The 57,671-nt window shown below is 55.2% G+C and carries 48 protein-coding genes (2 of these 48 only partly in view); 23 read left to right on the top strand and 25 right to left on the bottom strand.

Translation table 11 applies throughout. From position 1 onward, the window contains the following. The 8 genes from gyrB to PUV47_RS06685 all read right to left on the bottom strand — a co-directional run. Window positions 1–800: the 5' end (the start) of a DNA topoisomerase (ATP-hydrolyzing) subunit B gene (gyrB, locus tag PUV47_RS06720; RefSeq protein ID WP_274217742.1), read on the bottom strand. 1,654 nt of this gene lie to the left of the window's left edge; 800 of the gene's 2,454 nt are visible here — the first part of the coding sequence; the start codon lies at window positions 798–800; the stop codon falls past the left edge of the window. 142 nt (window positions 801–942) lie between these two features. Continuing rightward, the gene (locus PUV47_RS06715) at window positions 943–1,563 is read right to left on the bottom strand and encodes a LysE family translocator (protein ID WP_274217741.1); all 621 of its coding nucleotides are present in this window, start codon (window positions 1,561–1,563) and stop codon (window positions 943–945) included. 88 nt (window positions 1,564–1,651) lie between these two features. Then, a complete protein-coding gene (gene recF, locus PUV47_RS06710) occupies window positions 1,652–2,782 on the bottom strand; it encodes a DNA replication/repair protein RecF (protein WP_274217740.1) in 1,131 nt (376 codons plus the stop codon). 72 nt (window positions 2,783–2,854) lie between these two features. Then, a complete protein-coding gene (gene dnaN / locus PUV47_RS06705) occupies window positions 2,855–3,973 on the bottom strand; it encodes a DNA polymerase III subunit beta (RefSeq protein ID WP_274217739.1) in 1,119 nt (372 codons plus the stop codon). 189 nt (window positions 3,974–4,162) lie between these two features. After that, window positions 4,163–5,638 (bottom strand): chromosomal replication initiator protein DnaA, encoded by a 1,476-nt coding sequence (dnaA, locus tag PUV47_RS06700; protein WP_274217738.1) that lies wholly within the window; start codon window positions 5,636–5,638, stop codon window positions 4,163–4,165. A 153-nt stretch (window positions 5,639–5,791) separates the two neighbouring features. Next, window positions 5,792–6,229 (bottom strand): rhodanese-like domain-containing protein, encoded by a 438-nt coding sequence (locus tag PUV47_RS06695; protein ID WP_274217737.1) that lies wholly within the window; start codon window positions 6,227–6,229, stop codon window positions 5,792–5,794. A 644-nt stretch (window positions 6,230–6,873) separates the two neighbouring features. Further along, complete coding sequence (gene rpsT, locus PUV47_RS06690; RefSeq protein WP_274217736.1) at window positions 6,874–7,140, bottom strand: 30S ribosomal protein S20; 267 nt, start codon at window positions 7,138–7,140, stop codon at window positions 6,874–6,876. 181 nt (window positions 7,141–7,321) lie between these two features. Beyond that, entirely contained in the window at window positions 7,322–8,095 is a 774-nt protein-coding gene (locus PUV47_RS06685) for an enoyl-CoA hydratase (RefSeq protein ID WP_274217735.1), read from the bottom strand. Window positions 8,096–8,341: 246 nt separating this feature from the next. On the opposite strand from PUV47_RS06685, the gene PUV47_RS06680 reads away from it, so the two are divergent. Continuing rightward, window positions 8,342–9,193, top strand: a complete 852-nt coding sequence (locus PUV47_RS06680; RefSeq protein ID WP_274217734.1) for a GNAT family N-acetyltransferase — start codon at window positions 8,342–8,344, stop codon at window positions 9,191–9,193. 1 nt (window position 9,194) lies between these two features. Here PUV47_RS06680 and PUV47_RS06675 read toward each other — a convergent pair whose 3' ends face one another. After that, a complete protein-coding gene (locus PUV47_RS06675; RefSeq protein ID WP_274217733.1) occupies window positions 9,195–10,115 on the bottom strand; it encodes a LysR substrate-binding domain-containing protein in 921 nt (306 codons plus the stop codon). A 272-nt stretch (window positions 10,116–10,387) separates the two neighbouring features. Here PUV47_RS06675 and PUV47_RS06670 point away from each other — a divergent pair, with 272 nt between their 5' ends. The 3 genes from PUV47_RS06670 to PUV47_RS06660 all read left to right on the top strand — a co-directional run bounded on the left by PUV47_RS06670 (window position 10,388) and on the right by PUV47_RS06660 (window position 14,418). Next, window positions 10,388–11,926, top strand: a complete 1,539-nt coding sequence (locus tag PUV47_RS06670; RefSeq protein WP_274217732.1) for an L-piperidine-6-carboxylate dehydrogenase — start codon at window positions 10,388–10,390, stop codon at window positions 11,924–11,926. Between the two features lie 12 nt (window positions 11,927–11,938). Further along, window positions 11,939–13,138 (top strand): acyl-CoA dehydrogenase, encoded by a 1,200-nt coding sequence (locus tag PUV47_RS06665; protein WP_274217731.1) that lies wholly within the window; start codon window positions 11,939–11,941, stop codon window positions 13,136–13,138. 104 nt (window positions 13,139–13,242) lie between these two features. Then, window positions 13,243–14,418: an NAD(P)/FAD-dependent oxidoreductase gene (locus PUV47_RS06660; RefSeq protein WP_274217730.1), complete on the top strand. Its 1,176-nt coding sequence runs from the start codon at window positions 13,243–13,245 to the stop codon at window positions 14,416–14,418. Between the two features lie 2 nt (window positions 14,419–14,420). Here the strand turns inward: PUV47_RS06660 and pap are convergent, their stop codons facing one another. Then, a complete protein-coding gene (pap, locus tag PUV47_RS06655; RefSeq protein ID WP_274217729.1) occupies window positions 14,421–15,899 on the bottom strand; it encodes a polyphosphate:AMP phosphotransferase in 1,479 nt (492 codons plus the stop codon). Between the two features lie 297 nt (window positions 15,900–16,196). On the opposite strand from pap, the gene PUV47_RS06650 reads away from it, so the two are divergent. Continuing rightward, window positions 16,197–18,206: a bifunctional DedA family/phosphatase PAP2 family protein gene (locus PUV47_RS06650; RefSeq protein WP_274217728.1), complete on the top strand. Its 2,010-nt coding sequence runs from the start codon at window positions 16,197–16,199 to the stop codon at window positions 18,204–18,206. On the opposite strand, the gene PUV47_RS06645 is transcribed toward PUV47_RS06650, so the two are convergent. Continuing rightward, complete coding sequence (locus PUV47_RS06645) at window positions 18,203–18,553, bottom strand: ArsR/SmtB family transcription factor (RefSeq protein WP_274217727.1); 351 nt, start codon at window positions 18,551–18,553, stop codon at window positions 18,203–18,205. The two genes, PUV47_RS06650 and PUV47_RS06645, sit on opposite strands and share 4 nt — an antisense overlap. Window positions 18,554–18,821: 268 nt before the next feature. On the opposite strand from PUV47_RS06645, the gene PUV47_RS06640 reads away from it, so the two are divergent. From PUV47_RS06640 to PUV47_RS06620, 5 genes are all read left to right on the top strand, one after another. Then, complete coding sequence (locus tag PUV47_RS06640; RefSeq protein ID WP_274217726.1) at window positions 18,822–20,378, top strand: DEAD/DEAH box helicase; 1,557 nt, start codon at window positions 18,822–18,824, stop codon at window positions 20,376–20,378. 52 nt (window positions 20,379–20,430) lie between these two features. After that, the gene (locus tag PUV47_RS06635) at window positions 20,431–21,483 is read left to right on the top strand and encodes a hypothetical protein (protein WP_274217725.1); all 1,053 of its coding nucleotides are present in this window, start codon (window positions 20,431–20,433) and stop codon (window positions 21,481–21,483) included. Between the two features lie 66 nt (window positions 21,484–21,549). Further along, window positions 21,550–22,275 carry a glutathione S-transferase family protein gene (locus tag PUV47_RS06630; protein WP_274217724.1) on the top strand — a complete coding sequence of 242 codons (726 nt, stop codon included), beginning with the start codon at window positions 21,550–21,552 and terminating at the stop codon, window positions 22,273–22,275. A 5-nt stretch (window positions 22,276–22,280) separates the two neighbouring features. Continuing rightward, window positions 22,281–22,772 (top strand): MmcB family DNA repair protein, encoded by a 492-nt coding sequence (locus tag PUV47_RS06625; RefSeq protein WP_274217723.1) that lies wholly within the window; start codon window positions 22,281–22,283, stop codon window positions 22,770–22,772. A 140-nt stretch (window positions 22,773–22,912) separates the two neighbouring features. Continuing rightward, complete coding sequence (locus PUV47_RS06620; protein WP_274217722.1) at window positions 22,913–24,565, top strand: GMC family oxidoreductase; 1,653 nt, start codon at window positions 22,913–22,915, stop codon at window positions 24,563–24,565. Window positions 24,566–24,575: 10 nt separating this feature from the next. Here the strand turns inward: PUV47_RS06620 and coaBC are convergent, their stop codons facing one another. Next, entirely contained in the window at window positions 24,576–25,784 is a 1,209-nt protein-coding gene (coaBC, locus tag PUV47_RS06615) for a bifunctional phosphopantothenoylcysteine decarboxylase/phosphopantothenate--cysteine ligase CoaBC (RefSeq protein ID WP_274217721.1), read from the bottom strand. Between the two features lie 146 nt (window positions 25,785–25,930). Continuing rightward, on the bottom strand, window positions 25,931–27,160 hold the full coding sequence (locus PUV47_RS06610) for a penicillin-binding protein activator (protein ID WP_274217720.1): 1,230 nt from the start codon (window positions 27,158–27,160) through the stop codon (window positions 25,931–25,933). A gap of 237 nt (window positions 27,161–27,397) precedes the next feature. Here PUV47_RS06610 and rsmI point away from each other — a divergent pair, with 237 nt between their 5' ends. From rsmI to gshB, 3 genes are all read left to right on the top strand, one after another. Further along, window positions 27,398–28,324 (top strand): 16S rRNA (cytidine(1402)-2'-O)-methyltransferase, encoded by a 927-nt coding sequence (rsmI, locus tag PUV47_RS06605; RefSeq protein WP_274217719.1) that lies wholly within the window; start codon window positions 27,398–27,400, stop codon window positions 28,322–28,324. Beyond that, window positions 28,287–28,691: a YraN family protein gene (locus PUV47_RS06600; protein ID WP_274217718.1), complete on the top strand. Its 405-nt coding sequence runs from the start codon at window positions 28,287–28,289 to the stop codon at window positions 28,689–28,691. The genes rsmI and PUV47_RS06600 overlap by 38 nt, the downstream gene beginning before the upstream one ends. Before the next feature lie 127 nt (window positions 28,692–28,818). Next, window positions 28,819–29,763 (top strand): glutathione synthase, encoded by a 945-nt coding sequence (gene gshB / locus PUV47_RS06595; protein WP_274217717.1) that lies wholly within the window; start codon window positions 28,819–28,821, stop codon window positions 29,761–29,763. An 83-nt stretch (window positions 29,764–29,846) separates the two neighbouring features. Here the strand turns inward: gshB and PUV47_RS06590 are convergent, their stop codons facing one another. After that, on the bottom strand, window positions 29,847–31,016 hold the full coding sequence (locus tag PUV47_RS06590; protein WP_274217716.1) for an aminotransferase class I/II-fold pyridoxal phosphate-dependent enzyme: 1,170 nt from the start codon (window positions 31,014–31,016) through the stop codon (window positions 29,847–29,849). 9 nt (window positions 31,017–31,025) lie between these two features. Then, on the bottom strand, window positions 31,026–31,661 hold the full coding sequence (locus tag PUV47_RS06585) for a helix-turn-helix transcriptional regulator (protein ID WP_274217715.1): 636 nt from the start codon (window positions 31,659–31,661) through the stop codon (window positions 31,026–31,028). Between the two features lie 187 nt (window positions 31,662–31,848). Between PUV47_RS06585 and PUV47_RS06580 the strand changes: the two genes are divergently transcribed. From PUV47_RS06580 to PUV47_RS06565, 4 genes are all read left to right on the top strand, one after another. Continuing rightward, complete coding sequence (locus PUV47_RS06580) at window positions 31,849–33,375, top strand: YifB family Mg chelatase-like AAA ATPase (protein ID WP_274217714.1); 1,527 nt, start codon at window positions 31,849–31,851, stop codon at window positions 33,373–33,375. 74 nt (window positions 33,376–33,449) lie between these two features. Beyond that, window positions 33,450–35,732 carry a response regulator gene (locus PUV47_RS06575; RefSeq protein WP_274217713.1) on the top strand — a complete coding sequence of 761 codons (2,283 nt, stop codon included), beginning with the start codon at window positions 33,450–33,452 and terminating at the stop codon, window positions 35,730–35,732. Between the two features lie 390 nt (window positions 35,733–36,122). Then, window positions 36,123–36,956: a GNAT family N-acetyltransferase gene (locus tag PUV47_RS06570; protein WP_274218298.1), complete on the top strand. Its 834-nt coding sequence runs from the start codon at window positions 36,123–36,125 to the stop codon at window positions 36,954–36,956. Between the two features lie 143 nt (window positions 36,957–37,099). Beyond that, on the top strand, window positions 37,100–39,388 hold the full coding sequence (locus PUV47_RS06565) for a transglycosylase domain-containing protein (RefSeq protein WP_274217712.1): 2,289 nt from the start codon (window positions 37,100–37,102) through the stop codon (window positions 39,386–39,388). Window positions 39,389–39,390: 2 nt separating this feature from the next. On the opposite strand, the gene PUV47_RS06560 is transcribed toward PUV47_RS06565, so the two are convergent. The 6 genes from PUV47_RS06560 to rph all read right to left on the bottom strand — a co-directional run bounded on the left by PUV47_RS06560 (window position 39,391) and on the right by rph (window position 45,261). Beyond that, window positions 39,391–40,152 (bottom strand): M48 family metallopeptidase, encoded by a 762-nt coding sequence (locus PUV47_RS06560; RefSeq protein WP_274217711.1) that lies wholly within the window; start codon window positions 40,150–40,152, stop codon window positions 39,391–39,393. A gap of 145 nt (window positions 40,153–40,297) precedes the next feature. After that, window positions 40,298–40,711 carry a DUF2852 domain-containing protein gene (locus tag PUV47_RS06555; protein WP_274217710.1) on the bottom strand — a complete coding sequence of 138 codons (414 nt, stop codon included), beginning with the start codon at window positions 40,709–40,711 and terminating at the stop codon, window positions 40,298–40,300. 149 nt (window positions 40,712–40,860) lie between these two features. Further along, window positions 40,861–42,426, bottom strand: coding sequence for a polyhydroxyalkanoate depolymerase (gene phaZ / locus PUV47_RS06550; protein WP_274217709.1), 1,566 nt, complete (start codon window positions 42,424–42,426; stop codon window positions 40,861–40,863). A gap of 306 nt (window positions 42,427–42,732) precedes the next feature. Continuing rightward, complete coding sequence (gene hemW / locus PUV47_RS06545) at window positions 42,733–43,893, bottom strand: radical SAM family heme chaperone HemW (protein ID WP_274217708.1); 1,161 nt, start codon at window positions 43,891–43,893, stop codon at window positions 42,733–42,735. Window positions 43,894–43,914: 21 nt separating this feature from the next. Further along, entirely contained in the window at window positions 43,915–44,535 is a 621-nt protein-coding gene (rdgB, locus tag PUV47_RS06540; RefSeq protein ID WP_274217707.1) for an RdgB/HAM1 family non-canonical purine NTP pyrophosphatase, read from the bottom strand. Window positions 44,536–44,547: 12 nt separating this feature from the next. After that, window positions 44,548–45,261: a ribonuclease PH gene (rph, locus tag PUV47_RS06535; protein WP_274218297.1), complete on the bottom strand. Its 714-nt coding sequence runs from the start codon at window positions 45,259–45,261 to the stop codon at window positions 44,548–44,550. Window positions 45,262–45,483: 222 nt separating this feature from the next. On the opposite strand from rph, the gene hrcA reads away from it, so the two are divergent. Continuing rightward, window positions 45,484–46,551, top strand: coding sequence for a heat-inducible transcriptional repressor HrcA (hrcA, locus tag PUV47_RS06530; RefSeq protein ID WP_274217706.1), 1,068 nt, complete (start codon window positions 45,484–45,486; stop codon window positions 46,549–46,551). Window positions 46,552–46,577: 26 nt separating this feature from the next. Continuing rightward, complete coding sequence (locus PUV47_RS06525; protein WP_274217704.1) at window positions 46,578–47,384, top strand: molybdopterin-synthase adenylyltransferase MoeB; 807 nt, start codon at window positions 46,578–46,580, stop codon at window positions 47,382–47,384. A 49-nt stretch (window positions 47,385–47,433) separates the two neighbouring features. Here PUV47_RS06525 and PUV47_RS06520 read toward each other — a convergent pair whose 3' ends face one another. From PUV47_RS06520 to PUV47_RS06505, 4 genes are all read right to left on the bottom strand, one after another. Beyond that, the gene (locus tag PUV47_RS06520; RefSeq protein WP_274217703.1) at window positions 47,434–49,488 is read right to left on the bottom strand and encodes a TonB-dependent receptor domain-containing protein; all 2,055 of its coding nucleotides are present in this window, start codon (window positions 49,486–49,488) and stop codon (window positions 47,434–47,436) included. 568 nt (window positions 49,489–50,056) lie between these two features. Beyond that, window positions 50,057–53,011 carry a DNA polymerase I gene (gene polA / locus PUV47_RS06515; RefSeq protein WP_274217702.1) on the bottom strand — a complete coding sequence of 985 codons (2,955 nt, stop codon included), beginning with the start codon at window positions 53,009–53,011 and terminating at the stop codon, window positions 50,057–50,059. A 96-nt stretch (window positions 53,012–53,107) separates the two neighbouring features. After that, window positions 53,108–53,869 (bottom strand): DUF2092 domain-containing protein, encoded by a 762-nt coding sequence (locus tag PUV47_RS06510; RefSeq protein ID WP_274217701.1) that lies wholly within the window; start codon window positions 53,867–53,869, stop codon window positions 53,108–53,110. Window positions 53,870–54,050: 181 nt separating this feature from the next. After that, window positions 54,051–54,584: an FxsA family protein gene (locus tag PUV47_RS06505; protein ID WP_274217700.1), complete on the bottom strand. Its 534-nt coding sequence runs from the start codon at window positions 54,582–54,584 to the stop codon at window positions 54,051–54,053. A gap of 288 nt (window positions 54,585–54,872) precedes the next feature. Between PUV47_RS06505 and PUV47_RS06500 the strand changes: the two genes are divergently transcribed. The 4 genes from PUV47_RS06500 to PUV47_RS06485 all read left to right on the top strand — a co-directional run. Continuing rightward, on the top strand, window positions 54,873–55,610 hold the full coding sequence (locus PUV47_RS06500; RefSeq protein WP_274217698.1) for a Tim44/TimA family putative adaptor protein: 738 nt from the start codon (window positions 54,873–54,875) through the stop codon (window positions 55,608–55,610). A 110-nt stretch (window positions 55,611–55,720) separates the two neighbouring features. Further along, window positions 55,721–56,713 (top strand): murein transglycosylase A, encoded by a 993-nt coding sequence (gene mltA, locus PUV47_RS06495; protein WP_274217697.1) that lies wholly within the window; start codon window positions 55,721–55,723, stop codon window positions 56,711–56,713. After that, the gene (locus PUV47_RS06490; RefSeq protein ID WP_274217696.1) at window positions 56,710–57,336 is read left to right on the top strand and encodes a Smr/MutS family protein; all 627 of its coding nucleotides are present in this window, start codon (window positions 56,710–56,712) and stop codon (window positions 57,334–57,336) included. The genes mltA and PUV47_RS06490 overlap by 4 nt, the downstream gene beginning before the upstream one ends. Further along, window positions 57,333–57,671, top strand: partial view of a helix-turn-helix domain-containing protein gene (locus PUV47_RS06485; protein WP_274217695.1) — the 5' portion only. Its footprint extends 33 nt past the window's final position; the window shows 339 of its 372 coding nt (coding positions 1–339); the start codon lies at window positions 57,333–57,335; its stop codon lies beyond the right edge, outside the window. Before PUV47_RS06490 ends, PUV47_RS06485 begins: the two co-directional genes overlap by 4 nt.

The following is a 57,671-nucleotide window of genomic DNA, read 5'->3' as shown; positions in this document are numbered from 1 at the left end:
CCGTCACGCTCTGCCGTCATGGTCAGCGGCGTTTCGATGATTGGCTGCTTGGCGCGATCAAGGTAGCGCACGAATTCTTCCAGACCACCTTCGTAGAACAGCTCCTCACGTATCGGCTCCACGCCCCGGTTGTCCGTAAGGATGATGCGGGCACCGGAGTTCAAGAACGCGAGCTCTCGCAGGCGGTGCTCAAGCGTTTCATAGTCGAAGTCAATCTTTGTGAACGTCTCAGGAGAGGGCGTAAAGGTCACTTCTGTGCCGGAGCGGCCTACAGCATCACCAATGACCTCCAGCGGCGCTTCGGCATCGCCATTGCGGAAACGGACAAAGTGCTCCTTGTCATTGCGGAAGATGCGCAGCTCGAGTGTGGTCGACAGTGCATTCACCACAGATACACCCACGCCGTGGAGACCGCCAGACACCTTGTAGGAGTTGCTGTCGAACTTACCACCCGCATGAAGCTGAGTCATAATTACTTCAGCAGCTGAGATGCCTTCTTCCGGATGGATATCTACCGGAATACCACGACCATTGTCGGTGACGGTTACCGAGCCATCTGGATTGAGCGTAACCGTAACATGGTCAGCGTGACCGGCCAGCGCTTCGTCGATGGAGTTGTCAACCACCTCATAGACCATGTGGTGCAGGCCAGAACCGTCATCCGTGTCCCCGATATACATGCCTGGGCGCTTGCGAACAGCATCCAAGCCCTTCAGGACTTTGATCGAGCCAGCGCCATATTCTGCGCTTGCCTCAGGAGTCTCAGGTCCGTCGTTTTCAGGGGTCGATGTATCGCTCATTCGAATCAATTCACTCTACGGTTTTTGGGCATTTAAACCCTTATAAATCCTTGAGCGCGCCGTTCAACCAATCAGAGGATTTGCCCCCTGCTAAACTTAGGTAAACTCGGGAAAATTCCCGTATTTCAGAGGGCGTGGAACTCTAGCGTGTGGCAATGGCGACCGCTGCACCTACCATTACGGCACTTGCGCTTTTGGTAAGCCGGTTAACAGCACGCTGTGAAGTCATCATCTTGCGCGCGCGGCTGGCCAAAAGCACGTATCCACCCAGCACCACGGTAAGTGTAACCTGCAGCACCAGCACCAACTCGCCATAAAACAACAACGTCATCTGATCCAGCGGAATGAGGTTCGGCATCAAGGCCATGTAAAACAACACGACCTTCGGATTGCCAAGCGTGAGAGTGAAACCCGCCAAATAGGCCGAGAGCCGCGTCCCCTTCAGTTCGGCGACACTCACTTCATCGGCCTGCTTGAAGGCCCCCGCACGCCACATTTTTACAGCTAAGTACAGCAAGTAAGCGGCGCCCAAATACTTCAAGATGACAAAGGCCCAAGCAAACGTGCTGGCGATTGCTGCCATGCCGAGCGCCGCCAAGGTGAACCAGACCAGATCTCCGCTGAGCATACCCATGCAAAAGGCTGGAGCCCCACGCGTCCCACTGCCAAGCACCCGTGCAACAAGAGCGGCGATACCCGGGCCAGGAGTTATTGCAGCGACAAAAAGCGTGCCAGCAAACAAAATGAGTGATGCATAATCCATGAGGTGACACCCGAAATTATACCCAGCGATCCTATTACGTTGCCTCGCACTCTACTGCAAAGTCCTCGCCGAAACCCTTTAGGATTTCTCAAAGCGGCGTGATGTTCGCTTCGTCCACTGCGAAACGTTGGGATCCAGCTGGCAAATCCTGAAACAAACTGACGTCCGTTCCCGTCATGAAAACCTGGCCCCCAATTGCCTCAAGTCTTGCAAACAATGCCGCGCGGCGGCCAGGATCCAGATGGGCAGCGACCTCGTCAAGCAGGAGCAGCGGCGCCATTCCTGCAACAGCCGTCGTCAAGCTGGCGTGGGCGAGGACCAGACCAATTAGCAGAGCCTTTTGTTCGCCAGTGGAGGCAAGAGCGGCGGGAAGATTTTTATCGGCATGATGAACCACGAGATCAGATCGGTGAGGACCGTCCAGTGTCCTGCCAGCGGCACGATCTCGGTAACGCCCCTCAGCAAGAAGGTCTCGGTAAACGTCCTCGGTATCGGTCGAGTTCAAGCCAATTGTTGCCGTTTCAAAGCTGCCCTCTAGGTGGATCTGCCCCTTTGGGAAGGGAAGCCCCAGCTTGGCCTGCTCATCCAACGTGGAACTCAGCAGGCTAACTGTCTCCCGGCGCGCAATGGCAACAGCCGTTCCCAGTTCTGCCACCTGAGCTTCAAGCGCATCCAGAAAACTTGCCATGCCCCCCTCCGACAACAGCCGATTGCGTTGACGAAGTGCCTTTTCGAAATTGGCAACCATCCGGCCATGGCCCGGATTCAATGACAGTACAAGACGATCCAGAAAGCGGCGGCGATCCGCTGCCGGGCCGGTAAACAGCCCATCCATGCTTGGCACTAGCCAAAGCACCCGGATGTAGTCCAAGAGCTGATCTGAAGAGCGAGCATCTTCGCCATCAATGCGAACGCGCCGCCCTGCTTCTCCGGCGGTGTACCCTGTGCCAATGCGGGTTTCGCCATAAGCGCCATCAAGAACAGCGCTAACAGCCCAGCTGCCTGAACTGTCAGCACGGCCAACGTCAGAAAGCGCTGAGCGACGCAAACCTCGGCCTGCGGTTAAAAAGGAAATGGCTTCAAGGATATTGGTCTTACCAGCGCCGTTATTGCCTACAAAGGCAACCATCTGGCTCGATAGCGGGATTGTCGCAGCTTCATAGTTGCGAAAATCGGTCAGAGCCAGACGCGTCAGCGCCACAGAAACTGCCTCTGACATTCTGCTGTGTATCCTGTGGTCATTGGAGTGACGAACCCTCCCACGCTCACATGCGAGAGGGTTCGAAAAAGATTATACCCGCATTGGCATGAGAACAAACAGTGTGTCCTCTTTTCCATCTTCCTGGATCAAGGTTGGCGAACCTGAATCAGCCAGACGGAAAAGCGCTGCGTCTGCGGACAGTTGACCGGCAATATCCAGCAGATACTTTGAGTTAAAGCCGATTTCCATATCATCGGAATCGTACTCGACCATCAGCTCCTCAGTAGCAGAGCCGGAATCCGGATTGGTTACAGTGAGAACCAGCTTGCCTTCCGTAAGAGCCAGCTTCACAGCCCGGCCGCGCTCAGATGAGATGGTAGACACACGGTCAACCGCCTCCTTGAACACATCCCGATCAACGCGCATTTCCTTGTCGTTGTTTTTAGGGATAACACGGCCGTAGTCAGGGAAGCTGCCGTCAATCAGCTTGGAGGTCAAAACCACTGGACCGGTAGTAAAGCGGATCTTGGTCTCAGAGATTTCAACACGGACCTCCGCTTCCGGGTCTTCCAGCAGCTTTTGGATTTCGCCCACGGTCTTGCGCGGCACGATAATGCCCGGCATTCCCTCGGAACCTTCAGGGGCTGGCAGCTCGGACTGTGCCAGACGGTGACCATCGGTCGCCACGGCTCGGAAGCGCTGCTCTCCCTCTGTTTCGACGGCATGCATATAGATGCCGTTCAGATAATAGCGGGTCTCTTCAGTTGAGATCGCAAACTGCGTCGCATCAATCAACTTGCGAATTCCACCCGCCGTGATCGTAAAGGCATGCGTAAAGTCGCCTGCGGTCATGTCCGGGAAGTCGGAGATCGGCAACATCTGAAGCGCAAATCGGGAACGGCCTGCGCGAATTTCCAAAGTGGTGTCATCGCCAGAGGTTTCCAGAACAACTTGAGAGCCATCAGGCAATTTGCGGACGATTTCATAAATCATATGCGCAGGGACGGTAGTCGCGCCAGGCACTTCGATCACCGCCGGAATGGTCTCCAGCACTTCAAGATCAAGGTCTGTCGCGCGCAGCTTGAGTTCGCCGCCTTCCGTCTGCAGCATAACGTTGGACAAGATCGGAATGGTATTTCGCCGCTCAACAACACGATGCACGTGGGTCAATGACTTCAGGAGCTCGGTCCGCTCAAGTGTCGCTTTCATGCGAAACATCCGTTTTGCTGGCGACCGTTCGGGTCGCAAATGATTACTTTAAAAGCCCAATCCGGCTGAGCGCCGGGCCGTAGAACCTGCCCTCATTGCGACAAAAAAGCAAGAGGGCGCTGTTGACAGCGCCCTCATATGCAATGAACTTCGGATCCTTCCGGTGCCTAGAGGGCAAGAGCGCAGATCTTATGCGTCAAGCATGCGCTTTAGCAGCTCGAGCTCCTGAGCCAAACCGTTGTCTGCCTTGGCCAGTTCTTCGATCTTGCGCACGGCGTGAAGCACCGTGGTGTGGTCGCGGTTGCCAAAGCGACGACCGATCTCCGGCAGAGAGCGAGGTGTCATCATCTTGGCAAGGTACATTGCAATCTGACGTGGGCGCACGATGGTGCGCGTACGACGTGCAGACAGCAGGTCCGCTTTGGTAACATTGTAGTGCTTGGAAACCACGCGCTGGATGTCTTCGATCTTTACACGGCGTGGCTCTGCCGCACGGATCAGGTCGCGCAATGTGATTTCAGCCATATCCAGAGTGACCGGAGAGTTGGTCAACTGGTTATGAGCAACCAGACGGTTCAATGCGCCTTCAAGGTCACGACCGGAAGATGTCACGTTGCGCGCAACATAGTCCAGCACTGCATCTGGAACGGTAAAGTTAGGGTAGCTGCGCTGCTGCGCGCGCATCCGGTCTTCAAGGATCGCACGGCGCAGACCGAAGTCCGGCTCGGAAATATTGACCACAAGGCCGCCAGCAAGACGAGAGCGAACCCGATCATCAAGGCTTTCCAGATCGGATGGCGCACGGTCAGCCGCCACAACAACCTGGCGCGCCCCATCAATAAGGGCGTTCAGCGTATGACAGAATTCCTGCTGCACCTGCTTGCCATGCAGGAACTGCATGTCGTCGATCAGGAGAAGGTCGATTGAACGCAATGTGTCCTTGAAAGCCATTGCAGACTGCTGCTGCAAAGCGGACACGAAGCGATACATGAAGTGTTCCGCTGTCAGGTAAAGCACACGGCGACCCGCGTTGCGTGCCTGATTGGCGATTGCCTGCATCAGGTGGGTCTTACCGAGACCGACCGAGGCATGCAGGAACAGGGGATTGAAGGTTACGACGCCGCCGCCTGCAACCTGACGTGCAGCCGCCAGTGCCAGAACGTTGGACTCGCCTTCAACAAAGGTGTCGAATGTGTACTTGGGATCAAGTGCAGCGCCCTCAAGCACGTCTTTTGCGGAAGCGTCACCGCGCCCCATTGGCCGTGCAGAAACGGCTGGAGATGGTGCGTTTGCGCGCAGACCGATCGGGTCATTGACCTGAATTGGTCTCATGTCCGCTGGCTTGCCGCCCGGCTGAACGCCAGCCTGAGCTGCAACCTTTTGAGCAGCAGGACGAGGACGCACAGCGCCGCGTACAGTCAGCTCAATGCGACGCACATCTTCCCACTCGTTCTTCCAGAGGCCCATCAGGCGCTCACGGTAGTGAGATTGAATCCACTGCTTCAAAAAGCGAGTGGGAACCGACAACCGGATGGTGCCATCGTCGTGTCCTTCGAGATCAACTCGCGCAAACCAGCTGGTAAAGACATCTTCACCAAGTTCAGCCCGAAGTCGTTTCTTGACGCGGTCCCATTGCTCCGGCCCTGGAGCTTCCTGAACGTGCATGTAAGCCTCCTTAAATATGGGCATTCCGCCACAGATGCCCAGATTCCAAAAAGTGTCGCGCCCGTTATTGAGCGTCGTTTATTGTTGCTCTCATCGAGCAATTCGTTCGTCTTGGGAGGTGCCCCCTGCCAAGCGAGTGTAACTCTATGTTCTCTAAGTCTGAACCCAGGGAAGCCCTTGAGCCTTCCACCCGGATACAAAACCCCTATGCCCCGCCGCATCCAGCGGGCCCTCAAACCCATCGACCACATTTAAACAATGACGATATCCCAGTGCCGTCATGACGATTGCTGCGCTTTGACTGCGCACACCGGACCGGCACAGAAAATAGATATCGGCGTTTTGGTCAAGTCCTTTTTTTACGAAAATGGAAGAAAGTGTCGCCCCGAATTCCTGATGCGGTGCTTCTGCCCCAAAGGCCTTCCACTCGTGAAACAAAATTCTATCTTCATTTCCAGGCACTTGCGGAATACCCACGTGAACCCATTCAGCTTCTGACCTAACATCTACCAAGACCGAGTGGGCGTTCTCATTCAACGCCGCAAACGTTTCCGCAACTGTCCGATCACCGTGATATTGAGTTCCCGCCACCAAGATACTCGCCGCCTGTATCTGTTTACATGCCCCTAACAATAGGAAATTTGTCCGGGCACACCCAGCCACAAAGTCCTATAAAGTAAACCAGAAGACTCTCTTCCAGTGATCAAGTTGCCAAACTACTTACGCACAATCACTAGAAGTATAGTGCTACGAGTTAACTACACGTCCCAAAACGTTTTCTTGAACTTGTACGAAGGGATCGAGCAGCAACCCGACAACTTCGAAAACCATACACAGCCTATTTTGCTCTAGCAATAGCCAAAAATTAACAGACTGTAGCCAACCCCACCCTTCCTTTACGTCACGCCTTAACGCTCCAAGAGCCACCTTTCCCTAAAGCGCTTCTGACTCAATAACTTTTTCACATGTCGAATAGTTAACCGAAGACAAAATTGCTTCAAAAAAAATTTCCGACACTTTTTTCTTGACAGACGCGGAATCCCACCGGATTCCAAGTGACAATTCTTACCTACCCATAACTATCTGAATTAACAGGGATTTTTATGCCAAAAATGCAGAGTAATCCACAGGCAGAATTTGTGTGTTTTAGCTTAAAAACTGCTCAACAACCTGTGCCTGGCTAAAAAAAAACCCGGCCATGATGGCCGGGTTTTTGATTAAATTCGTTAAGGCTTTTATGCGCCGATAGCCTTAATACGTGCATTCAGGCGAGATACCTTACGGGATGCGGTATTGGCATGCAGGATGCCTTTACCAGCAGCACGCATGATTTCTGGCTGCGCTGCCTTGAATGCTTCGTTAGCTACGCTCTGGTCACCAGCTGCGATAGCTTCTTCTACTTTACGTACGAAAGTACGCAAACGGCTACGGCGAGCCTTGTTAATGGCCGTCCGGCGGGCAATTTTACGGGCCGCCTTCTTGGCCGAAGGAGTGTTGGCCATGGGCTCTGTCCTGATCTGTCAGTAAAGAACTGTTGTCAAATCGCGAACGAGGCCGCCCAAAGCAACCCCGGTCAAACGAATGCGGCGGCGAACAAGTCCGCCACCGGTTGTGGAGCGCTTATAAGCATGAGGAACTGCCTCGTCAATCAAAAAGGCGTCTCAAGAGCGCTAAAATTGCGACCTACCGGTTTTTAAAGTCCGGTTTCCGCTTCTCAATGAAGGCGTTCATGCCTTCTTTCTGATCGGCCGTTGCGAACATTGACTGGAACAACCGACGTTCGAAACGAATGCCCTCTGCGAGGGTAACCTCATAAGAACGGTTAACGCTTTCCTTGGTCATCATGACAATAGGCATTGAGAAATCTGCGATTTTGGTAGCCGTCTCAACAGCCTCGTTAATCAATTGATCTGCAGGTACCACGCGACTGACAAGACCAGAGCGCTCGGCTTCGTCGGCGTCCATCATGCGTCCTGTAAGGCACATTTCCATAGCCTTGGACTTACCAACAAACCTTGTGAGTCGCTGTGTACCACCGGCACCAGGCATTACCCCAAGCTTGATTTCAGGTTGGCCGAACTTCGCGGAATCAGCCGCCAGAATGAAGTCACACATCATGGCCAGCTCACAACCGCCGCCAAGGGCGAATCCAGCCACAGCAGCAATTATGGGCTTACGTGTGCGGGAAACATCATCCCAGTTGGACAGGAAATCGGTGAGGTATGTATCGACATACTCATTGTCGGCCATGGCCTTAATGTCAGCACCAGCAGCAAACGCCTTTTCCGAGCCTGTAAGCACAATGCAGCCGACAGTCGGATCCTGCTCGTAATCGCTGAGCGCTTCGCAAAGCTCATCAATCAGTTCTTTGTTGAGCGCGTTCAATGCATGCGGACGGTTCAGCGTAATGAGGCCGACCTTGCCGCGGGTTTCGACAATAATGTTTTCGTAGCTCAACTGAGCCTCCCCTAAAAAACAATCCTCAAGCTTACATAAGTCTTAAACCGTATACCGCAGCGGTCCTATTGAACCTTCTGGTCAGTTCCGGCTCTACCCGAGAAAAAGCGGTGCCAAAACAAGCCCTCGCGGATTGTTTCTTTCGTGAAGCGTTCAGAAGACCCAACACTACGGAGGATTGGGGAGCAGCAGCTACGATGATAGGGTGCGCGAGCCATGATCAGACCTAGACAGGAGAACGCAAAAATGTCCGCAGATGAAACCCCATCACAATTGGTTCGCGAAGATCTGGATGTAATGCTGGAGTGGGCCGCCGTTGAGGGATGGAACCCGGGCTTGATTGATGGCGATGCTTTCTGGGCGGCCGATTCTGGCGGTTTTTGGGGCATCAAGGATGAGCAGGGGCTTGCCTCATGCATTTCCGCCATCCGCTATGGATCGGATTATGGCTTTGTCGGATTCTATATCTGCAGACCCGACAGGCGCGGAGAGGGGCTGGGCTTCAAAACCTGGAATGCTGCGTTGGATGGACTGGACCAACGCACCCTTGGACTTGATGGCGTGGTCGAACATCAAGCAGATTATGGCAAATCGGGTTTCACACTGTGTCACCGGAACATCCGCTATTCCGGTCTCTCTACGGTTTCCATGCCCCATGACCCGCGCCTTGCGCCCATTGGGACTGGAACCTACACGAGCATTCGAGACTATGACCGAGCATTCTTTCCCGCACCGCGGGAGAGCTTTCTCCAGCAGTGGCATCGCCCTATGGAACGAAATCGATTTGGCTTCTGCGCCGTTGAAGACGGACATATACGCGGTTGTGGCACTCTGCGGGCTTGCCGAGAAGGTTTCAAGATCGGACCGTTGTTTGCCGAGACACCAGAGATCGCAGATCTTTTGTTCCGAGCCTTGGCCGGATCTGTGCGGGGTCAGATGGTCATTCTGGACCTCCCAGAGGTCAACGCCGAGGCAGAAGCGCTTGTAGACCGCTACGAGCTTTCTCCCGTGTTCGAGACAGCCCGTATGTACCGTGGACCTGCTCCAGAACTCCCTCTCGACAAAATTTACGGCATTACCACCTTCGAACTTGGCTGACTTAGCCTGGCAGAAGCTCTTCCCGGTCTTTTTGGTCTTTGGCTTCTTCCTGAAGCCAGGCCTTGAAGGTTTTTACCACGGGCCGCAAAGTGCGATTTTCCGGATAAACGAAGTGGTAGGCGGAACTTAGCTTCAGTGTTGTATCAAAGAGCGTCACCAGAGCCCCAGACTTGAGCTCCTCCGTGATGAAGAATTTCGGCACCAAAGCCACCCCCAAACCTGCTGCTGCGGCCTGCGAGATCATGGTGAACTGATCAAAGCGCGGCCCTTGAAAGGCAAGATCCGTTTCAACACCTGCTTCCATGAACCAGCGCTGCCAAGCATCGGGTCGCGTGGACTGATGAAGCCGCATGACAGTGCACAAATCTTCAGGCTTGCGAATACCATATCGATCCCGAAATGATCTTGAACAAACGGGCACGACATCCTCTGGAAACAGAGGCTCGCAAATTGCCCGGGCCCAAACAGGCTCTCCATAGTGGATCGCACCGTCAAATGGCTCTGCGTCAAAGTCGAAGGGGCGCAGACGCACAGACAGATTGAAGCTGGCTTCCGGATATCGCTCATGAAAGCGGGGTAAGCGTCCGGCCAACCAACGCGTACCGAAGGTGGGAAGCACAGCGAGGTTCAATACGTCCTCACTCCCGCCAAACGACATCACCTGCCGTGTTGCAGTGGTCATCTTCTCCAACGTGCCCCGTATGTCGTGAAGATAAAGACGACCAGCGTCAGTCAGGACAATACGTTGGCGCACACGCTTGAACAGCTCTACGCCGAGGCGCCCTTCCAATAAGCGCACCTGCTTGCTCACCGCACCTTGAGTGAGAAACAGCTCTTCCGCAGCCCTTGTGAATGAGCCATGGCGTGCAGCGCTTTCGAAGGCGATCAGACTGTCGATCGGCGGTATAAATCCCCGTTTCATTGTTTTCTCCCGATCCTGACTCAAAGTCCCAACGACACATAAGACCCGGCTTTAGTCGTAGAAGGCATCACCCACGCCTTGCATCAACCATCTTCAATCCGGTCTAGGTCACTGTAATATCTATATTTACCTCGTTAGTACGCTCATTGGGCGTTCCTTGCAATCATTCCAATTGCGCATGACTAAAGGAAAATACGTGGCTTTTGCTGAAGGGGCTGATCCGTGAAACTGCTCTGCAATTAAATAAACACGAGCCTCCCCGGGAGATCCCAATGTCTACTGCAATCGACACCAAGCGCTTACCGGAAGAAACCGTCGAACTCCTGTCCCGGATGGGCGTTGATCCCGCCAACCTGTCCGATGGAACCCTTGCAGCCAAGAGCCCAATCTCCGGCAAGACCATAGCTTCCATCAAAGAGCACAGCGCAGACGATGCCACCTCCATGATTGGTGCAGCACAGGATGCCTTCAAGGCCTGGCGGCGCGTCCCAGCCCCACGTCGTGGCGAGCTTGTGCGTTTGCTTGGAGAGGAGCTTCGCGCTCACAAGGACGATCTGGGGCTCCTTGTTTCCATTGAGGCGGGCAAAATCACCTCTGAAGGTCTCGGCGAAGTGCAAGAGATGATCGACATCTGTGACTTCGCTGTTGGCCTTTCACGCCAGCTTTATGGGCTTACCATCGCTACCGAACGTCCCGGCCACAGGATGATGGAAACCTGGCATCCTGCAGGGGTTGTTGGCGTGATTTCCGCGTTCAACTTCCCTGTGGCCGTTTGGTCATGGAACGCCGCACTGGCGTTTGTTTGTGGCGACAGCGTGGTCTGGAAGCCCTCCGAGAAGAGCCCCTTGACCGCCATGGCAGTTGAAGCGCTCTTCAAAAAAGCGCAGGCCAAATTTGGAGAAGACGCACCGGCGGGGCTGCTTCAGGTTCTGCAGGGCGGCCGTGAGGTTGGTGAAGTCCTGGTGGATGATCCACGTGTTCCGGTGATCTCCGCGACAGGCTCGACCCGCATGGGCCGTCAGGTTGGCCCACGGGTCGCCCAGCGCTTTGGTCGCAGCATTCTTGAACTTGGCGGCAACAACGCCGCCATCGTTGCGCCTTCTGCGGACCTCGACCTTGCGCTGCGCGGCATTGCCTTTGCAGCTATGGGCACAGCGGGCCAGCGCTGCACGACATTGCGCCGCCTCATCACCCATGAAAGCGTCTATGATGCTTTGATCCCGCGGCTTATCAAGGCCTATGGCTCGGTAAAGATCGGCGCACCCACTGACGCAGGCACTCTTGTTGGGCCGCTGATTGACAAAGACGCCTACGACACCATGCAAAGAGCGCTCGAAGAAGCAAAGGCTGCCGGGGGCATCGTTCACGGTGGCGAGCGTGTTCTTGCTGAAGAATTTCCGGATGCATATTATGTGCAGCCTGCCATTGTAGAGATGCCGAAGCAGGTAGGCCCTGTGCTGGAAGAAACCTTCGCCCCCATCCTGTACGTGGTGCGTTACAGTAGCTTGGAAGAAGCAATTGACCTGCAAAACGGCGTCGCCGCAGGCCTTTCTTCCTCCATTTTCACCTCAGATCTTTCTGAGGCCGAAATCTTCACTTCTGCTGTCGGGTCCGATTGTGGCATCGCCAATGTGAACATTGGCCCATCTGGTGCAGAGATTGGTGGAGCTTTCGGCGGCGAGAAAGAAACCGGCGGCGGCCGCGAAGCAGGCTCTGACGCTTGGAAGGCCTATATGCGCCGCGCAACCAACACCATAAACTACTCAGGTGCCCTCCCACTGGCGCAGGGCGTGAAATTTGACGTGGAATAAGGAAGTCCAGAGATGAGCATTGATCCAACCGGCGGCGGTCAGTTTAACTGGGCAGACCCTTTTGCCCTGCGCGATCAGCTTCAAGAAGATGAACTCTTGATCATGGATAGCGCCCATGCCTATGCGCAGAACAACCTGATGCCACGGGTTATTGAGGCCTACCGTGAAGAAAAGACGGATCGCGCAATCTTTGACGAAATGGGCGCTCAGGGCTTGCTTGGTGTGACGCTTCCAGAGGAGTATGGCGGCTCTGGGGCCTCCTATGTTGCGTATGGCCTTGTTGCGCGAGAGATCGAGCGCATTGACAGCGGCTATCGCTCCATGATGAGCGTTCAATCCTCGTTGGTCATGTTTCCGATCTATGCCTACGGCTCTGAAGAGCAGCGCAAGAAGTACCTGCCAAAACTGGCCAGCGGTGAATGGGTTGGCTGCTTCGGTCTGACAGAACCGGATGCAGGCTCTGATCCAGCCGGCATGCGCACCCGCGCGGAAAAAATCGAGGGAGGCTATCGCCTCAAGGGATCCAAGATGTGGATCTCAAACTCTCCCATTGCAGACGTTTTTGTGGTCTGGGCGAAGTCCGAAGCCCACGATAACAAGATCCGTGGTTTCGTGCTTGAAAAAGGCATGAAGGGCCTTTCCGCTCCAAAAATCGGCGGAAAGCTGTCTCTGCGAGCCTCCATAACCGGCGAAATTGTCATGGACGGCGTGGAAGTGGGCGAGGAAGCTCTGCTTCCAAACGTCTCCGGCCTGAAAGGCCCATTCGGCTGCTTGAATCGGGCCCGCTATGGCATTTCCTGGGGCGCTTTGGGTGCAGCAGAGGACTGTTGGATGCGCGCGCGTCAATATGGCCTTGACCGAAAGCAGTTCGACCGCCCTCTGGCTCAGACCCAGCTGTTTCAGAAGAAGCTTGCGGACATGCAAACCGAGATTGCACTTGGCCTTCAAGGCTCCTTGCGCGTTGGGCGCTTGTTTGATGAAGGCAAAGCTTCACCTGAGATGATTTCACTCGTCAAGCGCAACAACTGCGGCAAGGCGTTGGATATTGCCCGGATGGCCCGCGACATGCACGGCGGCAACGGCATTCAAGAGGAATACATGATCATGCGTCATGCACAAAACCTTGAAACCGTAAACACTTATGAGGGCACCCATGATGTGCATGCTCTCATTCTAGGCCGGGCTCAGACAGGCCTGCAGGCCTTCTTTTAAGAGAAACCGAAGAACGCAGAGCCCCGCAAGCCATTGTTTGCGGGGCAATTTATGACCACAGGGGGCCGGAAACCACCAGCCGGCATGTTGTTTTGGATTAGACAATGGGCACAAAGCGGGTTGATGTCGCCATCATTGGCGGTGCAGTCATGGGATCGTCAGTGGCATTTCATTTGGCCGCGCACTCCGGCTTTTCGGGCAGCATTGCCGTAATCGAAAAAGACCCGAGCTACCAAAAGTGCGCCTCTGCCCTGTCTGCGGCATCCATCCGACATCAGTTCTCAGCACCAATCAATATTCAGATTTCTCAGATGGGCATCGATTTTTTGCGTAACATCGGAGACATTCTTGAAGTTGACGGCGAAAGACCGCGGATAGATTTGAACGAGGGCGGTTATCTCTTTCTGGCGACGCCCGAAAAACGCGAAATTCTGGAACGTAACCACAAGACCCAGATTGAGCTGGAAGCGGATATCGCGTTTCTCGAAAAAGATGCACTTTCTGAAAAATTCCCATGGCTCAATACCACAGACCTTTCCGCTGGTTGTCACGGGCTTTCAGGGGAGGGCTGGTTTGATGGATACGGCCTGATGCAGGCGTTTCGCCGGAAGGCAAGAGCGCTCGGTGTCGATTATGTGAGCGACACGGTATCGGGTCTCAGACCCAAGGCCGCCAACTGGCAGCTGACTCTGAACAGCGGAAGCACCATTGAAGCCGGTGTTGTTGTCAACACAGCTGGCGCGTCCGGTGGAGCCGCCATTTGCGCCAAGGTCGGTCTAGATCTGCCGATCCATTGCCGCAAACGCATGATCTTTACCTTTGATTGCCGGGAGAAAATTCCGAACCTGCCTCTTCTCATTGATCCAACTGGCGCGTATGTGCGCCCGGAAGGCAACAGGTTCATTTGCGGCAGCGCCCCCCTTGAAGATCCCGATTGCGAGGACTTCGAGGTGGACCACAGCTTCTTTGAGGAGTTTCTCTGGCCAACCCTGGCACACCGCATTCCAGCATTCGGGGCGATCAAGCCGGGCCCATCTTGGGCCGGGCACTATGACATGAACCTGTTTGATCACAACGCCTTCGTCGGTTCGGTCTCAGGCCTCGACAACTTCCATTTGGCATTGGGTTTTTCCGGCCATGGCTTGCAACAGTCCCCTGCTGTGGGACGCGGCATCGCCGAGCAGATCATATTCGGAGGCTACAGAACCTTGGACCTCAGCCCACTCGGTCTGGACCGGTTTTACCAGAACCGGCCCCTTCATGAGGTGAACGTGGTATAGCTTCAGCCGAACATGGCGCGTTCCAAGGCTTTACAGTGTTGCTCAAGAACCTTGACGCGCGCATTTCTCTTGTCCTGGGAAGACACGAGCGTCCACGGCGCATAACGTGTTGAAGTCCGGTCCACCATATCGCCTGCTGCGGTAGCGTATTGATCCCACTTCAAGCGATTGCGCCAATCCTCCTCCGTGATCTTGTAGTTCTTGTAAGCGGTCTCTTCACGAGCCTTGAAACGCTGAAGCTGCTCTTCCTCAGAGATGGCGAGCCAGAACTTGCAGATGACGATACCGAAGTCAGCCAACTCTGCTTCAAAGGAGTTGATTTCGTTGTACGCACGCATCCAGTCAGCTTCAGAACAGAACCCTTCCACCCGTTCCACCAACACGCGCTCATACCAAGAGCGGTCAAAGATGGCGATGTGGCCCTTGCGCGGCAGTCTACGCCAGAAACGCCACAGATAGGGATGCAGCTTCTCTTCTTCGGTTGGCGCCGCAATTGGATAGACTTTGTAGTTCCGGGGATCGAGAGCTTGCGTCACTCGGCGGATAGACCCGCCTTTGCCAGCAGCATCATTTCCTTGGAACACTGAAACCAGTGAAATCTTCTGGAACTTCTTGTGGTCTGTAAGCTCGGCGAGGCGACCTTGCCAATGTTCGACTTCCTTTTTGTAATCGGACTTGGAAATTGTTTCTGTGAGATCAATGGCATCAACTGCCGAGGTTTTCGTAATGCCACTCACAATCGCTGGAGCTGAAACAGGCTCCATATGGTGCTGCTCATGTCGCTTGTTCATGGCCGCCAGAATGGTTTCGCCAACAGCGAGGTCGCGGTAATGCGGATCAGTTGCCGGGATAACAATCCAGGGCGCAAAGCCCGTGCTGGTATGGAGCGCAACTTTCTCTCCGGCAACAAGTGCCTTCTTGTGATGTTTGAGGTCGGTCCATTCCTCCAGAAAGTGGCGGGTCTTGTGCTTAGAGGCCGCAACGGCTTCAAGCCGTTTTTTCTGCTCGTCCTTTGGAAGGGTGAACCAGAACTTCAACAAAAGCACATTTTCGTAGGCGAGCATGCGCTCAAATCGATTGATAGCGGCAAGTTCGCGCTCGAAGGCATCGTCATCCAACTCGCCCTTAACCGCCTCGCGCATGGGGGCCTGATACCAGGAGCCAAACACGATTGCGGTCTCGCCGCGCGCTGGAAGATCGCGCCAATAGCGCCAGAAGTAGGGGCGAAGCCGTTCTTCTTCAGTCGCTTTCATCTGATAGGCATTACAAAATAGATACCGATTATCCATCCATTCAAACAGACGGCTTATGGCTGCGCCCTTACCCGCGCCATCCAAACCGCCGACCAGAATGAGCGTTGAAAAGGCCTTGTCATCTCGCAGCTTGTGTTGAATTTTCAAAAGCTCTGCTCGCAGATCCGGCACGCGTTTCGAGAACTCTTTCGTGTGAAGATGTTGGGGAATTGCGGCAGATTGGAACATTGCGGGCATCCAACTTTTGGTGGAATCTCAGAAATACTAGCGAATAAATTTCATCGTGACAAAGAAAGAACACGATCTTTCGTGAAAGCGACTTTAAGAAACTATCGTTAAAATTGAGAGACCTGCTGTTCTTGCAGCCAAAAGCAGCGCCTGACTTGAACCTCTTGCCTTGCGCACCCACTCTTTCTGACAGTCACATTCTGGATGCATCTGTTTCGGAGGGCCGATATGGCATTGAACAGCCCGCGTTTCTCCGATACTTAAGCCCCTGATCCCAATAGATATTGAGATAGCTCCGTGAGCACAGACCTCGTTACAGAATACCTACAACAGCTGGTTGCCTTCATTGGAGCCAATCCATCTTTGGCAGGCTTCATTTGCTTCTTTGTTGCGATGGGGGAAGCTCTGTTTCTGGTCGGGCTGTTCTTTCCCAGCACGGTTGTACTGGTTGGTGCGGGAACGCTGATTGGCCTCGGAAACCTTGAATTCTGGCCAATCTTTATCTGGACAACGGCAGGCGCCATCGCAGGCGACGCCATTTCCTACTGGGTAGGCTATCTCTTCAAGGATCAACTGCGCCGCAACTGGCCTCTCAACCGCTATCCGCAGCTGGTACAACGCGGCGAAGATTTCTTTGCCAAACATGGCGGCAAAAGCATTTTCATCGGCCGTTTCGTGCCGGGCGTAAAGTCGGTTGTTCCGGGCATTGCAGGCATGGCGGACATGAACTTCATGCGTTTCACGTTTTTCAACGTGATGTCGGCATTTGCATGGGCGGCAGTTCATCTCGTTCCGGGTGTTCTTGCAGGCTCTGCGCTGTTCGCACTGGGTGAAATTGATACACGTCTAGCCATCATCCTTGGGGCGTTGTGTCTTGCTGTCTTCCTGGCCGTCGTGATGATCCGTTGGGTGATCCTGATTATTCTTCCGATCTTTGGCGGCACCCATGGCCTTATGGTCCGCTGGTTTTCTCGTCGCCAAGACAGTGTTTCCCAGTGGATTGCGCGCACGTACGATCCCGATAACCCGCAGTCGGTAGGCATGTTGCTCTCCGCGCTGCTGCTCTTGATCACACTACCCGTGTTTTTCTGGTTCACGCAGGCCATCGCGCCGGAGCGCACCATGGCGCGCGCAGATCTTGCCATCGGCACTTTTTTGGAGGCGGCACGCAACCCAACGCGCGATCAAATCATGATCGGCCTCACGATGATGGGGGACAGTGTTGTCACGGTGAGCGTCGCCGTTGCTGTGGGTCTCTATCTTTTTTCCCGCAAGGCATGGCGCCGGGCCACCGGCTTCGTGATCGCACTCGCCAGTTCCGCCCTGTTTGTGGTGATCATTAAGTCGCTGGTAGGCCGCGAACGCCCCATCGATCTCTACACCGGAGCCAGCGCTTTCTCCTTCCCTTCGAGCCATACAACAGTCACGACCGTTCTCATTGGCGTTCTGGCTGTTCTTCTCGTTCACGAAAAGAGCGGGAGGTTCAAGGCAGCGATTTACTCATCCGTGGCGGTCTACGCCATCTTGATGGGTTTCTCACGAATTTATCTTGGCGCGCACTGGTTATCTGACGTGCTTGCTGGGCTGCTTTTCGGTGCCTGTATCGTGGCCGCGTTCGCTTTCATTTTCGGGCACATTCACAACGAAAAAGTGGGCCGGGGGGCGCTTGCGGGCATCAGTCTTGCAGCGTTGCTGTCCGTCTCCACGTTCCACATTTACTATGGCTTCGACAATGCAGTGCGCATGTATCAGCCGCGCTCAGCCATCACCATCATGGACTACAGCCAATGGTACTCTTATGGCTGGCGTAACATTCCGGCAAAGCGCATCAACATTGTTGGAGACTTTGAAGAGCCGCTTCCTCTGCAATGGTCTGGAAGCCCGGAGGAAATTGAAGCCTACCTCTCGGCAAGGGGTTGGAAACCCGCACCGAAATGGGATGTGCAGTCCGCCACTGGGTACTTGAAAGGCGAAACCCCAGCCGGTGAGCTGCCGCCAGTGCCACACACCAACGCGGGCCGTCTGCCGATCCTCACCATGATCTATCAAAGTGATGACGACCATCGCTACGTTTTCTGGCTGTGGGAGACCAAATTTCGCCTCAAGGGCACCGACAACCTGACTTCACCTCTTTATGTCGGCGCTATACTTGAAGAACAGGCCGTTCGGCCGTTTGGGGAGTTTTCGGGGCTGCAAAGTGATGACGATCAGTCTGCGGCGATCAATCCATTCTCAGGCTTGGAAGGCGCGACGATCAAAAGGCGCGTGAATGGCAACACTGTCATTCTGGCGGGGCCAAAGCCTTAAACGGTTGCCGTGTGATCCTGATTCTCTTCCGCAGCTTCCAGCTCTGGAGCGCAATAGAGCTGATAGAGGGTTTGCAGCACGGCCTCAACTTCGGCGCTGGCTAGAGAGTAGTAAATAGTCTGAGCACTGCGGCGGGTTTTGACCAGCTCGCTGGCACGCATCTTTGCCAGGTGCTGGCTGAGCGCAGACTGACTCAAGCCAACCGCTTCCGCCAGCTCCCCAACCGCGCATTCACCTTGTAAAAGCTTGCAAAGCACCATGAGACGCTTTGTGTGCGCCATAGACGACAACAAGCTTGCTGCTTGTTCAGCTTTTTGCTCAAGTTGTCCGATATCCATGTTTTGCATGGCGTTGTTCTGCCTTGGTTTCGATGGGCTGCACGGTGCTGAAACCGGCATAGGCATACCAGCCTATCACACAATTTCCTTGACTTTTGATTGTTATCGAAACATCACACCTGTGAAAAGGGCGTAGATCCCCGTTTTCGGAGTGACACAGTCAATTAATGTGGCAGGTGCCGCATTGTGAGCCTTGAAGGCCCTCCGAAACCCTAAGTGTCAGTCAGTTTCTGTCTCTATTATTTATCATCGCAGGTTTTTCGCGCATGGCGACCTGATGCCTGCCAAAAGAAAGTACACACTCTTGAGTGAGTTTGAAGGTCTTGGCCTGTCCAAGCCATTGCTTCTGGCTTTGGAAAAAAAAGAATACGGCGAACCAACCCCCATCCAGCGCCAGGCAATCCCAATTGTGCTCGAAGGCCACGATCTGCTCGGCCTCGCACAGACCGGCACTGGCAAGACGGCGGCCTTTTCGCTTCCCTTGCTGCAGCGCTTGAACGAGAGCCGCTTCCGTGCTTCGCCGCGCGGTGTGCGGTCCCTCATTCTTGCGCCGACCCGTGAGCTGGCCGATCAGATTGCCACCTCTGTCAAAGGATACGCAGGGCGACTTCCCATTCAGGTTGGCTGCGTGGTTGGCGGTGTGCCAATGCTGCGCCAGATCCGCGCCATTCAGCGTGGCCTTGATGTTCTCGTCGCCACACCGGGTCGCCTGATGGACCTGCACCGCCGCGGGGCAGTGCATTTTGACGATCTTGAAGTTTTTGTGCTGGACGAAGCTGACCAGATGATGGACATGGGCTTCATTCACGTTCTGACCGAGATCGCAGCTCTGTTGCCAAAAGAGCGTCAGTCCATGTTCTTTTCCGCAACCATGCCGAATGAAATCGCCAAACTGGCCGATAAGTTCCTGACCAACCCGCAGGAAGTGAGCGTCGCTCCACCTGCAACAACGGTTGAAAGCGTTGAACAAAAGCTGGCGCACCTGAGAGAAGACCAGAAGGGCAAACTGCTCCTCAAGCTGCTCGGTCAGGAAGAAGTATCCCGCGTGATTGTGTTCACGCGCACCAAGCACCGCGCCAACAAAGTGGCAAAGTTCCTTGCGGCCAACAACGTCACAGCGGAAGCCATTCACGGCAACAAGAGCCAACCACAGCGCATCAAGACCATGGAGGCTTTCAAGGGCGGACGCCTCAAGGTGTTGGTCGCCACGGATATCGCGGCACGAGGCATTGACGTGTCTGACGTTTCAACCGTCATCAACTATGACATGCCGAATGTGGATGAGAACTACGTTCACCGCATTGGGCGTACAGCACGCGCGGGCAAAGAAGGGCAGGCATTTTCCTTCGTTATCCCGGAAGAGCGCGGCATTCTGAAAACAGTTGAACGCTTGACCCGTCAAGAAATACCGGTGTTGGAAGGCTTTGAGTTCTTTCACTCTGATGCAGAACCTAAGAGCGCTCGTCGCGGGCGCTCAGGCGGAGCACGCAAGCCAAATTCATCAAAACCGGCAGGTTCCCGAACTGGCGCAGCCAAAGCTGGCGCTTCAAAGGCCGGAGGCAGGGGGAAACCCGCCGCAGCACAGAAGCGCGCCGCGCCTGCTAAGCGTCGCCCTGAAGAGGCACAGGCGAAGAGCTCAGCTCCCACCACCGCAAGAAAGCCCGCAGCTAAACCGCAGCCGGGCAAGGCCAGCAAACCCAATGCGGCCGCACAAAAATCAAAGGCAGGAAAGCCAAAAGCCAAAGCACCAGCGCGGCGAGCACAGTCATCAGCGGGAAGCGGTCCAGCCGCAACTCCATCTGCCAGCTATCTAAAGCGCAGGAAATCAAGCTGATACCTAAGCGCTTGCAGGCTGAAGACACCACCAGAACTTCGGGGAGGTTTCATTGCTTCTGCATAAACTTCAATCTCCCCGCCAGTCCAAAACGCTGGTGGTCGTCTTCTCTCAAGCACGCATTCCAGCGGGCAAGTTTGGTCTTGAGCGGCTCTTCGCCAAGACCCAACACGCCTGCTTGTTCGTCAATCATGCCGGAAGTCTTTGGTATCTGGGCGTTGATGACGAGCTGGACCAGCGCATTGACGCTGCAGTGGAAGCGTTTGCGCCTGAACGGCTCATTTACTACGGTGCATCCATGGGCGCTTACGGCGCGCTGAAGACCGGCCTGCGCCGTAGAGATGGAGAGATTTTTGCTTTCGGGCCTGAGTTTGAACTTGGTGCACCAGGCACGCAGAGCCGCGACACAGTTGGCCCTAAACCAGAGGTACCAGACTACCTTCCAGATGGACTGGCCAGTGACCTGGCGTATCCCGTGCACCTTTTCTTCGGGCTTTATGACTGGATCGATGCCAAAGGGTACCAAACCCTGAAGCCGCTGAAAGAGCGTTCCAACATCAATCTTTACGGATTGAAGTCACCCCACGCCTCCCATGATCATCTCTACACAATCAATGTAGTTAGACAGATAACTAAGCGATTTGATCGCGATATACCTCTGACAATAAATAATAAAAATATATCGTATACTATGAACTGCCGCGAAATTGAGCTCTTCATTGATCTTGGGGAGGCAGTCGCATCTGAATTGTCGTTATCCGGAAAACTAAATAGCGAATGTGAAGAGATGCTTTTTGTTACCCATCCGGGTTATGCCCTGCTTGGCGCAGAGGTCTTATCCAGAAGAGGCGAGACGAAAAGAGCTGTCAGCTTGCTCCGAAGATGGGAGAACCAACTCTCCACGGACCCGGTTTTGGCCTCCACGCCGAAGAGATGGCGAAAACGCTTTCCGCTAGAAAGAGTACGTATAGAGCTGGCCGCTGGGGAACTAGAGACAGCGCGAACGTCGCTCTCGGAAATGGCAGCGCGCTATCCGATTTGCGAACACATGTTGTCGCTTTCCCGCGAACTGGGCATGTCTCTTGAGGCATATACGATGGATTAACGCTTTACAGCTCCTACATCTCATGTTGAGACTAAAGCAATTGCCTGTTCCAAAAGAGTTTTCAGCATGACTACTTTCAGCGCTCCTTACAAACTCTACTACTGGCCCATTCCGTTCAGGGGCCATTTTGTTCGCTTCACGCTGGCCTATCTGGACCTTGACTGGGAGGAGGCGGAGGTGGAAGAGGTTGCGCACTTGCGCAGCGCCCCCATTTCTCAGCAGCCCTGGCCGCTTATGGCGCCTCCCGTTCTGCATGACCGGGAGGCAGACTTTTTCGTCAATCAGCTTCAGGCCATCGTTGCCTATCTTGGCGAAAAACATGATTTGACACCGGATGACCCTCAATTCCGGGCCACCACCAACAAGATACTCGGCGATTGTGGGGACGTTCTAGAGGAGATCACGCAGAATTGCGGCGACACCATGTGGTCCGTCGAAACGTGGCGGCATTTCAAAGATGATCGGTTTCCGCGCTGGATGAACCTTTTTGAAGACATGGGAACGCGCCACGGTCTGTCCGAGACCAAAGGTTACATGCTGGGCACCGATGAGCCGAGCATCGCGGACCTAGCCGCCACGGCGTTGTGGCACACCATGTTTACGCAACTGCCATTGGTCGAAGCGCGCGTGAAGCAACAAGCCCCATGTATGCACGGTCTTGTTCATCGCATTGCTGCCCGCCCAGAGATCGCAGAGGTTATCGAGCGCAGCAAGGCCACCATGAACGACGTCTATTGCGGAGGGGAAATCGAAAGATCGCTCCGCCTCATGCTGGAAACAGAGGGCCTCTGATAGCCATGCTTCCTTCAGATTCATCCAACCGCATTCGGCTAGATGATCCCTTGCAGGATGGGAGGCAATCAGAACGAGCCTTGCGCATTCAGCGCGGCACGATGAGACTTCTCCGCACAATTGGCTTTTCCAGTCTAGCAGAGCTGCCCTTGGCTTCTGGCAGGCGGGCAGATTTATGCGCGCTTGGTCCAAAGGGCGCCCTTTGGATCGTTGAGATCAAATCTTCCATCGCCGATTTCAAAAGTGACACCAAGTGGCCGGAGTATCTTGCGCACTGCGATCAGTTTTACTTCGCCACCAGCGTGGATGTGCCTCAACACATCTTTCCTGACAATGCCGGGCTCATCATCTCTGATGGATACGGGGCCGAAATAATCCGCCCAGCGCCTGAGGTGAAACTGGCGGCAGCCACCCGAAAATCCGTAACTCAGCGCTTTGCGGAGGTTGCTGCCCGGCGGCTGCATACTCTCATGGATCCCGATCAAGAACTTTGCTGATCGGCTTCACTAGTACAATGAATTAGACCTATCGCCTAGTTTTCCGAGGCTTGCTCCCCTGCATTGAGCCGGTCAAACTCTCCTGAGGTGACCTGCAATAAATAACTTGAGTTCACGGGCCACCTTGGGAGGGAGGACCCATGAACTTTGATTTTGTGATTGTTGGCGGTGGATCCGCTGGCAGTGTGCTTGCTGCTCGGCTTTCTGAGGATCCAAAAATTTCCGTATGTCTGGTTGAGGCAGGTGGGCAAGGCAAGTCCATTTTTGTGCGCGCTCCAATCGGGATTATCGCAATGGTACCCGGCAAACCATTTTCTCTGAACAACTGGTCATTTGAAACAGAGCCTCAAGCGGAGCTGAACAACCGGCGCATGTTTCAGCCTCGAGGAAAGGCATTGGGGGGCTCCAGCGCCATCAACGCCATGCTCTACATTCGTGGTCAGAAGGAGGACTACGATGACTGGGCTCGTCTGGGTTGTGAGGGGTGGTCTTATGATGAAGTGCTGCCCTACTTTCTGCGCTCAGAGAACAATGAGCGAGGCCTCTCCGAGTTTCACAGTGACAACGGACCGCTTCAGGTCTCTAACCAGCGTTCACCACGCGCAATCGCGGAGGCCTACATTCGCGCATGCGAAGCCCACCAGATCCGTCGGAATGACGACTTTAACGGCGAAGTTCAGGAAGGAGTTGGCCACTATCAAGTTACTCAATTTCATGACAAGGCGAAAAGAGGCGAGCGCTGTTCTGCCGCTGCCGCTTATCTTCACCCAATCATGGGACGCCCCAATCTAACTGTCCTCACCGGCGCTCGCGGCCGCCGCGTGCTGCTTAAAAATGGGCGCGCCACCGGCATTGAGATTTACTGGAAGGGCAAACAACAAGAAATCACCGCGAACCGCGAAGTCCTTGTTTGTTCGGGCGCTTTCCAGTCCCCACACCTTCTCCAGCTTTCTGGCATCGGCCCTGAAGCTGAACTTAGACGGCACGGCATCAAGGTTGAACACAACCTTCCCGGCGTTGGGCAGAACCTTCAGGACCATCTGGACTACACAATCAGCTTCAAATCCAAGAGTCAGGACCTTGTGGGGCTTGGCATTCGGCCCACCTTGAAGCTCATTGGCGAAATGCTTCGCTGGCGCAAGGACGGTACGGGCATGATTGCCACCCCAGCGGCAGAAGGCGGCGCATTCTTCAAATCCAGCCCGCACGTCGATCGGCCAGACCTGCAACACCACTTCGCAATCGCCATCGTGGATCAACATGCGCGCAAACTGTACTACGGCACGGGTTATGGCTGCCACGTCTGCTTGTTACGACCAAAATCAAGAGGCGAGGTGGGTTTGAAATCGGCCGACCCGATGGCGCCGCCACGCATTGATCCGCGTTATCTGACAGAGCCGGAAGACCTTGATTTGATGGTAACGGGCCTGAAGAAAACCTTGGATGTGCTCGATCACCCAGAGTTTGACGCCTACCGCTTCAAACCTTTGCGGAAAATCGACCGTTCCGAAGCGGGCCTGCGCGCAGAGATACGCGCCCGGGCGGAAACCATTTATCATCCGGTCGGCACCTGCAAGATGGGACAGGATGAAATGGCCGTTGTTGACCCCGAGTTGAAAGTGCGGGGCATCGAAGGATTGCGCGTTGTGGACGCTTCGGTTATGCCGACGCTTATTTCAGGAAACACCAACGCTCCTACCATCATGATTGCCGAAAAAGCAGCTGACATGATCTTGGGCCGCGCACCTCTGCCTGCTTTCAGGCGCGCAGACCCTGTTACGACCTCAGCTTAATAAAAGCGCGTCAGCTGCCGAGCTTTTCAGCGATCTTTGCGATCAGCTTGGCAGCGACCTCTTCCTTGCCCATCTTCGGCCAATCCTCAACGCCAGCCTCAGACACGATGCGAACGGTGTTCTCGCTGCCACCCATCACGTTGTTTTCCGGGCTTACGTCATTGGCGACAATGAAATCGGCGCCTTTGCGCTGCAGCTTGCCGCGCGCGTTTTCGATCAAGTCATTGGTCTCGGCGGCAAAACCAACCACCAGCCCTGGCCGCAAGACCTTGCTGTTGCCTATAGTCGCCAGAATGTCCGGGTTCTCGACGAAATCCAGTGCCGGCACTTTTCCGGAGCCATCTTTCTTGATCTTCTGATGCGCATCGGACGCGACACGCCAGTCAGCCACAGCAGCCGCCATGATGGCGATATCAGCGGGCAGAGCCGATTGCACTGCGGCCAGCATTTCGCGGGCAGTTTCTACATGCACCACGTTCACACCCTTGGGGTCCTTCAGCGTGACCGGACCAGACACCAGTGTCACATCCGCACCGGCCTGCGCGGCCGCCTCAGCGATTGCATGCCCCTGACGACCTGAGGATCGATTGGCAATGTAGCGTACCGGATCGATAGGCTCGTGGGTTGGTCCAGAGGTAATCACCACCTTCTTGCCTGCCAGAGGCTTGCTCGTGGCATTGAAGAACGCCTCGACAACTTCCAAAATCTCCAAAGGCTCAGCCATGCGGCCATACCCAGCCTCGCCCTTTTCGGCCATCTCGCCGGCATTGGGCCCCACTGTCAAAATCCCATCGCCTTGCAAGGTCTTCAAGTTGCGCTGGGTCGCGACGTGAGCCCACATGCGTGAGTTCATGGCTGGTGCAATCAACACGGGCTTGTCAGTTGCAAGCAGCACGCAGGATGCCAAATCATCCGCATGGCCACCCGCCATTTTGGCCATCATGTTGGCTGTGGCTGGTGCCACGACGATCAGATCCGCTTCGCGCGACAGGCGAATGTGGCCAACGTCATGCTCAGCTTCCCGGTCAAAAAGATCCGTAAACACTTTTCCGCCGGTCAGAGCACCAACGGCAAGCGGCGTAATGAACTTTTGAGCACCTTCTGTCATCACCGCACGCACGGAAGCGCCGCGCTCTTGCAAGCGCCGGACCAGATCCAGCGACTTGTAGCAGGCGATACCGCCCGTGATGATCAGAAGAATGCGCTTTCCCGAAAGCATCGACAGCTCCATGCTTGCTCAAAATACTCTTGGCTATTCCTAGCGGTAATTGCAGAAAAATGCACTCATGAGTTCAACGGACCTAGAACAAAAAAACCCGCGGGGCGGCGCCCTGCGGGTTTCTGAACTCGAAATTTGCGCTTCCCTCAGAACTGCGGAGCGAAAGACCGCGGTGCAGCGGCAATAGGTTCCGCCTTGCCCTGACTGGTAACAGCGTAAACAGCCAGACCGCGCTCGCTCATGCCGGATGAGGTGAAGCGAAATACACCGTCGATTCCAAGGAAGCCGTCCTTGTTGGTCAAAACGCGGTCGGTAAACCGGTCAGGCCCCGCAGAGCGCACAAGGCCTGCAGCAAGGATCGTCGCATCATAAGCCAGCGATGCGTTTCTAGCCGGTGGTTGGCCGAATGCCGAGGCATAGCGCTGACTGAACTGATCGAAACTACGGTTATCCGGGCCGGGGAACCAGCTGCCCACCATAACCGGTGACTGCAGAATATCGCGGGTGTTCCACTGACCGCTGCCGATCAACTTCAACTCGCCAATGTTAGCCCCCTGTTCCGTAAGCACCTGCATGGCAAAAGGAGGCACACCGCCGCCCTCAGGTATGAACAACGTATCCACCTGACCGATGGAACGGGCAAGGCTCGTGACTTTCTGACGGATGTCGTTGGCATCCCCCGGTGTGTAGCGTTCAACCATAACAATGCGGCCATTGGTGCGACCAACTGCCTGTCTAAAAGTCGCTTCTGCAACGGCACCGTAGGAGTTGTTTGGCAGCAAAGCCGAATAGGAACGACGCTCTTGGTCGGCGGCGTAGCCAACGATGCGGTTTACATCTGACTCCGGCAGATAGCTGAGCAGATAGGTGCCGCGACCAGCCACATTCGTATCGCTTGAGAACCCAATGACGGGCACACCCGCGCTGCGCGCTACAGAGCTTGCGCCCTCAACGGCCTGCGCGAAAACAGGACCCAATATCAGCTCAGCTCCCTCAGCGATGGCGGCGCTTGCAGCTGCCTGCCCACCCTCGCGGGTGCCACGTGTATCTTTCACGAGAAGCTGGATGTCCGCACCCTGAAAATCTTGCAGGGCCATTTGCGCGGAGTTCTTGAAGAGTGTCGCAACCTCAGCAGAGGACTGGTTCTCACCCGTCATGGGAAGCAACAGTCCAACTCGGACCGCCCCATTCCCGATTACCTCACCGCTTACCTGTGCCGGACCGACCGGCTCGAACGGCGAGTTTGCTGGATTGTAAACATTCGAGTAGTTGGGCCCGGCAACACAACCAGCCAGCAGGGCAGCAGCGCCCACTGCAACGGCTTTAAGCGTTGTCTTGAAAAAACGACCCCGAGACGCGTTTTGCAAAGCGCTCATAAAATCCCCACCAATTCCTACGGCCCTAAATGATTTGGACCGTTTGCCATGCCCGGTCACATCTGCTCTTGATTTTTGCAGAAGATAGGACGCAATTACAGCCGCTACTACACTCATGTCGGGTCTTTTTTGCGATTACTGGCAATTTATGCCTCTATAAAATCGAGAAAGTGCCCGTTGTTCGCCAGATGTCCCACTTCACTTGTGCAAAACCAGCTTAAAGGAACGGTTCTCCCCATGGAACATGAACAAGCCGTTGCAACCAGAAGATTTTCCATTGGAGAAAACACATTCAATGCGCGTTCTATCCAGAGCGGCTTGTACATCGTTTCTACGCCAATCGGCAACTTGGGGGACATCACAGTCCGTGCATTGGAGACATTAGCCGCCTGTGATTTTGTCGCCTGCGAAGACACGCGCGTCACCGGAGTACTGATGCAGCGCTTCGGTTTGAAAACACCGCTGATGACCTATCATGAGCATAATGCGGCCAAGCAGCGCCCCAAAATTTTGGAGGCACTGGAAGCTGGAAAGGCCATTGCGCTGGTTTCAGATGCTGGAACGCCGCTGATCTCCGATCCCGGCTACCGTCTCGTCAATGATGTTGTGGAAGCGGGCCATTCAGTATTCCCCATTCCTGGCGCATCGGCTCTGCTTACCGGCCTTGTCGGGGCAGGTCTTCCTTCTGACACGGTTTTATTTGCCGGCTTCTTGTCCCAAAAGGCAGGAGCGCGGCAAAAGCGACTTGAAGAGGTAAAGGACATTCCGGCCACTCTGATCTTCTATGAAAGCCCGCACCGTCTGTCCGCAACACTGGCAGATATGGCCCGCATTCTGGGGCCAGAACGTCCCGGCGTCGTGGCGCGAGAGCTGACCAAGAAATTCGAAGAGTTTCAACGTGCGCCCCTCCAAGACCTTGTGGAGCGGTATTCCGGAGATCGCCCCAAGGGCGAAATTGTGATCCTTATTGGACCACCCGCCGAGAAAGAGCCGGATGCTGCCGATGCAGACCGACTGCTGCTGGAGGCACTTCAGACCATGCCTGTGAGTGCAGCAGCAAAAACAGTTTCCAAGGCGACTGGCTTAGAGCGGAAAACGCTGTACGCGCGGGCGATGGAGCTTAAAGATGGTGCATCAAACGAAGATGCCGGAGACGACGGCTAAGGATCGGCGTATTGCCGCGGAGCGAAAAGGCCACCGAGCCGAAGCGCTGGCGCGCTGGTACATGCGGCTCAAGGGCTATCGAGTTCTTGAGCAGCGCTACAAGACGAAGCAGGGCGAGATCGATCTGATCGCCCAGCGCGGAAAAACCATCGCTTTCGTTGAAGTAAAGGCACGTCGAACGGCAGAGGCCGCGATCGGTGCCATCACCCCACGCGCGCAGCATCGTATTGAAGCCGCAGCACGGCTTTGGCTTTCACACTCTGACATTCCGCCAGAAATGACGTACAGGTTTGATGCCGTGCTCATCATGCCCCGCAGGTGGCCTCAGCACATTCACAACCTGTTTGAAAGCCGAAGCTGCTTCTAATACAACTTTGTGAAGCCGCCCCCATAGACAAACGCTTTTGGCAACCGCATATCTTGCCTGACTAAAGCCACTCGCAATTTCCAAGGAACCGATAGTCCTCGCAGGTTCCACCCATAAGGAGCTTTCCATGGCCCTGAAAGTCGCCGTTCAGATGGACCATATTTCGTCCATTAACATTGCAGGTGATAGCGCTTTCGCGTTGATGCTAGAAGCGCAGAAGCGTGGGCACGAACTGTACCACTACACTCCTGATCGTCTCGCCCTCTGGGGGGAGAAGGTGATGTGTGCAGTGGAACCGGTTGAAGTGCGTGATGAGGTTGGCAACCACTTCTCGTTTGGCGAGAAAAGGCGTGTTGATCTTTCTGAAATGGATGTGGTCCTTATGCGTCAGGATCCACCATTTGACTTGTCCTACATCGCAGCCACTCACATTCTTGAGAAGATCCATCCAAAGACACTGGTGGTAAACAACCCCGTATCGGTGCGCAATGCACCGGAGAAGCTGTTCGTCACCCAGTTTACGGATCTGATGCCGCCAACCCTGATCACGCACGACAAGGACGAGATTGACGCTTTCCGTGCCGAGTATGGCGATATCGTCATGAAGCCCCTTTTTGGTCATGGCGGTGCAGCGGTGTTCCGTGTCACCAAAGACGACCTGAACTACGGCTCACTCTATGACTTCTTTGCCGCAACCTTCCGCGAGCCATGGGTCATTCAGCAGTTTCTGCCAAACGTAAAGCACGGCGACAAACGCATCTTGTTGGTGGATGGTGAGTTTGCTGGCGCAGTGAACCGCGTTCCAGCGGAGGGGGATCTGCGCTCCAACATGGTGCGCGGCGGTTCACCAACGGATAGTGACCTGACAGATCGCGAACGCGAAATCTGCGCCCGCCTTGGCCCTGTCCTGAGAGAGCATGAGCTGTATCTGGTCGGCATCGACGTGATTGACGGCTACCTTACCGAGATCAACGTGACCGCACCAACGGGCATTCGCGCCATTGCAAAGCTCGGCGGCCCCGATGTTGCAGGAATGGTCTGGGACCGATTGGAAGCCAAACGAGCTGGCTAAACAACGCTCAGAACCAAAGCAATCAAGAGGGGGCGACCCCTCTTGATTGCTTTGTCTTAAGGCGATGTGCGCAACCGCACCCGCTACGCCTTGAATTGCGGATAGTGCGCCTCAAAATGCTGGCGCATCGCAGCAAGCCCCTGCTCAAAGACAGCACCACGGCCAAAGCCGATGCGGAAGTGATCTTCAGGCACATCTCCCAGCTCCGAGCGATATATGGAGCCCGGCAACAGCAACACACCGCTAACCTCAAGCAGCTTCCTGCAGAATGCTTCACCGCCTTCAGGCCCTAGAAACCGAGGAAAGGCCACGCAGCCGCCCAGCGGCCGTGTCCACTCCACCAGCCCCGGATAGGCGGCAAAAAGCTGTTCCAGTGCCTCGACGTTTTTCTTTAGCAACGCATGGTTTCTGGCAAGGATCTGATCTCGTGACTTGAGCGCGATCAACGCCAGCGCTTCAGAAGGGGCGGAGTTACATATGGAGAGGTAATGCTTGTAGCGTTCAACCTTCTCAAGAAGTCCCAGATCTTGCGCGGCAATCCAGCCCACGCGAAGACCGGGCATGCCATAGGCTTTGGACATGACATTGAGCGAGATACCGCGCTCATAAATTTGAGCGACTTGCGGCAGACGATCTGCGGGATCGAGTTCCACTCCTCGATAAACTTCATCAACAAAGAGCCAAATGCCCCGTTCGCGGCACAGGGCGACGATCTCCTTCAAATCCTCATGGGGCAGTACCATGCCTGTCGGGTTCTGCGGGAAGTTGAGTGAAATCAGCTTGGTATTGGGCCGGATAGCCGCCCGAAGCTCATCCAGATCGAGCTTCCAGCCACCTCTCACCATTGCTTTCTTTATGGGAACGCCTGTCACCTCGCAGATTGCAAGCGGCACGGTCTCTGCGCTTTGATAATTTGGCACCGTCGTAATCACGTGGTCGCCTGCTGACAGTAAAACCTTGGCAACGGCATAAAGACCTTCGGCGGCACCTGCCAGGCACAGAATATTCTCTGCCGCTAATCCGCTGTAAGTCTTGGCAATCTCATCTCGCAGCTGCGGCGCCCCCCAGGTCTGAGTGTAGCCCAACCAAAGCTTTTCAAAGCGCTCTCGGTCTTCTGGAGCGGCCATTTGCAACAGGTCAGAGAGGCTTAGACTTTCCATGTCGGAAGCGGTCATGTGATGACGCACCTTGAACTCCCACTTGGAGAAAAACACTTCCAGCTCGAAATCGCGCATTGGCTGTGGGCTTGTCATGGGAAACTCCTAGGCACGCTCGGCGGGAGCCGCACTTGCTCTGCATTGTTTGATGAGTGAATAGAGGCTGGCTCGTGAGATACCGAGGGCTTCAGCCACAAAATCTGCGGACCCGCGTGCAGCAAAGACATCTGCTGCCAGCAAGCGACTGACAATGACCTGGCGTTCATTTCTTCGCAGCTGATTGAACGAGATTTTAAGCTCGTTCAGCGTGGCTGCGATGATGGCGTTCGTTACCTCGCGCCAGTCATTCTTGATGAATGCGGAGTCATTTATGTCTTGCGCTGTGCTGGTCAATTGAGCGAGCAAGTTCTTGGCCGCTTCCAGCGCATCGACACGCAGGTTCATGCACAGCAATGCTGCAGGCGCGCCGGTGTCATCTCGTATCAATGCGGAAACGGAGCGCAATTTTGCTCCATCTGAGTTTGATTTCAGGTAGGGCCCGATCGTGTCATCCGCAGACAAGTTCGCCTGAAAATCACCAATGTCTGTCAGACTATCGTCACCCGGCTTGCGGGGGGACATGGCGTTTACAAGGACCGCGATGCGCTGCGACTTCAAATCGTGGAGCACAACCTCGACCTGCCCGGGAAACAGGGCCGCGATGGCGTGGCAAACCGGCGTAAGTAACTCAAGTGACGACATGGCCTCAATCTGGATATTTCATGTATAATAAGACAAATAGTCTATTCATCGTCACAGCGCAAATTTATCCTTGAGAATTCAAAGTGGCATTGCATTTCCCGCAGTATCCGGGGACTGAGTTCTGTGAATGTTCCTCGGTGAATTATGCAGCTACCCTGTCAACAGCGTTGGTTTCGGGGGCAGCGACATGTTCGCCAGAGTTACAACAGTTGCGTTTCAAGGCATTCAAGCCGTGGATGTGGATGTGCAAGTGCAGATCGGTCCCGGCGCCATCTGTTTCACACTGGTTGGCTTGCCAGACAAGGCCGTTGCCGAGAGCCGCGAACGGGTGCGGTCTGCGCTCGTTGCATCCGGGCTGGCCCTCCCGGCAAAGCGGGTGACCGTCAATCTCGCCCCTGCGGACCTGCCAAAGGAAGGTTCTCACTATGATCTGCCCATTGCCCTAGGGCTGATGGTTGCCATGGGCGCTTTGCCGTCAGATGTACTGACCGATTATCTCGTGATTGGCGAACTGGCACTGGATGGGTCCATTACAGCAGTCAACGGCGCGCTCCCGGCTGCCATGGCTGCAAACGGGCAGGGTAAAGGCCTGATTTGCCCGGCAGTGTGCGGTCCTGAAGCCGCTTGGGCAAGCGGCGATATGAAGATCCTCGCACCTAACTCCCTCATACAGCTGGCAAATCACTTCAAGGGCACACAAGTCTTGAGCGCGCCGACGCCGGGTGTTTCGCCAAGCCCCCCAGACCAGAAGGACCTTTCGGAGATCCGCGGACAGGAGACTGCCAAGCGTGCATTGGAGATCGCAGCGGCTGGAGGGCACAATTTGCTTATGGTTGGGCCGCCCGGCTCAGGAAAATCCATGCTGGCGAGCCGTTTGCCATCCATTCTCCCCAAGCTAGAACCTCGAGAACTGCTTGAGGTTTCCATGATTGCCTCGATCGCTGGAGAACTGGCAGATGGGCAGCTCAGCAATCAGCGGCCTTTCCGTGCGCCCCACCATTCTGCGAGCATGGCCTCTCTGGTGGGGGGAGGGTTGCGTGCTCGCCCCGGAGAAATTTCGCTGGCTCACAACGGTGTCCTCTTTCTGGATGAGTTGCCAGAATTTCAACCACAAGTGCTCGACAGTCTTCGCCAACCCATTGAAAACGGGGAGGCTACGATCGTACGCGCCAACCACCGCGTTACCTATCCTTCGCGGGTGCAGTTGATTGCTGCCATGAACCCTTGCCGATGCGGCCATGCCGGTGAACCGGGCCACCAATGCAAGCGAGGGGATCGTTGTGCCGCGGACTATCAGGCCCGCGTTTCCGGTCCCTTTCTGGATCGTATCGATCTGCAGATTGAAGTCCCCGCTGTCTCTGCGCTGGATCTGATTGGCGCATCAAGCGCAGAAAGCTCCGCGCGCGTGGCAGAGCGTGTCATGCTGGCCCGAGAACGGCAGAAGGCGCGTTATGCCAAACTTGGCCTCCCCATCACCATGAACGCTCATGCCAGTGCACGTACCATCGAAGAGACAGTAGGCCTAAATGGAGCCGGAGAGGCGCTCATGGCAGAAGCTGCCTCCAAGCTCCAACTTTCAGCCCGAGGGTTTCACAGGGTGCTAAAGCTTGCCCGCACGCTCGCGGATATGGATCAGAAGGATGATGTAGGTCATCATCACCTAGCAGAGGCATTGAGCTACCGCCAAAATCGGTTGATGTCGCTTGCTGCTTGAAACTCTGTTTTTACCCTTTGGCGCTACAACCAGAGCTGATCCGTTTGCAGGCTAATTTGTCAGAGTGTGAGTTGATGCAAGAGAGCCGAGAATCTGGCCCCTACAAAGAGCCTGCTGACCTGAAAGGGGCAACTTCCCTCGAAGCTATCAGACAGGTTGTGCCAACCACTCCGGCCTCCAAGACGTCAACCGTACTACGCCTCCTTTCGCTTGTAGCAGGTATTCTTGGTCTCGCGGTCTCACTGGGCCTTAGCTTTCAACCCTTGCCAGCTGCTGCTTTGGCACCTTGTATCGCGTTTCTCTCAGGGGCGATCGTCTTTCGCCGCTTTCCTGCTGCAGATGAAATTGCGCGATATTGGACCCGTCAGCAGGTGGAAAGTGAAGTCTCCGAACTGCCAGAGGGCCTCGAACTTGAGGACGTTTACAGCTCTGCCCTGCAAGAGGTGAACGCCCAGCACCAGAGTGTCCTGGAAGCGTTGGGTGCTATCGTCATTCGGCGCGATGGCGAAGGCCGTGTGCTCTACGTGAATGAGGCAGCGGCCCATGCGTTCAAGCCCGGCGACCAACCGCGGGTCGGTGAATTTCTCAAACTTCCAACCCTTTCTGGGGGCCTTACTTCGCACGCACCAGCAGTGAACGAGACGCCTTCCGAGGTTGAGATCGACACCCAAAAAGGGCCTCGATGGTTCTCCGTTCTCAATCTTCGGGTCAGTGACAGCAGTGGTGCTGCGCCCGTTTTGCAAACTATCCTTCGAGATGTCACCCAGCGCCGACGCGCAGAAGAAAAACTCCGTGAAGGGTTGAGCCAAGCCGCCATTGCGAACGAAGCCAAGTCGCGTTTTCTCGCAACGGTTAGCCATGAAATCCGAACGCCGCTCAATGGCATTTTGGGGATGGCAGGCCTATTGCGTGACACCCGGCTCAGCCCGGAGCAGAGGACATACGTCGATGCCGTCGATACCTCCGGTCAGGCCCTGCTGGTTCTCATTGACGAGTTGCTGGACTACTCCAAGATCGATGCGGACAAGCTTGCTTTAAACGTAAAGCCAACGAACTTGCGTAGTGTCGTCGACGGAGTGGTGGAGCTTCTTGCGCCCAAAGCCCAAGACAAGGGGCTGGAAATCGGTGCATTCATTGACCACGAGCTGCCCGAGATCGTGGAAATTGATGAAGCGCGCATACGCCAGATACTTCTCAACCTCGCTGGCAACGGTATCAAATTTACCGAGAAGGGTGGTATTTCCGTTCTGGTTGAGAAAGATGAAAGGGCCTTAGCTCGAGTCGGCCAGATCCCACTGAAGATCAGCATCTCGGACACCGGACCTGGTTTTAGTGAAGAACAAGCTGCCCGCATATTCAATGAGTTCGAACAGCTAGATCATGGCCGCACGCGCAAGTTTGGCGGCACTGGGCTGGGCCTTGCGATTTCTCAAAGGCTCGCACAGTTGATGGATGGAACGATCTCGGCGCAGGGAGAACCGGGTAAAGGGGCAACCTTTACCCTTCGGCTGCCGGTCACCGCAGTTGAGGAGCCCTACAAAAGGCCAGAGACAGAGCTGGAGGGCACCAAGGTCTTGCTCCTTTCCAGTGGCGCAACAGAAGCACCCTTGATTGCAAGATGCCTGCAACAACATGGATGCACGGTACAAGAACTCTCTGGTGACTCCAGCGATGTGTGGAATGCCCTTTCTCAAGCCAGCTTGCTGATCGTGTGCGAACAGGCTGTCGCCAACATGGCCAGCTGGCTGGAGATCGCCAAAACGCACCAACCAGAACTCAAGTGCATAGTGGTGGTTGCTCCTTCTGAGAGAGACAAACTCCCGCAGTTAAAGGCAATCGGCTTCGATGCTTATCTGGTTCGCCCCGTGCGTGGCTCCTCGCTATTGACAGTCGCCGATAAACTGGTGAACGGGGACGCCATGGACCAGATTAGTGAGGCGGCTGACCCTGAGCGTTCTCTGGTCCACACTGAGACTACACTGGCCAAAAGTGCATTGCGGTTTCTTGTCGCCGAGGACAATGAGATCAACCGCATGCTTACCGGTGCCCTGCTGAAGAAGATGGGTCATCAGACACACTTCGTCGGCAATGGGGAGGAAGCGGTGAACGCAGCACTGAGTGGCGATTTCGATGCGGTGCTCATGGATTTGCATATGCCGGGCATTGATGGGGTCACGGCGGTCCGTCAGATCCGCAGTGCAGATAACCCCAGAGCCTTAAGCCTCCCCATCATCGTGGTGACAGCAGATGTGCTCCCAGAAACACGAGCAGCCGCACTCGATGCGGGCGCAAATGGGTTCATAACGAAACCGCTGAACTTCACCGACCTAGCTAACATTCTGAATAGCATTTATTGATCATCAACAGCTTTGGCGCGTAAATTTACCCTGCGTCTCAACTCAGCAAGACAGCCACTTTCTGCCCGTTTGACGCTAGGTAAAACTAAGGTGACTGAAAAACTGGGAGTAACTTTAGGCCATGTCATGCTACTGTATGAATAGGGATTTACGGCAATCCTAGTATAAAGGACTGGGGAACGACCTTCTCGCAAGGTGCATTGCATTTGACAAAATCGACTGGAAGGTCGGCTGGAAATTGCAGCATCTGCAAGTCAGGTCTCAGGAGACGCGGGTTAGATGAACGGATCTGGGCTGTTTTCGCCAAGGAATATTGTTAGGAAGTTCGCTCCATTGAAAGCCAATGGGATCGGGCCCGGCCGGTGGACGCCAACACCGCTCAAAGCACGTATGATGCACAACGCGCCGCTAAGCTTGGGCCGCGTTGGTTCCCTTGAGGTGCGTCAGGCAGAAAACTGGAAGGAAGTAAAGCACTCCCAGCGCCTGCGCTATCACGTCTTCTACGAAGAGATGTCTGCAATCGCAGACGCGCAGACCATGCTGACGCGCCGCGACAAAGATGCCTACGATGCCATCTGCGATCATCTTTTGGTTGTAGACCATGACAGCCTCGTCAAAACAAAACCGTTCAGCAAGCCGAAGCCACAAATTGTTGGCACCTATCGCATGCTCCGTCAGAATGTTGCGGACATGAACGGCGGTTTCTACACGGCTGGCGAGTATGACATTCAGCCTCTTCTGGAACGCCATTCCCACGCAAATTTCATGGAGCTAGGCCGCTCGTGCGTCTTGAAGCCCTACCGCAACAAGAAGACAGTTGAACTACTGTGGCATGGCATCTGGTCTTACGTGCTCATGCATAATGTTGACGTGATGATCGGCTGTGCCTCCATTGAAGGCACGGATCCCGATCGCCTGTCCGAGCAGCTTTCCTTCCTGCACCACTATGCGCAGGCACCAGAGGAATGGCGCGTGAGCGCGCTGCCAGATCTGCATGTGGACATGAACCGCATGCCGAAGGACAAGGTTGACCAACGCTCTGCGTTGCGTGCGTTGCCGCCGCTGATCAAAGGCTATCTGCGCCTTGGCGCATACATTGGTGATGGCGCTGTCGTCGACCACCAGTTCGGCACCACGGACGTTCTTATTGTCATGCCGGTGTCTGCACTCAACTCTCGTTATGTTAACTATTACGGCGCTGACGCCAGCCGGTACGCCAGCTGATTTTTCCGCACATTTCTGCCATTTGTGCGCTGAGGATAACTGCGGTTAAGGAAAAACCGCAGTTCTTCTTTAACGTCGCTTTAAACCCCCTGATTTAGCGTTGGTTTACCAAGAACTACGGAATTCAGGGGTCATCGCGTATCATGTCGCAGCGCCGCTCAGGGCCAAGACGGGTTGAACCAACGCTCGGAGAACCGAGTGCGCGCCGTGCACGCGCGCCCGGCCCAGCTGGTGCCCCTCGCAAACCACAGCCCCCAAAGCGTCCAAGCCCCACCCCGCAAGCCAAGGCTGCCCCACAACCAAAGCCTCGACCGCGGCCTACAGCAGCCAAAGCCGCCGCGCCAGCGCGCAAAGCCCCACCACAAGTCGCCCACAAGCCAAAAAGGCGTCCCGCCGCGGCGCGGCCGTCTCCCAAAGCCCGCCAACAAACACTCGCGGCTCTGGAGGCTGCAACGCGCGGCTCCGGGCGAGGAAAGCGGCAATCGCCGAGCTTTTTATGGCGTGCGACCAAGTTCGTTGCTTACTGGAGCGTCGTGGCGGGCATCTGGGGCGTGCTCGTCGTTGCAGGCATTCTGACCTATTACGCAGCACATCTGCCGCCTGCGTCAGAGTGGGCTGTGCCAAAGCGACCGCCTAACGTTCAGATCGTGGCAGCAAACGGCACCCTGATAGGCAACCGGGGCGACACCGGCGGCGAAGCCATTCGTCTGCAACAACTTCCGCCCTATCTGCCGCAAGCCGTTCTCGCGATCGAAGATCGGCGGTTTTATTCTCATTTCGGCATCGATCCAATCGGCCTATTGCGTGCCGCATACACCAACTACCGAAGTGGATCGACCGTGCAGGGCGGGTCAACGCTCACCCAACAGCTTGCCAAGAACCTGTTCTTGAACCCCGAACGGACCATTCAACGTAAGATGCAGGAAGTGGTCATGTCCTTGTGGCTGGAAGCCAATTACAGCAAGGGCGAGATCCTGGAAATGTACCTCAACCGCGTTTATCTTGGCGCGGGGGCATATGGCGTTGACGCTGCATCGCGGCGTTATTTTGACAAATCCGCACGTTTGGTGACCCTTTCTGAAGCAGCTACGCTCGCAGGGTTGTTGAAGGCACCTTCACGGCTCTCGCCGAGCCGCAACCCGCAAGCGGCGGAAGATCGCTCGCAAGTGGTTATTGCCGCCATGCTGGACGCTGGCTTCATTACAGAAACGCAGGCCAAGAATGCCTTGATGGACGGCTTTGCGGTAGCGCACGACTTCAACCGGGGCAGCGAAAACTATGTTGCCGACTATGTAATGGACGTGCTGCCAAGCTTCATTGGCAAGATTGATCAAGATATCATCGTCGAGACCACGGTGGATATGGATATGCAGCGCGCTGCAGAAGACGCGCTGCGGAATGCCCTTTACAATTTCGAGAAGGATCATGGTGCCCGTCAAGGGGCTGTGGTCACCTTGAACCGCAATGGCGCCATTCGCGCCATGGTGGGTGGCGGTGACTACAGCCGCAGCCAGTATAACCGCGCAGCCTACGCCAAGCGCCAGCCGGGCTCGGCCTTCAAGCCTTTCGTGTTCCTCACGGCATTGGAGAACGGCTACACGCCGAACACTGTGCGCAACGACAGACCGATCACCTACCGTGGCTGGTCCCCCAAGAACTACAACAATCGCTACTATGGAGACGTCACGCTGACCTTGGCACTCGCCAAGTCCATGAACTCGGTTGCCGTGCAATTGGCGAACGAAACCGGCCCCAAAAGGGTCATCAGCACGGCTCGCCGCCTTGGCATCTCATCACCGCTAACCAGCAACCCCTCTCTGGCCCTTGGCACCTCCGAAGTGACGCCTCTGGAAATCGCAGGTGCCTATGTGCCGTTTTCCAATGGCGGATTTGGCATTGTGCCGCATGTAGTGCGCAAAATAAGCACCGAGGATGGCCGGACGCTCTACACAAGACGTGGAGATGGGACTGGCCGCGTCATCAGCGCCGAAAAAGTGGGTCAAATGAACCTGATGATGGCCAACACCATGCGGGTTGGTACAGGCCGGAAGGCGGCCCTCGATAGTCGCCCCTCCGGAGGTAAAACCGGCACGACGCAAGGCTCTCGTGACGCATGGTTCATTGGCTACACCGCTTCACTTACAACGGCTGTTTGGGTCGGAAATGACGATAACTCGCCCACGAACAAGGTTACCGGCGGCGGTCTGCCAGCAGAGATCTGGCATGAAACCATGCAAGCTTCACACAGGGGCGTGCCAGTAGCAGCGCTTCCAGGTGTGCCGCTGTACTTTGACTCACCTTCACCCATCGCCCGTCCAAATGAGGGTGCTTTACCTCCGCCAAGCCATGTGGGTAGCATTCAGCCATCTCAGCAGCCCGCCCGTACTGGCGGTCCGTTGAATCTGCTGGGCCGGATCTTTGGAGGCGGATAGGTCTAGTTAATCAGATGCAACTGGGCCCCATGGGCCTTCAGCCAGTTTTGCGCCGTTCGGGTGTGTGGTGCCAGTTCATAGCAGAGCTTCCAGAATGCATCTGAATGGTCCATATGCATGAGGTGAGCAACCTCGTGTGCTGCCACGTACTCCAGAATGTCGGGCGGGGCCAGAATGAGCCGCCAAGAAAAGGAAAGTCTTCCGTTCGAAGCACAGGACCCCCAGCGCGATTTGGTATCGCGCACCGAGATCGCAGTCGCTTGGCGGCCAATCCGGGCCGTATACCGCGCAACAGCGGCCTCCAGATCCTTGCGGGCTTCTTCTTTGTAGAACTTAATCAGCTTGCGGCCCAAGGCCTGTGGCTCACCGGGAACGATCAAGACCGCCCCTTCTTCCGTTTCCACGGCCTCGACAAGGCCGCGAAGTTTACCAGAACTCTTCAGTGTGTAGCTTTTGCCACGCAACGGCACCGGGACGCCCTCGACCAACTCAGCCTTCGGGGCGCGCTTTGAGAGGCGCTCCTCGATCCACAAGGCCTGCTTTTCTGCAAATCTTTGCGCAGTTGAAAGTGTCCCGCCATGAGGCACCGTCAACACCGGAGCATCGTCTTCCATGGGTAGGCGTAAGATGTACTTCCGCGCCCTTGGGTTGCGGCGCAGCTTGACCGAGATTTCCCGATCAGACAATGCCACCGTTATGGCTTCCGGAAGGGCTTTGCGGTCTCGAAAAATGGCAGTATTCCAGTCTTTCTCGAAGGTGTCCACGACACCTGAGTTAGCAGCACCGCCAAAATTTAGGCGCGAGAACCGGCAAAAGCAATCATCATTGCCACCCCAAATTGGAATATGCCCATTAACAGCGAAAGGGGCACATATCGCGCCCCTCTACCAAGAATCTGATCAACAGCGGTTATGATGCCGTAGTTGCATCACCAGCAGGGCGACCGCCGCGTGCGGCCATAAATCGATCAAACTCTTCCTTGTCACGTGCGCGGCGGAGTTCCTTCATGTAGTTGTCGAAGTCCTCGCGCATTGCATCCAGCTTGCGGCGCTCTTCTTCCAACCGCTTCAGCTCAGCTTCACGGTAGTCATCAAAAGCAACATTTCCCGTTGGAGCATAGCCTGACATCGTATTCACCGCGTCTTTGATGGGATTGGCTTTCCATGCAGTTTCCGCCTGCTTCTTGAACTCGGGAAATTTATCTCCCCACAAGATGTAGGCAAGCATTGCCAAGCCAAGAGGCCAGAAAACGATAAATCCAAGCACCATTAAAGCTATGGTTGCCGGAGTCCAAGCTGGACGAATTACTCCTTGGTGGGTCATAAAATTCCTCCTAAGCAAGACCACATACATGAAGTGGGCTATCGATAACGGAATTTCAAGTAACTTCACCTTGGCGTGAGCCGCAAAGCGGCTCACGAAAACAAAAGGCTACATGAAAATAATGGTTTAAGGGCGCTAAAAATCTAGCGCTAGCCTTCTTCGGTGAGCTTTTTCGCCTGTTCCACCCAACCTTCTCGCAGGATGCGGCCATCAAGCTTTTCATCGAGCGACTGAGCTTGCTCGGGTGTGAGCGCAGCAACTTGCCACAGATGGAAAATGCCTGCCTGGTTCAGCTCGTTTTCCAGTTTCGGCCCGACGCCGGTGATCTGCTTGAGATCATCGACAACCCCTTCGGTTTGCTCAAGGATGATGCTGTCCTTGATGTCCGATGCGGTTTGCGCTTCCTCAACAGAGCCCTTCGCGGATGGTGCAGCACCCGCCAATTGCCTTTGGCGCTCTCGCTCCACCTGCACCGGAATACAGCCCAGCTTCGGATGTGATTTGATGAAGTCAACAATGCGCGGTGCAATCTCGGACCGATAGCGAGAACCGTTAAACACGCCGTAGTGACCCACATTCGGCTGCACATAGTGCGCGCGCTTCTCGTCGCCCAGTTTTGTTGCCAATGTGTGTGCAGCATGGGTCTGACCCACGCCAGAGATGTCATCTTTTTCACCTTCAACGGTGAAAATGGCTGTGCGGGTGATGTGACTTGGATCAACGAGATGGCCGTGATGGGTCAACTCACCTTTCGGCAGTGCATGCTCGATAAAGACCTTTTCTACCGTTTGAAGGTAGAATTCCGCGGTCATGTCCATAACGGCAAGATACTCGTCGTAGAACTCGCGGTGCTTTTCAGCGCTGTCGCCATCCCCTTCTACCAGATGCTGAAAGAAGTCTCTGTGCGCCACCATGTGGCGGTCCAGGTTCATGCCCATGAAGCCGGAGAGCTGCAAGAAACCGGGATAAACCTGTCGCATAAAGCCTTTATGCGGAAATGGCACATCCATGATCACATTGCGCTTGAACCACTTGATGCCCTTCTTGATGGCCAAATCGTTTACTGCTGTCGGCGCAACGCGGGTGTCGATAGGTCCACCCATAAGCGTCATTGTGGAGGGTGCACATGGATTGTTTTGTTCTTCCATGCGCGCAACCGCTGCATACACCGGAACGGAAGGCTGACAAACGGCCAGAACATGAGTGTCTGGGCCGAGGAACTCAAGCATCTCAATGATATAATCGATATAGTCGTCGAGATCGAACTTGCCTTCGGCCACCGGAACCTGACGCGCATCCTCCCAATCCGTGATGTAGACATCAAGATCGGGCAGCAATGCCTCAACGGTCCCACGCAACAATGTGGCAAAGTGGCCGGACATCGGAGCTACAATCAATAGCTTCGGGTCTTCAGCGCGCCCTTGTGGCAAATCTCGTTTGAAGTGAAGCAGATCACAGAAGGTCTTGCGTAGAACAACTTCTTCAAGAACATCGACGCGTTGCCCAGAGACCAGAGTGGTGTCCAGACCGAACTCAGGCTTACCGTAACGCCGTGTCACGCGCTCCAGCAGTTCACAAGAGGCGGCAACCGTTCGGCCCATCTGAGTATGGGTAAATGGATTAAGCGGATTTTGAAAATAAATTTTCGTTGCGTCCGCCGCCGCCCGAACGGGGGACATCATCGCATGATTAAGCTCATAGAGTTGGTAGAACATCACCAATATTCCTCCGGTCGGCCATTCTTTTTGTTGTACGCCCCCAACGCAAAGAAAGGGCCAACGTATATTGCATTGCAACAGACTACGGCAGCTTTCGTAGTGAGTGCAATATATACGCATGTCTACAGAGAGACTAAAGTTGACGCCCACGTAAGTTCAAGGGGTTATTCACGCAATACGCTGTATATCACAAGATATTTTTATGATGCAGCGCAAAATTTACTGAAGGAAACTACACCCAAAATTTGCATAGTTCTTATTTTTCTACTCAAAAATGCCGGATATGGGACAATAACAATTTCGTTATGAGACAAGTTCCGTAATGACCGCGTTTAAAACACCAACGCCCCGAGGGGTGGCACGCAGACGGCTGTTGCCAATCCATTCCACCAGGCCTTCTTCCTGCAAGACGGTGAGGCGGGCGGCATCGAAATGGCGCTCGGCCAATGCCTCATAGCGCGCCACATCAATGCCCTCTCGAAGGCGCAATCCCATGAGCAGAAGTTCGTCGCTCTGCTCTTCGCAAGTCAGATCCCCAGTCTCAATGATCCCGGTCCCCTTGCTCTCAACGAGGCCGAGCCACGTTTCCGGGTGCTTTTCGGTGAGCGTGGCCATTCGCTGGCCATTTGCAAGGCTCAAGCGTCCATGAGCGCCCGGTCCTACGCCGATGTAGTCGCCATAACGCCAGTAGACCAGATTGTGTTGACACTCAGAGCCCGGCACAGCGTGGTTTGACACTTCATAGGCTGGCAAGCCACGGCTTGCGGTAACTTCCTGTGTCAGGTCAAACATGTCCGCGGCGTAGTCGGGATCAAGCATTTCCAGTTTTCCGGCCGCATAGAGCCGGTGGAACATGGTGCCTTCCTCGATTGTAAGCTGATACATGGAAAGATGATCGGCTGCCAGATCAATGGCCCGGTTCAGCTCTTGCTCCCACCCTTCAAGGGTCTGGTCGGGGCGGGCATAGATAAGATCGAAGGAAATTCGTTCGAACGTGGTGCGCGCAATCTCAACGGCTTTCACTGCCTCGTCTACACTGTGCTGGCGACCCAGAATCTTCAGATCCTTGTCATTCAGTGCTTGAATGCCGACGGAGAGGCGATTGACGCCCGCAGCGCGGTAGCCAGCAAATCGGGTGGCCTCTACACTCGTCGGGTTAGCTTCCATTGAGATTTCGGCGTTCTCACCGATTGGCCAGTAGCGATTGATGCCTTCCAGAATGGCTTCAACGGTGCGCGGCTCCATCAGCGATGGGGTGCCGCCGCCGAAGAACACGGAGTCGACAGGTTGAGAGGCAACGAACTGGGCATTGTAGTCCAGCTCGCGCAGCATGGCGTTAATATAGTCCTGCTGGTCGACCGGCTTATGGCGTACATGCGAGTTGAAATCGCAATAGGGGCATTTGGCAAGGCAAAAAGGCCAGTGCACATAGACACCAAACCCGCCAACCGGTCTTTCCATCATTTCAAACTGCTCTCTAGCCCTTTAAAGGCACTCAGCCTTGAACAGATCAAAGGCACGCGCTCGGTGAGACAGGGCTGATCCATCCGGGTTGCGCTGTTTGGAGGCCTGATCCATCTCGCCAAAAGTTTTCTTAAAACCGTCCGGCACAAACATGGGATCGTAGCCAAAGCCTTCAAGTCCGCGCGGCGGCCATATGGCTTTGCCATGCACTTCACCGCGATAGAACTGAGTGTGCCCGTCAGGCCAGGCTACGCACAGCACAGCCACAAAATAGGCATTGCGATTTTCCGCACCTAGCTCTTGCAGCTTGTCTTCAACCTTTTGCATGGCCACGGAGAAGTCTTTTCCCGGGCCAGCCCAGCGCGCGGAGTAAACGCCGGGGTCATTGTCAAGCGCTTCCACGCAAAACCCGCTGTCATCGGCCAGTGCGGGGTAGCCAGACGCCTTGGCAGAAGCCAGCGCTTTGATCGCGGCGTTGGCTTCAAACGTATCGCCGTCTTCAACGGGCTCCGGCAGATCCAGATCTCCTGCAGAGACCACCTCAAAGCCAAAAGGTTCCAGGAGTTGGTTTATCTCCTTCAGCTTGCCCTTGTTGTGGCTGGCAACGACCAGACGGCCCGGTTCAAGACGACGATTTTCCATTCTTGTTCTTCCTTAGAGGATGGAGAGCTTCTGCAGTTCCACCAGTTTGGAGATGCTGTTCTTTGCAAGCCCCATCAGCTGGCCAAACTCTTCTTCGCTGAATGGCTTTCCTTCAGCGGTGCCTTGAATTTCAACAATGCCGCCCTTGCCGGTCATCACGAAATTGGCGTCGGTTTCAGCTGAGGAGTCCTCGGCATAGTCAAGGTCGGCCACAGGCGTTCCTTCATAAATCCCGCAGGAAATGGCGGCGATGTGATCAACCAGCACATCATCCTTCACCATGTCGCGTGCTTTCATCCACTGCAGACAGTCGTGGAGAGCAACCCATGCGCCGGTGATGGAAGCCGTACGTGTACCGCCATCGGCCTGAATGACATCACAGTCAACAGAGATCTGACGCTCGCCAAGGGCCTTCAGGTCCACCACAGCACGCAGGGAGCGACCAATAAGACGCTGAATTTCTTGGGTACGGCCAGACTGTTTGCCTGCCGAAGCTTCACGGCGCATGCGGTCATGGGTGGCTCTTGGAAGCATGCCATATTCAGCGGTGACCCAGCCCTGGTTCTGGCCGCGCAGCCATGGCGGAACACGCTCTTCAAGGCTTGCGGTACAAAGGACGTGCGTATCGCCAAACTTGACGAGGCAAGAGCCTTCTGCGTGTTTGGACACACCACGTTCAAGGGTAACTGGGCGCATTTCTTCGGGTGCGCGTTTGGATGGACGGATCACTGCCAACTCCATTGATTTGTCGGGGCATACGGCATGGCTTGCCTATAGCTCGCGGTGGTTTTAACCCCCAATGTCTTTGAGCGCAAAGGCTGCGTTCAAAATTATGACTGGAATTGTCGAAATGGGTTTCGCGAACCGGGAGAGCGAGGATATAGAATAAAGAGCAATCCCCACTTATATTTGGTTTTCGAGCCCTATTGATCCGGAGTGAGCAGACTAGTGACCAGTGGACCACCATCCGTTCCTCTTGAAGATCTTGACGAGAGATCACGCGAAATTTTTCGCCGCATCGTCGAAAACTATCTAGGCACGGGCGAAGCCTCAGGCTCGCGCAATCTGGCGCGCGGTCTCAGCAAGCCCTTGTCACCTGCCTCGGTGCGCAATGTGATGTCCGATCTGGAGCACATGGGGCTGCTTTACTCCCCTCACACCAGTGCTGGTCGCTTACCCACCGAGACCGGACTGCGCCTGTTTGTGGATGGTCTTCTGGAAGTGGGGGACCTGACACGCGAAGAACGCGAGCAGATTGATATTCAGGTGAAAGCTTCCGGCTCCGAGAAGAGTTCTGCTCAACTCCTCACCGAAGCCAGTCAGATGCTCTCTGGTCTCAGTCGCGGCGCTGGCGTTGTCCTGGCCCACAAGACCGATGTGCCGCTTCGCCATGTGGAGTTCGTGCAGATCGAACCAACCAAGGCACTTGTCGTGTTGGTGAGTGATGATGGCTCCGTTGAGAACCGCATCATATCGCTTCCGGCAGGTCTGCCGCCCTCCGCGCTCATAGAAGCCTCCAACTACCTCAACTCAGTTATCCGCAACCGCACAATTGCTGAGGTGCAGAAAGAGCTTGAGCGCCAGAAAAGCGAAAACAAGGCCGAACTTGACCGCCTCACGGAAAAAGTTGTTGCCGCTGGCATTGCTGTATGGGGCGGAAAAGAGGGCGACGCGGATACGCTCATTGTACGGGGTCGATCCAATCTCTTGCAGGACGTGGGTCATGCCGAGGATCTGGACCGCATCCGCCTGCTGTTTGATGACCTTGAGAACAAGAGCGAATTGATCCGCTTGCTTGAGCTTGCCGAAGGCGGGGAGGGCGTGCGCATCTTCATCGGCTCGGAGACCAAGCTGTTCTCACTCTCGGGCTCTTCGCTCATTGTCTCGCCGTACCGGGACAGTGAACAGCGCATCCTTGGTGTTCTGGGGGTCATCGGTCCGACGCGGCTCAACTATGCGCGTGTCATCCCAATGGTGGATTACACGGCACGTCTCGTAAGTCGCCTGCTTCCATAACGCATCCGAAACAAAAGAGATTTAGAGTGCTTTCTCCCGCAGAACTCGAACGATACGCCCGTCACATCGTCCTCAAAGGCGTCGGGGGCCCCGGCCAGCAAAAGCTCAAGGACGCCAAGGTGCTTGTGATTGGCGCAGGAGGGTTGGGCGCTCCGGTCCTGCAATACCTTGCCGCCGCGGGTGTCGGGACGCTTGGTATATTGGACGATGATGTGGTGTCATTGTCCAATCTTCAGCGGCAGATCATTCATGATACTGATCAGCTGGGCGAGCCCAAGGTGGCAAGCGCGGCAGAAACCATTGCCCGCCTTAACCCCTATGTTCAGGTGCGCCCGCACCCAACCCGGTTCAGCGGTCAGAACGCGATGGCTCTGGTGAGCAGTTATGATCTGGTGGTTGATGGCTCCGATAACTTTGAAACCCGCTATCTGGCAAGCGACGCCTGCTACTTTGCCAAGAAGCCACTGGTTACGGGTGCTGTCGGCCAGTTTGATGGTTCGGTGACGCTGCTCAAGCCTTACGAGACGGATGCAGAGGGCGCTCCAAACCCGACCTATCGCTGTCTCTTTCCCAAACGCCCAGCTGCTGGCAGCATTCCCACCTGCGAAGAAGCTGGGGTGCTGGGCGCGCTTACGGGCGTTATCGGCTCGCTTCAGGCACTGGAAGCCATAAAGGAAATCGTGGGCTTCGGAGAAGGCCTTGTAGGCAGATTGCTTTTGGCGGACACGGCAGTCATGCGGTTTGAAACCATCACCTACAAGCACAATCCAGCTAACCCGCTGAACGGCGATGCTCCAAAGAGCTGGGCTGAAATGCTGGAGTTGGATCTCTGAGAAACGACGCAAGGAATGAGAACGGCGGCACATGGCCGCCGTTGTTAGTCTAGAAGGTTTTTGCGACCGACAGTTTGAAGCTTCGGCCCTTGCCCTCAGTCCCGCTCAGGTGGGGCGTGTAGGCCTTGTCGAAGATGTTCGTGACGCTTGCCCGCACTTCGGCGCCGGCCATCCAACCCTCCTCGGGGAGCCAGCTCAGACTGGCGCCGTGGAGGGCGTAGCCTCCCGTTTCGCTGCCTGCATTGTTGACCCGGTCTTGCCGCGCATAAAAGTTAGACCGCCAGGACACATCCAGATTGTAGTCCTCAAAGCGATATCCCACGGAGATGAAGGCGTTGTCTGCTGCCACAGTTTCCAAATAGGTGTCGTCGGAAAGGTTGTCTCCGCGGGTCAACGCCGCCCCAAACGAGCCATACCACGTTGGCGATGCATATCCGGCCTCGACCTCAACACCCTGGATGCGTACATCCTCAATTGCAGTGGTAATGGCACCACCCGCCATGTGGTCAAACGTGGTGTAGAGATAGTTCTCAACATCGTTGTGGAAGCCAGTGACCTTCAGGCGCACGCCATCATCATCCTGAAGAACGTTGTCGAACTTGAAGCCAAAACCGGCTTCAAAGTTGTTGGACTTCTCCTTGCCGAGGTCCGTGAAGCCACCACCTGTGAACGCTTCATCAATGACCGGCATGCGTTCAGTATGAGAAACGGAGCCAAAAACGTTCAGCCAAGGGGTAAGTTCATAGATGGCCGCCAGTTTTGGAGAAAACGCCGTGTCGCTCACATCATCGCGGAGGCTCACACCTTCGCCCGGAGACAAGCGGGAATAATCCACACGCATACCAGGGATAAGGGTGAGGCGATCAAACAGGATCACTTCAGCCTGACCGTAGGCACCAATCATGCGGGATTCCCCTTCGGGATGAGAGGATGCGCCATGTGACGTTGACCCGTCCGGGTTCAGGCGAGGGTTCAGACGCTCACGATAGTGGCCTTGAACACCAAACGTCAAAAAGGCTAGGGCGGAATCTGAGAACTCTATTTGCGATGTGTTCTGCAGCTTGCCTTGCCAAGTCTTGTAGACGTATTCCGCTTCAAGCCCAAACGCTGGCTGGCCATCCCAAGGGTTTCGATAGGTGATGTCATCCAGCTCACGCTTGGTCTCGCTGTAGGCAAGCTGCGCTGTCAAATCGAGTAGGTCATTGCCGGCAAATGCGTTCTCATAGGTGAGGCGCCCTTGCTGCTCGCTTATCTCCTGATCGGCATAACCAAACATTGGCTCATAGGTAATCTGGTCATAGAGGCCATTGCCTGATTTGTTGATGTTGAAGTAACTCGCTGTCAGAGACTGATCCCGATCCGTCCCGAAAGTGTATTTCAACTTTGCAAGGCCAGACAGGTCAGTGAAAAGAGAGTTGCCCAGCTCTTTGCCTTTTGCTGCATCGTAGTTGCCATAGCGGCCGTAGTTAAAATTCGCTAGAAACTCAATATCTTCGAGAGGCTTCATTGCCGCGATTATGGAGTTGCGAGAGCCATTGCCATTGGAGTCCCAAGTGGTTTTGGCACGCACCGCAACGGTGTCATCCCCCTCAAGAAAGTCTGAGGCATCCTTTGTGCGGGCACTGACCGTCCCGGCCAAAGCGCCCGATCCGTAAAGCGTTGAGGAAGCTGGCCCACGCAGGACTTCCACCTGCTTGAACATTTCCGGCTCGAAAAAGAAAGAACCCGAGCGGTAAGCTTCAAAGAACGAACGTACTCCATCCACTTGCATGATCATGCGATTTTCATCGGAAGACAACGCTCCGCCAATACCGCGCATGTTCAAGGATTGGCCTAGCGGATTGTCAGCGTTGATGGTGGTAACACCCGGAATGGCGTCCAAAATTTCTCCCAGCGTGGCCGCCTGCGATGCCTCGATCTGCTCCTGCGTGACAACAGTCACCGCCTGCGGTGTATCAATGGCGATCTTTTCTTCACCCGCCGATACGACGATCTCGTCCAGTACGGTTGTTGCTTCTTGTGCTTGTGCCCCTGCCAACGGCAGGGCGAGCGAAAGGGTCGTGCCGGCCAGCAAGGCGGCACGGGAAACGGTTCCATTAAACATGGCTGCCCCGGCATAAATTTTGACTATGGAGAAAGCTGGCTGGTCAGAATTTGGCTAGCGACCGACATACCCCTGTCGGTGAACGTGCCTACGTTTTATAAATATGAGTATTTTAGTCAAGTAATATTTAGGGGTAGTCTTCTCGGCATATCGCTTTCATGCGTTAAAGCATTGTAAAAACGAGAATATTCTGTTTCCGCTTGCCGCAACCGCCGTCGATTTTTGGCCTCCTGCGCCGGTTCGCTGCAAACCACATCGCCGAATTGGGCCCTCACCGTGCTTCCGAGCGGAAGCTCAGCCCTTGAAGTAAAGAGGTTGCGGTCCTCCCTCATGCGCGAAGTGTTGCGTTCACCAGAATCCCAACGCGCTCAGCGCAATCCGATGTTTCAAATCGTGATGGCTTCAAGCATCGCGAGCCATTTGCGGACAATGTGGTGTTCGCGTCGGTAAAGGGGGATTGCGCAGGGTGTCGGGAGTTTGGAAGCAGCTGAAGGGGTTTGGGACCATGGGTAGGAGTGGGCGCGATACGCCCACTCAAATAACCCCAAAGACCAACGAAGCGAGGCACTTAGTGCGCCTCATCCCAATTGTCGGCAGCTTCAGCTTCCACCTTGAGCGGCACAGAAAGCGTTAGTGCTGGCTCTGCAGCTTGCTCCATGGTGCCGATGACAATATTCTTGGTTTCCTCGACCTGATCTTCAGGCAGCTCAAAGATGAGTTCATCATGCACCTGAAGCAGCATCTGCGCTTCCAAGCTCGAATTCTGCAACACGTCATCCATCCGCACCATGGCACGACGGATGATGTCCGCCGCTGAGCCCTGAATTGGGGCATTGATTGCAGCGCGCTCATAGAACTGGCGCATGTTCGGGTTCTTCGTGTTGACATCCGGATAGTGCGCTCGGCGGCCGAAAATGGTTTCAACATAGCCGTTGGCATGGACGAACTTTTTCGTCTCTTCCATGTACTCCTGAATGCCAGGGAAGCGCTGGAAGTAGGTCTTGATGTAATCGCCTGCCTCACCTCGCGAAATGCCCAGCTGATTGGCCAGACCGAAGGCGGAAATGCCGTAGATGATGCCGAAATTGATGGCCTTGGCCTGACGGCGGATCATTGGGTCCATGCCTTCAATGGGCACACCGAACATCTCTGAGGCCGTCATGGCGTGAATGTCCAGATCTTCCGCAAAGGCCTTTTTGAGCTGCGGAATGTCTGCCATGTGAGCCAAAACACGCAACTCGATCTGACTGTAGTCAGCTGAGATGAGCTTCTTGCCTTTGGCTGCCACGAATGCCTTGCGGATCTTTCGGCCTGCTTCCGTGCGGATTGGAATGTTCTGAATGTTCGGCTCGGAGGAGGACAGACGGCCCGTCGTTGTGGACGCCAGCGAAAACGATGTATGCACACGCCCCGTTTCCGGGTTGATGTAGTTGGGCAGAGCATCCGTGTAGGTAGACTTGAGCTTGGACAGCTGCCGCCACTCCACGATCTTGGAGGGCAGCGGCTCACCTTGCGCCGCCAGATCCTCCAGCACAGATGCGGAGGTAGACCAAGCGCCGGTCTTGGTCTTCTTGCCACCCGGCAGACCCATCTTGCCAAACAGGATCTCTCCCAGTTGCTTTGGGCTGCCGATGTTGAAACTCTCACCGGCCATCTCAAAGATTTCGGCCTCTACGCTTGCTGCGCTCTGCGCAAAGTCTCCCGAGAGGCGGGAAAGCATCTGCCGGTCGATGGAAACACCACGGCGCTCCATCTTTGCAAGCGTTTCCACCATTGGGCGCTCGAGGCGCTCGTAGACATGTGCCATCCCTTCTGCGGCAAGGCGAGGCTTCAAGATGTGCCAAAGGCGTAAAGTCACGTCCGCATCTTCGGCAGCATAGGCGGTCGCCTTGTCCAGCGGCACCTTGTCGAAGGTGATCATGTTGCGACCAGAGCCACAGACTTCCTTGAAGGGGATGGGCGTATGATCAAGCCAACGCTGGGCAAGCTCATCCATGCCATTGCCGCCCACACCGGCATCAAGCACGTAGGAGAGCAGCATGGTGTCGTCGAACGGCGTCATTTCGATGCCGTAGCGGCTCAACACCAGCCAATCATACTTCATGTTCTGCGCGATTTTCAGGATCGAGCGATCCTCAAGCATCGGCTTGAGCACTTCCAACGCGTCACTCAACTTGATCTGCCCGGAGACGAGGCCGCCTCCGCCCAGAAGATCGCCATCGCCGTCAACATGGCCAAGTGGGATGTAGCAGGCCTTGCCGGGGACAGCCGCAAGGGACACGCCCACCAAATCTGCCTGCATGGCGTTGAGATCGCTGGTTTCCGTATCAACTGCTACATGGCCAACTTCATAGATCTCTGCGATCCATTCCTTCAAGCGCGCGATATCGGATACTGTTTCGTATGCGGAACTATCAATAGAGATGGCGCTTATTTCGGCCTTTTTGGCTGCCACCAATGCGCCAGGTGTCCACAGACCACTCCCCGTGTTTCCGCCTTCTGTACCGCTGTTGTTCTCAGGCTTTTCCTCCGCCGGTTTTTCTGGAGTCCAGCCCACAACCGGTACATCGGCCGGTTCAACTGCCTCAGCATCGGTACTGGTGATTTCCGCCACCTTGCGGGTCAGTGTCGTAAAGCCCATGGCCTTCAAGAAACCCAAGGCGGTCGGCCCATTCACCTGTGTGATGGAAAGGTCTTCCATCGGCACCTCAACCGGCACATCTTCCTTCAGCTGAACCAGCTTCTTGGAAATGCGGGCCTGCTCGGCAAACTCGATCAGGTTTTCACGGCGCTTCTTTTGCTTGATGGTCTCCGCCTGTGACAGCAGCGTTTCAAGATCTCCAAACTCGTTGATCAGAAGGGCCGCTGTCTTGAGACCAATCCCGGGAACACCCGGTACGTTGTCCACGCTGTCTCCTGCCAGAGACTGCACCTCAACAACCTTGTCGGGCCCAACACCGAACTTTTCAAAAACTTCCTCTGAGCCAATCACCTTGTTTTTCATGGTATCGACCATGCCGATGCGGTCCGTCACCAGCTGCATCAGATCCTTATCGCCCGAGACGATGGTGACGCGGGCGCCAGTTGCGGCGGCCTGACGGGCATAAGTGGCGATCAGATCGTCTGCCTCATAGCCCTGTTGCTCAATTGCCGGCACGCCAAATGCGCGTGTTGCCTCGCGGATCAAACCGAACTGAGGAATGAGGTCTTCCGGCGCATCGGGGCGATGAGCCTTATATTCTGGGTAGATGTCATTGCGGAACGTGGTTCCGGACTTGTCAAAAATCACCGCAAAATGCGTCGGCTCATCACCCTTTTCCTTGGTGGGCCCTTCCTGGATCATTTTCCAGAGCATGTTGCAAAAGCCCGACACAGCTCCGACCGGCAGGCCATCTGGCTTCCGGGTCAAGGGCGGGAGCGCGTGATACGCACGGAAAATGAATGTGGAACCATCAACCAGAATGAGGTGGTCGTTCTCGGTGAGCGCAGGTGCAGAGGATTGATTTGACATGAGCGCGATCATGCCCAGTCGCGCCACGGTTGAAAAGGGAAAAAGCGCCCCTCAGCGAGCTATTCGCAGCTTTGATTAGTAATGGCAAACCCGCTGTGATTTTGGCGACTACCGCCGTTCAACACTACGCTCACCCATTTGAAAGGGGGCCGCATTGGCTGGCGGGTTGAAGTCAAATACCGCCAGATCATGCGATGTTTCCAAATCCCACTGCATGAAGCGCACATGGGTCTGAGGTTCTCCGGGCTCTTTGGTGTGGGTGAGGATCAGATATCTCGGCAAACCGGTATCGGAGGATATCCAAACCTGCCAATGCAGGGTTTCGGAGACAAAGGCGAGATGATCTGCATCGCCCTCCGGGAAGCTGGTGCGTCCGATGAACAAAGCCCGCTTGGTGAGTGTTGGCAGGCGCTCTGACAAGTTCCTGTCCACGATATCAAGCCCAGGAAGTTTCAGGCCGAAATCCTCCCGCAAAACCATCAGAAGGTCCATGTTGGTGGCGTTGAAGTCGCCCTCCGTGAAGAGGTTCCGAGTCTTGTCATAGTAGCTGATGATGCCGTCATAGAAATACAGCTCACTGACACCATCAACTCTTGGCATGATGATCTTCAGCTTGTCAGTGCCGGAAATTTTAGCCTGATATTGATAGACGAAATTGAGCGATACGCCGTCTCGGAACACCCGCTCCTCGCTCACAACTGCCGTAAAACCGATGTTTTCGCTCTCGGCAAAACGCTCCATCATGACATGAAGACGTTCTATGGCCCTGTTTTCCTGGCCCGCTGCAGGGACGACGAGGACAACGACAAAACATAGTAGAAAAAATAGCAGCGACGCACGCAGATGTGAGATCGGAAGCAGGTACAACATGAGTAGCCAGAGCCTTTTGTTGTTCTTGTTGCTGGCAAGCTGAAGCTACTCTAGCTGAAGGATAGAAACAAATCCCTTCTTCTCACTTCTGAATCGGCGCAAATATGACGCTCTGACCTACCGTTTCCGCAATTAGGGGATCATCCAACGCTTGGAGGCAGATCAAAGCAGGGGCGCTTTTCTAATTGCGATCTTCCGGCTTCCACGGTGTGTCGCTGTCATGCTCGATGGTGCGCGGACCCGACTGGGATGGTCCGCTTGAATCGCCGGGCTTGTGGCTTGACCACTCATCCGCGTCCAGATCCACAACGCCGTCTTCCGTACGATAGTGGCGGTGCATGTGCACGTTGCCATGTACTTGCACACGAGAGGCCAAAGCACGGCCAAGGTAGGTGCGCACGGCTGGAATGAAGAGCAAAAGACCAATGGCATCAGTAAAGAAGCCAGGAATGAGAAGACAGATGCCCGCCAGAACGATAAACGCACCATGTACCATTTCGTCGCCTGGCATGCGGCCCGCATCCATTTCTGAACGCATGCGCATCAGCAGGCTGAGTCCTTGGTGACGCAGAAGCGCTGTGCCAGTAACGGCCGTCAGAATCGTCAGCAGGATCGTTGGAATCGCGCCAATAACGCTTCCGACCTCCACGAACAAGAAGATCTCGACGGTGGGGACAAGGATAAAGGCGGCTAAAATTATAAGTCCGACAGGCATGGCGCTCGCATTGTTTTACCAAACGCCCTATATATATGGGTTGATGGCCAAAATTGCGAGTATGTATTGCTGGTAATGTCGCGGAAGACCTCTCTACTTCGAGTCTAAAGGGGCATCGGCAATAAAATTCGTGTTTGATATGGTGCTAAGCCATTGGATGTTGGCCTCATAACCCTTAGATTGGGGTCAATATGTACACTATGGCTGTTTAGGGCGTGTCACGCTGAGCCGAGGGGCGATGTCGAGATGCGGCAGCATTAACTACAAAGGATTGGTCGGTAACGCGACATGAGCGAAATTTTCGACGTCACCAATATCATCATTCTGGTCGTAGCAGTGGTCATTTTCCTGCGTCTCCGTTCAGTCTTGGGCAAGCGGACAGGGAACGAAAATCCGCCTTATGATCCGTACTCCGCTCAACCGGGCAAGGATGCTCAGCATGCACCGCAAGGCCAGTCTGGTGACAATGTCATTCAGTTGCCGGGCAGTGCGCAGCAACCTGCCGGTGTAAATGCCAATGAGGCACAAGAGCTTGCCGAAGAAGCCATTGACCAGATGGCGCCAGTGAATACGCCGCTGAACGACAATCTCCGCGCTATCCTCGCCGCAGAGCCTGGCTTTAATCCCAAGGAGTTTCTGCAGGGCGCAGGTGCGGCCTATGAAATGATTGTCACCGCCTTCGCACAAGGTGACCGCAAGACCCTTAAGTCATTGCTTTCTGAGGATGTTTACGAAGGTTTCGTGGCCGCAATCGAAGCTCGTGAGGCCCGTAAGGAGCGCGTAGACTTCACCTTTATCGGCATTCAGAAAGCCAGCATTTCTGATGCGGAATTGAAGGACAAGGTTGCGCAGCTCACCTTGAAGATCAAGAGCCAGCTGATCACCGCGACCCGCGGTCCGGAGGGGCATATCGTTGAAGGTGACCCGACAAACGTGACCGAAGTGACCGACATCTGGACCTTCAGCCGCGAGACCGGAACACCAGACCCTAACTGGAAACTGGTGGCGACTGAATCCGGCGAATGAGCTCAAACAGCGTGAAGGGATGGCGGCTTTTTTTAGCGGCCTCCCTTTTTGTTTTGGCCGGAGCCGCCCTTGCTTTTTACGCAAAGCAAGCACAAGCAAGCGGACCGCCAATGCAACCTATTGAATTTTCAGAGATTTTTGGATGGGCTGCAGATGATCATTCTGCGGCCCTTCATGCGTTTGCGCGCTCCTGCCACCGCCCGGCAACCAAGGCCAGGGGGAAAGAAGGGGAATTAATCGCAGAGCTTTGCAAGAAAGCCCGCGCCCTCGTGCCCGCCTCCAATCGGCAAGCCCGAAAGTTTTTTGAAGAGAACTTCATTGCTCTGCGTGCAAACGAAGCCGGGTTTGTAACCGGGTATTATGAGCCCGTCCTGCAAGGCTCGTTGAAGAAAACCAAGGACTACGCATGGCCACTTCATGGCCTGCCAAAGGATCGGCGCAACCTGCCAGACCGAGCTGCGGTGATGGATGGAGCGCTGGACGGAAAAAATCTTGAAGTTCTGTGGGTTAAGGATCCGGTGGACGCCTTTTTCACGGCCATTCAAGGGTCTGCCCGGGTTGAAACTGAAGATGGAAGAACCTATCGCCTGCGGTTTGCGGGCAAGTCCGGACACCCTTACACACCGGTTGGACGGCTTCTCATTGAACGGGGACAAGTTGCCCGAGAGGACATGTCCATGCAAGCCATACGGGACTGGATGGGCGCACACCCGAAGGGCGCGCTGGAGTTGATGCGCGAGAACCGCTCCTACATCTTCTTCACCCTTGAAGAGGAGAATAACCGGGAAGATGGCCCGATCGGCGCAGCCGGCGTGCCGCTTGTGGCTGAGCGTAGTTTGGCGATAGACCCGCGTTTCCACGAATATGGCTTACCCATTTTCATCGGGACCCGCTTGCCTGACGCTCGGGGAGCGGTTAAACCCTTCAACCGATTGATGGTTGCCCATGACACCGGCTCGGCAATACTCGGATCAGCTCGAGGGGATATCTTCTTTGGCAGCGGTCCGGCAGCCGGGGACAAGGCTGGGCGGACGCGCCACAAAGCTGATTTCGTCGTTCTGCGACCGAGAGCACAAACAGGTAAAGATGCAGAAGGCCGATGATCGCTGAGAGCCGAAAAAGATCCCGCCGCAAGGCCTTGAGCAAGGAAGACAAGGCGCTTTGGCAGAAGGTGACGGCCACGCTGACACCCATCAAGGCCAACCGCGCAGCGTTTGTTGAAGCGCTTGAGGAACAGGTAACCGACAGCGAGCCTGCGACCGCAGCAAAAGCATCACCTGTAAAAGACACAAAAAAACAGCAGCTTAACGGCGTGAGCATGCCAAGTAAGCCAACCCCGCCGCCGCTGCCACCGCTGGCCCCCATGGCCAAGCGGGAACGACGCAAGGTGGTGCGTGGCCGTGGCAAGCCGATTGATGCCCGTATCGACCTGCATGGCATGACACAACATCAAGCCCATGACCGGCTGCGGGGATTTCTTTTTCAAAGTCAGGCCTCCGGTCATTCACTGGTGCTTGTGATCACGGGGAAAGGTGCGAGCCCGGACAGCGCACCTTACGGGGATACGCGCGGGGTGCTGCGCCGTATGGTGCCGCAATGGCTGTCGCTCCCGGACTTCCGCAGCTTCGTTGTGGGCTTTGAGCAGGCGCATGCGTCGCACGGCGGAGAGGGGGCCCTTTATGTTAGAATCCGCCGACGCAAGGGAGTAAGCGGGGATTACTCATGACGCCTTTTGGTGCGAAGGTGCGCGAGCTACGCATAAAACGAAACGTGACATTGAAAGAGATGGCGGAAGCGCTCTCCGTTTCCTCAGCCTATCTGTCCGCTCTGGAACACGGAAAGCGCAGTAAACCAACATGGTACATGGTCCAGCGCATCATCACCTATTTCAACGTGATTTGGGATGAAGCGGAAGAACTGCAGCGCCTCGCCGAGCTTTCCGACCCGCGCATTACCATTGATACAGGGGGATTAAGCCCCCAAGCCACTGAGCTGGCGAACTTGCTGGCACTGAAAATAGGTGGTCTTTCTGACGAGTCCCTGAACCATCTTTTGCATCAA

Origin of the sequence: Pseudovibrio exalbescens (genome assembly GCF_028737195.1) — a bacterium.
Taxonomy (GTDB): domain Bacteria; phylum Pseudomonadota; class Alphaproteobacteria; order Rhizobiales; family Stappiaceae; genus Pseudovibrio; species Pseudovibrio zosterae.
The sequence above is the reverse complement of the archived record's forward strand: the minus strand, read 5'-3'. Positions and strand labels throughout refer to the sequence as shown.

Coding starts and splice junctions, on each gene's coding strand:
- PUV47_RS06715 (WP_274217741.1), bottom strand. CDS start 1,563: ATGGATTATGCATCACTCATTTTGTTTGCTGGCACGCTTTTTGTCGCT.
- recF (WP_274217740.1), bottom strand. CDS start 2,782: ATGTCAGAGGCAGTTTCTGTGGCGCTGACGCGTCTGGCTCTGACCGAT.
- dnaN (WP_274217739.1), bottom strand. CDS start 3,973: ATGAAAGCGACACTTGAGCGGACCGAGCTCCTGAAGTCATTGACCCAC.
- dnaA (WP_274217738.1), bottom strand. CDS start 5,638: ATGCACGTTCAGGAAGCTCCAGGGCCGGAGCAATGGGACCGCGTCAAG.
- rpsT (WP_274217736.1), bottom strand. CDS start 7,140: ATGGCCAACACTCCTTCGGCCAAGAAGGCGGCCCGTAAAATTGCCCGC.
- PUV47_RS06680 (WP_274217734.1), top strand. CDS start 8,342: ATGTCCGCAGATGAAACCCCATCACAATTGGTTCGCGAAGATCTGGAT.
- PUV47_RS06675 (WP_274217733.1), bottom strand. CDS start 10,115: ATGAAACGGGGATTTATACCGCCGATCGACAGTCTGATCGCCTTCGAA.
- PUV47_RS06670 (WP_274217732.1), top strand. CDS start 10,388: ATGTCTACTGCAATCGACACCAAGCGCTTACCGGAAGAAACCGTCGAA.
- PUV47_RS06665 (WP_274217731.1), top strand. CDS start 11,939: ATGAGCATTGATCCAACCGGCGGCGGTCAGTTTAACTGGGCAGACCCT.
- PUV47_RS06660 (WP_274217730.1), top strand. CDS start 13,243: ATGGGCACAAAGCGGGTTGATGTCGCCATCATTGGCGGTGCAGTCATG.
- pap (WP_274217729.1), bottom strand. CDS start 15,899: ATGTTCCAATCTGCCGCAATTCCCCAACATCTTCACACGAAAGAGTTC.
- PUV47_RS06645 (WP_274217727.1), bottom strand. CDS start 18,553: ATGCAAAACATGGATATCGGACAACTTGAGCAAAAAGCTGAACAAGCA.
- PUV47_RS06640 (WP_274217726.1), top strand. CDS start 18,822: ATGCCTGCCAAAAGAAAGTACACACTCTTGAGTGAGTTTGAAGGTCTT.
- PUV47_RS06630 (WP_274217724.1), top strand. CDS start 21,550: ATGACTACTTTCAGCGCTCCTTACAAACTCTACTACTGGCCCATTCCG.
- PUV47_RS06625 (WP_274217723.1), top strand. CDS start 22,281: ATGCTTCCTTCAGATTCATCCAACCGCATTCGGCTAGATGATCCCTTG.
- PUV47_RS06620 (WP_274217722.1), top strand. CDS start 22,913: ATGAACTTTGATTTTGTGATTGTTGGCGGTGGATCCGCTGGCAGTGTG.
- coaBC (WP_274217721.1), bottom strand. CDS start 25,784: ATGCTTTCGGGAAAGCGCATTCTTCTGATCATCACGGGCGGTATCGCC.
- PUV47_RS06610 (WP_274217720.1), bottom strand. CDS start 27,160: ATGAGCGCTTTGCAAAACGCGTCTCGGGGTCGTTTTTTCAAGACAACG.
- rsmI (WP_274217719.1), top strand. CDS start 27,398: ATGGAACATGAACAAGCCGTTGCAACCAGAAGATTTTCCATTGGAGAA.
- PUV47_RS06600 (WP_274217718.1), top strand. CDS start 28,287: ATGGTGCATCAAACGAAGATGCCGGAGACGACGGCTAAGGATCGGCGT.
- gshB (WP_274217717.1), top strand. CDS start 28,819: ATGGCCCTGAAAGTCGCCGTTCAGATGGACCATATTTCGTCCATTAAC.
- PUV47_RS06590 (WP_274217716.1), bottom strand. CDS start 31,016: ATGACAAGCCCACAGCCAATGCGCGATTTCGAGCTGGAAGTGTTTTTC.
- PUV47_RS06585 (WP_274217715.1), bottom strand. CDS start 31,661: ATGTCGTCACTTGAGTTACTTACGCCGGTTTGCCACGCCATCGCGGCC.
- PUV47_RS06580 (WP_274217714.1), top strand. CDS start 31,849: ATGTTCGCCAGAGTTACAACAGTTGCGTTTCAAGGCATTCAAGCCGTG.
- PUV47_RS06575 (WP_274217713.1), top strand. CDS start 33,450: ATGCAAGAGAGCCGAGAATCTGGCCCCTACAAAGAGCCTGCTGACCTG.
- PUV47_RS06570 (WP_274218298.1), top strand. CDS start 36,123: ATGATGCACAACGCGCCGCTAAGCTTGGGCCGCGTTGGTTCCCTTGAG.
- PUV47_RS06565 (WP_274217712.1), top strand. CDS start 37,100: ATGTCGCAGCGCCGCTCAGGGCCAAGACGGGTTGAACCAACGCTCGGA.
- PUV47_RS06555 (WP_274217710.1), bottom strand. CDS start 40,711: ATGACCCACCAAGGAGTAATTCGTCCAGCTTGGACTCCGGCAACCATA.
- phaZ (WP_274217709.1), bottom strand. CDS start 42,426: ATGTTCTACCAACTCTATGAGCTTAATCATGCGATGATGTCCCCCGTT.
- hemW (WP_274217708.1), bottom strand. CDS start 43,893: ATGATGGAAAGACCGGTTGGCGGGTTTGGTGTCTATGTGCACTGGCCT.
- rdgB (WP_274217707.1), bottom strand. CDS start 44,535: ATGGAAAATCGTCGTCTTGAACCGGGCCGTCTGGTCGTTGCCAGCCAC.
- PUV47_RS06520 (WP_274217703.1), bottom strand. CDS start 49,488: ATGTTTAATGGAACCGTTTCCCGTGCCGCCTTGCTGGCCGGCACGACC.
- polA (WP_274217702.1), bottom strand. CDS start 53,011: ATGATCGCGCTCATGTCAAATCAATCCTCTGCACCTGCGCTCACCGAG.
- PUV47_RS06510 (WP_274217701.1), bottom strand. CDS start 53,869: ATGTTGTACCTGCTTCCGATCTCACATCTGCGTGCGTCGCTGCTATTT.
- PUV47_RS06505 (WP_274217700.1), bottom strand. CDS start 54,584: ATGCCTGTCGGACTTATAATTTTAGCCGCCTTTATCCTTGTCCCCACC.
- PUV47_RS06500 (WP_274217698.1), top strand. CDS start 54,873: ATGAGCGAAATTTTCGACGTCACCAATATCATCATTCTGGTCGTAGCA.
- mltA (WP_274217697.1), top strand. CDS start 55,721: ATGCAACCTATTGAATTTTCAGAGATTTTTGGATGGGCTGCAGATGAT.
- PUV47_RS06490 (WP_274217696.1), top strand. CDS start 56,710: ATGATCGCTGAGAGCCGAAAAAGATCCCGCCGCAAGGCCTTGAGCAAG.